Source organism: Candidatus Krumholzibacteriia bacterium (genome assembly GCA_029865265.1).
Classification (GTDB): domain Bacteria; phylum Krumholzibacteriota; class Krumholzibacteriia; order WVZY01; family JAKEHA01; genus JAKEHA01.
In genome coordinates this window covers 115,343-173,013 of the sequence record JAOUHG010000001.1, presented here as the reverse complement: position 1 = coordinate 173,013, position 57,671 = coordinate 115,343, and the positions used below count along the sequence as shown (strand labels likewise).

Here is a 57,671-nt window from a genome sequence, read left to right as displayed (position 1 = left end):
GATCGGTGGGCGAGCCGATGAAGGGCCCCAGGCGCAGCGTGTTGTCCGGGAACAGCTCGTAGATCCCGGTCCAGTGGAAGCGGGGGTTGGCGTTGTGGAGCAGATCCACTGTGCTCGAGAGGATGGAGTCGAAACCCACCCCGGACGCGATCAGTTCGTCCAGTTTCTGGCAGATTTGGGCTCCGTCCAGGCTGGTCCGGGACATGGAAAACCTCCGTAAGTGGCTGATTCACAAAAGGATTCGGCCACGGGCCTGCGAATGTCGGGTGTGCCTCTGGCCGGACCCGCAAACCCCGTGCCAGCCATGGGGATAGCGGGTATGCGGATCCTGGGGGGGCGGCGGCGGGTCTACGCGGGGCGCGTTCCCACCGCGGTGTGGAAACGGCGGGAGAATGTGATGGGACCGGGAAAGCGGGCCGCGAGAGCTCGCAGCGCGTCGGCGCGCAGGCGGGACCACGCGGCGGGGGAGAGCAGCATGCGCAGCGCGCGCCCGGTGGCAGAAACCTCGCGGGTCACGACATATTCGTCCGCGCTCAGCGCGCATTCGACGTGATGGTCGCGGCTGGTGATCGCTTCGAATCCGGCCGCGCCGAGCAGGTCCGCCAACGAACCCGCGCGCGCAAAACGGCCGTCTCCCGGCAACGTCTCGCGCACCGCCGAGTCCACGCGCGCCGCGTCGATGAATGTGCGCACGATGCGCGACCACTCGCTCGCCGCATCGTCGTCCGCGGGGTACCATGCGCTCAACCCGACCTTCCCCCCGGGGCGCAGGACGCGCTTCATCTCCAGCGCCGCGACGTCGGCATCATCGACGTGGGTCATGACGAAGGCGGAGGTGGCCGCGTCGAATGTACCGGAGGAAAAAGGTAACGACGGCAACATCGCGACCACGCAGTCGCCGAGCCCGTCACGGCGCGCTTCGCGCAGCATGCCGATCGAGGCGTCGGCAAGGGTTACGCCGGCTCCGCGCGCGGCGCACGCGCGCGCAACCGAACCGGGACCGGCGCCCACGTCGAGGACGCGATCCCCTGGCGACGGCGCCACCCGCGCGGCCAGAATCCGCCCGGGCTCGGCGAAGAGCCGCGGCAGGCTGACCCGATGGTACTCGCCCGCGACGTCGTCGTAGATGCGCGCGCGCTTCAGATCGGGCTCAGCGGGATCCACCGGCGCCTCCATCGCTCAGCAACGCCTCCACGGCCCGCCGGACGTCCTTCACGTCAATTTCACCAGTCCAGCGCCGCGTAATGGTGCCGTTCCGATCGACGAGATACACCGTGGAGAGCACCTTAACGTGATATGCCTCCCAGGCCGGGGACTCTTCCCGGTCGACGGCAATGGGATAGGTGACGGGGTGCTGCTCGAGAAACTTTTTGACCTTCTTGTTCCGGTCCTTGCCGGTATCAGTGGAGATGCCAATGACGGCAACACCGCGGGCGCTGAAGTCGCGGTACAACGCGTCCAGCTCCGGCATCGATTTGACGCAGGGTTTGCAGAAGGTGGCCCAGAAGTCGATGACCGTCACCTTCCCCGAAGCGCCGGGCGTCAACGCCGCGCCGGTGGTGGAGGTCAGGGTGATCTTCGGGGAGGGGCCCGGTGTGAAGACGTACGCCGCCGGGTCTTCGTCGAATGCCTCCGCGCACTGCTTCGCACAGAAGGAGAAGATCTGTCCCTCGTACTCGCGCGTCGCCGCGACGCCGTGAGACTCTGTCTCACCGCTGAGTGCACACACCGGGCACAGCTCGCCCGTCTCCGAGCCCGCCGCCACCGGCGCGAGCATCAGCGCCACGAGCAGCGCAACGATGGCAATCTTCATTAGAAACCTCCCGCGACCGCGATGCCGAAGGTGTCCATCCACACCGCAATCAGACTGATGCCAAAATTGTCGCCAAACCAGTTCCCCATGAGATGGGACCGTTCTCCATCATACATGTAGCGCGCGGAGAATCCACGCCAGATGAACCACTCGGCGCCGAAAGGAACGTTGAAGCCATCGTCCCACTCCGAGTAATTGAGGCTCCCGTATGCCGATAGCGGTACGCGCGGCAATACCTTGGAAGCGGTGAGGTAGTACGACTGCGTGCCCTTCGGCGAACCGATGCGGTCCGAACTGGTGCCCAGGAAGAACGCAGGCCTTCTATGGTCCTCGGTGAGCAGGAACACGGTGGCCAGCGGATCTACTTCGTCCACCAGCGGATTGTACTCCACGCCGATCTGCACCCGCGGATGCACGCGGTAGTTGGCGGTGAAGCGCCAGCGCGGGCGCTCCTGCCCCGTGTCCACGAAACGCGCCGAGAAGGTCCAGGTGGTTTGAATGCCGCTCCCCCGGAGCGGCGCGCCCTCGCCGGGTCACCCGCTTCAGGTGGGGGCACTCGATGGCGGGCCGGCCAGTACGGGCACGGCAGCGAGGAGCACTGACAACGCAATTGCGAGCGACGCGCGGATTGTCACTGCACCTTCGATCAGAACGAGAACTGCGCGCCGAAGAGCCAGTTGCGCCCCGGCAGGCGGTAACGCGCCAGCTCTTCATACTGGGCATCCAGCAGATTGTTCCCCTTCACGGTGAGCAGCCACGCGCCGTTGAGGCGGCACTGCAGCGCGCCATTGAACACCCAGTAGGCGCGCGGGGCCTGGCGCGGATAGAGAAACACCTCTTCGATGTCGCTGCGGTAGCGGCCGTCACCATGCACCGTCCAGCGGCCCAGCACGAGATCCGCCCCTCCGCCCCCCGTGTACTTGGGACGGTACGCGAGCAGGTCGTCGGTACGATCCGGAGAGGTGTCGCGCGCGTCGAGATAGGTGAAGTTGGCGGTGAGGGTGAGGTTGCGCCACGCCGAGCGCAGGGTGGTCTCCACACCTTGCATGAGCGCGCTGTTGAGGTTGCGCACCTGGTAGATGGTGTAGGGCACTCCCAGTTCGTCCGAGATCTCCTCCCAGTAGATAAGATCCTCGTACTCGTAACGAAACGCGGCCACATCGATGTCGAAGATCTTCGCCGGCGCCCAGCGCACACCGGCCTCGTACGAATTGATCAGGTGTTCCGCGGTAAGGCTGGGGTTGGGGACGAAGGCCACGCCGCCGCCCAGCTCTTCCTGCAGGTACAACTCGGCAATGCTGGGCGCACGAAACGCCTGGCCGTACAGCCCGCGCACCGAGACCTCCGGGTCCGGCGTCCACACCATCGCCACCTTGGGACTGAACTGGTCCAGCGTGCGCCCGCCAACGATGTGATTCCAGTCGTAGCGTACGCCCACGGTGGCGGCCAGCGTGTTCAACAGGGTGATGTCGTCCTGGCCAAAGAGCGCGTAGTTGTTGATCTGCCGGTCACCGTACAGGATCGAATCCGGCGCCGACTGCACGTAGTCGACTTGCAGATCGGCCCCCACCACCACCCGGTTACGCTCTCCCAGGCGCGTGTCCATCTGGAGAATGTTGCCGATCTTGTCGCCATCGATGTAGGTGGACGTGCCATAGGGCTCGTTGCCGGGAATCTCCTGGTCGGGGTCGTCGGGGTTGAAATAGGAGTCCTGCTCGTGGTGGTAGTAGTACGCGCGCATCGAATAGCGAGAGTCCTCGCCGCTCAACCCCCAGTAGTGCAGGTCCGCGCTGTAGTAGCGCTTCTCCTGGCTGTCGTCCTGGTAGGCTTCGCGCACCTCCAGCGGCTGTGCGGAAGAAAGCCAAGCGTGCGGATACGCGTTCTCCGAATTGCCACCACCCAGGGTGAAGTCGAGTTTGCGCTCCGGGCTGATCTCGTACAGGATCTTTCCGAACAGATCGTAGAAGGTGTAGCCCGTGTTCTGCGCGTACCCATCCGACTCCTTGCGGCTGGCACTCACCAGGTAGCTGATCTTGTCCTTCTTGCCGGAGTAATCGGCAATCACCTCGCTCTGCATTTGCGTTTCGTCCGTGTAGCGGATGTTGGACGGCGCCTTCTCGAAGAAGCCGAGCTTCATCTGTACCCGGCCCGCGGCTGCGTAGTCCGGACGGCGCGTAATCACATTGACCACGCCGCCCATGGCGGTGGAACCATACAGACTAGAAAACGCGCCCTTCACCACCTCCACCCGCTCCACGAACTGCACCGGCACCAGGCTCCAGAAGGCGCCCCCCGTGTCCGAGTTCAGCGCGGGGCGTCCGTCGACCAGCAGGAGCACGCGGTTTCCCACGCCGCCACCGGCCACGTCCGAGCTGCCGCGCAGCGAAATCGACTGCGTGGAGATCCCGCCGGTGGAACGGAACGCGGTGAGCCCGGCCACATTCTCGATGGCGCGATCGAACGTGACCGGTATCTGGTTCGCTATCTCGTCGCCGGTCACCACCGAAACACTCGCGGGGGCCATGCGCGCGGTTTGCTCGACGCGTGTCGCGGTAACAACGATAGGATCGGCCTGCAGGACCACCGGCACCAGTTCGACGCGTACCGTCGCGGTGTCGCCGGGTGTCACCACAACAGGGTCGGAGCGCCAGGTGGCGTGGCCGATGCGCGAAATGATGAGCGTGTATTTCCCCGGAGGCACCATGTAGAGCACGAATCGCCCGCGCGTGTCGGTGATGGTGCCGCGTGCCACCGAGTCGATGACCACGTTGCAGTAACTCAGGAGTTCGCCGGTGGTAGCGTCGGTCACGCGACCGGCGATGGCGCCAGGCGTGGGCGTGTCCTCCGCGGCGGCGGGACGCCAGCCAAGTGCGCAGCAAAACGCCGCGACGACTGCAGCAAGAGCCAGCGCCGCGCGGGCGCGCGAACGTTTGCGGCCGGAAGATCTCACGGGAATCAGGGCGCCTGGTCGAGATCGGCCACGATGTCGAAGCCGGATGCGTCCTCACCCTTGACCACGACAACCGCCACACCACCCGAGTACTGGCCGATGACCACCGACGAGAGCGGATTGCCGGGATCGCGCCAGCTCACGATGACGCCCTCGTACACACCGGGGTCCAGCCCCGCGATGGTGTAGTTGTAGGTGTTGATGTTGGGGCCCAGCGGATTGGTGTAGCCGTCGGGCGGTCCGGCGGGAGGAAGCGACGAATAAACCGCCACCTGTACGTCGCCGGTTGCGGGCCAGTTGCCCATGAAGGTTACCGTACCGGAAACACTGCCCGTGTTCGCGGGGTCGCCGGCAGCGGGGCCGTCGTCCCCGCCACATGAGGTGGCAAAGGCGACGAGGACTGCGCAGAGCACGCCAGCGGTGCGGAGAGAGAAAACGCGTTCCATGGCAAGCGTCCTGTGTTAGGGTGCATTCCACCGGTTGTGAACGGATACGCTTTGAAAACCACCCTTGAGTTCCGTTTCACGACCGTGTAGTTTTACCTAAGTTTCCACAGTAAACAGTACCTATCATGCCCAGTCAAGAGACAAACTCGTCCGATACCCAGTGGCTCACGCTGACCGAGGCCGCGGAGGCCCTCAGGGTGCATCCAACGACCCTGCGGCGGTGGGCGGATTCCGGCCAGGTCCCGGTTTTCCTGACCCCCGGGGGACACCGGCGCTTCGCCATGTCCGACGTTCGCGACATCGCCGCGCGCCGGCATTCGGTGCGCCGGGTGGGTCCGGTGGAGCGGATCTGGGCCGAGCAGGCCCTCAAGCAGGCCCGTATCAAGATCGCCGAGCAGGAGCAGTCCCGGTGGATGAAGATCCAGGACGACCGGGGCCGGGACAAGCACCGCAACATGGGTCAGCAGCTGATGGGGCTGATCCTCGAATTCCTCACCACCGAGGAGGAGGACGAGAACCTGATCCGGCGGGCGCGCGAGTTCGGCCGCCATTACGGGCGCGCCTCGCGCGAGATCCGGTTACCCCTCACCGAAGCCCTGCAGGCCGCCATGTTCTTCCGTGACACCCTCACCACCACCGCAGTCCAGCTTCCCGACAACATCCGCATCCCGACCAGCTCGCAGGTCCGCCTTATCCACCGCATCGGCCGGATCGTCAACGAGGTGCAGTTGGGGGTGGCGGACGCCTACTCGGTGGCATAAGATGATCGCCCCCGCGCCCGCCCGGGTGTGACGCGGCGCGAACATCGAACAATCACATGTGTGGAATTCTGGGATACTGCGCCCGGGAATGGGATCCGGCGCTGGTCAAATTTTTCGGGTTGCAGGGCTTCAACCTGCAGCACCGTGGCCAGGAGAACTTCGGCTGCACCTATAGCACCGGCACCAAGTTCTCCCACTTCAAGGATCGCGGGCTGGTGTCGCAGGTGTTCACACGCGAACGGCGCGACGAGTTCAGCGACGCGCGCCCGCTCATTGCCATCGCACAGACGCGCTACGCCACCGCCGGCGGCACCGACGCCATCTCCGCACAGCCGCACTGGATGACGCTTCTGGACGGCTTCTACTCCAACGCCACCAACGGAGATCTCCCCCTGCTGCAGCAGGAGATCGAAAGCCTCGAGTCGCGCGGGACCGTCATGCTTTCCGGCAACGACGGCGAAGTCATCTTGAAGAAGATCCTGCTGGGGGCGCGCGAGGAAGGCGGCGACCTGGTGGCGGGCATCCGCAGGCTCATGGAGTCGACACCCGGCGCTTATTCCGGGTGCCTCATGACCTTGACCGACCTCTATCTGTACCGCGACCCCCACGGTTTCCGGCCGCTTTACTACGGCAGATGGCGCGACGCGGTGGTGTTCTCGTCGGAGTCCTGCGCGTTCCACGAGAAGGACGCGCACGTGGAGCGCGAGGTCTACCCGGGGGAGGTCATTCACTTCGACATCCATGGCAACGAGACCCACTACCAGGCGGTCCCCACGCAGCAACCGCGCCAGCAGTGCATCTTCGAGGCCATCTACTTTGCGCGGCCGGACAGCCGTGTTTTCGACGACCGCAAACAGGTGGGGCACTTCCGCTACATGCTCGGGCAACAGCTCGCACGCGAGCACACCCTGCAGGACGCGGTGGTGGTGCCGGTGCCGGACTCCGGCCGCTACGCCGCGGTGGGCTACGCGAGCGAGAGCGGGCTTCCGCTGCGGGAATTGCTGGTCCGAAATCCGTACATCCCGCGAACATTCCAGATTGCGGGACAGGCGAACCGCGAAGACCTGGTGCGTCTGAAGTTCACCGTGATGCAGTCTCTCATGCAGGAGTACCGCCGCTTCGTGGTGGTGGATGACTCGCTGGTGCGCTCAACGACGCTGCGCATCCTCATCGAAATGATTCGCGATGCCGCGGTGACGGCCGGCATCGATCCGGCCACGGTGGAGGTGCACGTGCGCATCGCGTCGCCCCCCATCGTCGGTTGCTGCTATTACGGCATCGACACTCCGGAAATGAAGGAACTCGCCGCCGCGCACCAGTCGGTGAAGGAGATCGGGGCGGCCATTGGCGCCAGCTCTCTGGACTACCTGTCCCTGGACGGGCTGGACGCGGTGGCCGCCGCGTTCGGCAAACCGGCCGACTTTTGCCACGCCTGCTTTACCGGCAACTATCCAACCGCCTACCAGCCCCGCTACCGGTAGCTTCAGGGTAAACAGCGGGAACAACCCCGCTACAGAAACGCCCGCGTGCGCCCACTGGACGGGTTTGCCCGGCAAAAAACTCCAATGGACCCCCCCTCCGGTATGCGATATGCTCAACTGTAGTGTGTCCGATGGTGCGGAGATTCTCGTCGGAATAGTGTTAGGTCAGATTGGGAGCCTATCGCATCGCGGGAACCGTTAAAGGAGAAAGTATCGTGTCTAAGAAACTGTTCGTAGGTAGCTTGAGCTGGAACACCACCGACGAGGGGCTCCGGCGCGCGTTCGAGAAATTCGGCGAGGTCCTGGAGGCAAAAGTCATCAAGGATCGCGACACCGACCGCTCCCGCGGGTTCGGTTTCGTCTCCTTCGCCAACCCCAAGGATGCGATGGATGCCATGCAGGGCATGGACGGCCAGGAGCTCGATGGCCGCACCATCAAGGTCAACGAGGCCCAGGAGCGCGAGCGCTCCGGTGGCGGCGGCCCGCGCGGCGGCGGCGGAGATCGCGGCGGCTTCAACCGCGGCGGTGGCGATCGCGGCGGTCGTGGCGGCGGTGGCGATCGCGGCGGTCGTGGCGGCGGCGGCGGTCGCTGGTAAGTCTCGTTCCGCGGACCACCCGCTTTTTTGAACGGCCCGGGCCAGTGCCCGGGCCGTTTTGTTTGCCCGGGCAGGTTTGCCCCGGGGTCCGGCCGTTGGTACATTGACCTGACCATGCGCACGCTCGTCTGGTTTCGGGGGAAGGATCTCCGCGTACACGATCACGCGCCGCTGGCGGAGGCCGTCCGCGCCGGCGACGTCATCCCCCTGTTCGTGCTCGATCCGTTCTTCTTTCAACCGGAACGCGCCGCTGAACTGCCCAACCGGATGCAGTTTCTGCTCGAATCCCTGGACGAACTCTCACGGACCCTCCGTGCACTCGGCTCGCGGCTGGTGGTGGTGCACGGACGCAGCGTTGAAACGGTGCCGCGCCTGGCAACCGCGTGGCGCGTGGACCGGGTGGTGGCACACCGCTGGGTGGAGCCGTTCGGACGCGAGCGCGACCGGCGCATCGCGGGCGCGCTGCGCGTGCCCTTCGACCTCTACGAGGGAGAAACGCTGCTTCCGCCCGGCACGCTGCGCACAGGCGGCGGCACGCCCTTCTCGGTGTTCACCCCCTTTTCCCGTGCTTTCCTCGCCACGGCGAGCATCGCCAGAGAGATTCCCGCACCGCGCTCGCTTCCACCGCTGCCGGCGGACATCCAGGCGCCCGACGACGTGCTTCCGTCACTCGCGCAACTGGGGCTCACACGCAATCCACGCGGGCTGGCCGGCGGCGAACGCGCTGCAGTGCAACGGCTGCGACGCTTCCTCGACGGACCCGCGGCCACCTACGCCGGCGATCGCGACCGCATGGACCGCGACGGTACCAGCCGTCTCTCGCAGGATCTCAAGTTCGGAACGCTGTCGGTAAGAACGGTCTGGAACGCGGTCACCGACGCGGCGGGCGGTGGACAGGGCGCGCGCGTCTTCAAGAATGAGCTCCTGTGGCGCGAGTTCGCGCACTCGACGCTGTGGGACCGGCCCGAACTCCTGCACAAACCCTTTCGCCCCGAATTCGACAGTTTCCCCTGGGTGTTCGACGCGGCTTACTGGCGGTCGTGGGTGAACGGAACCACCGGCTATCCCGTGGTGGATGCGGCGGCGCGGCAGCTTCTCGGCGAAGGGTTCGTGCACAACCGCGCGCGCATGATCGCGGCGAGCTTTCTGACCAAGCATCTGCTCGTCGACTACCGTCTGGGCGAAGAACACTATATGAAGTATCTGACCGACGGCGACTGGGCGCAGAACAACTTCGGCTGGCAGTGGTCGGCCGGGTGCGGCTGCGATGCGCAGGCGTACTTTCGCGTCTTCAACCCGATTCTGCAGGGGACGAAGTTCGATCCGGATGGCACGTACGTGAAGCGCTGGGTACCCGAGCTGGAGCGCGTTCCCGCGCGGTGGATTCACCGCGTGTGGGAGGCGCCGGATGCCGTGCTGGCGGACGCGGGCGTCGCAATGGGGCAAGACTACCCGCGCCCCGTTGTGGACCACGCCGCGGCGCGCGCGCGCTTCCTGGAGACCGCGAAACACCACATGAGCCAGTTGCGTTCCCGCTGAAGCGCGGCGCCCCCGGCCTAGCCGGAGATATCGTCAGGGAGTTCGTTGACGTCGTCGGGGCGGGGCGGGAAGTGTTCGACCAGCGCGGCGCCGGCCATGCGGACGCCTTCGACGAGGCCGTCGGCATAGCGGCCTTCCATCAGGCGCAATTCCACACGCGCCACTACAGTGCTCCAGAAATCCCGCGGCACCACATCGTATATGCCCACATCACCGATCACGGCGAACCGGCGGTCCCGCACGCCCACAAAGAACAACACGCCGTTGCGGTCACGCGTGCGCGCCATGCCGAGGCGGTCGAACACGGTGGCGGCGACATCCCGCGCCGCGCCGTCGATACGCGCCTGCAGGTGCACGCGGATCTCGCCCGACGTCTTGCGCTCGAATTCGCGGATGGCGGCCAGTACGCGGGCACGCTCGTCCTCGTCCAGGAACGTGCGCACGGTATCGCGGCGTTCGCGGTGCGCGCGGCGGGAGAGGAGTGCGCCGCATAACCACAGCAGTACCGCCATGCCGCTCAATACGACGATGGTGCCGCCGGTCCAGGCCGGCCACGTGTCGGCGGCGGGAATCAGCGCCTCGCGCAGGGCGAGCCCGACTGCCAGGGCCATGAGAACGGTGCCCGCCGTCACCAGGAAAGTGGCGGCCGTGCGATAGGTGCGTGCGCGAATGGTGTTCTGCATGGTCACCAGCTCCCCGAGGCGCCACCGCCACCGAACGATCCACCCCCGAAGGAGCCACCGCCGCCGCCGAAACCGCCGCCACCACCACCAAAACCACCGCCACCCCAGAATGTGCCCCCGCGGAGTCCGCCGCCGGTCCAGCCATCGCGCGACGCGGTGGCGTGCCGGCTCATGGCCGCGATCATCACGATGGTACCGAGCACCAGGAACAGGATGACCAGTGCGAACGCCACCGGGATGCCGCTGGATGGCGGCTCCTCCAGCGTCCCCCCACCCGCCAGCAGCGCGAGGCTGGTCACCGCGCGCAGGATGCCGTCCCCGTAGCGCCCCTCGCGGAAGGCGGGCGCGATGGCGTTGCGAATGATGCGTCCGGCGGCCGCGTCGGTGATGCGGCCCTCGAGCCCGTAGCCGACTTCGATGCGCACCTTGCGCTCTTCAAGGGCGATCACCAGCAGCGCGCCGTTGTCTTCCTCGGCGCTGCCCGGACGCCATTTTTCGGCCAGCGCAAGCGAGACATTCTCGATAGCCTCGCCGTGAATGGACTGAAACACGGCCACGCCGATCTCAAGCCCCCGCCGGTCCATCGCCATGAGGCTGTCCTCGATGACGGCCCGCTCTTCGCGCGAGAGCACACCCGGCTCATCGTAGAGAAAGCGGGCGGGCGCGTCCGGAAGCCGCATATGCACGGCGGGCGCGGAAAACGCTCCCGGGGAGGACCCCGCGAGCGTTACCGCGAGAACAAACCAGAAGAACCTTTTCACCGCTTAGTTGAAATCCACCTTCGGAGGTTCCTCGGCGCCTTCGCGCGCCTCGAAATACGCCCGGGGAGTAAACCCGAACATCCCCGCGAACAGCCGGGTCGGGAAACGCTTCACGGCCACATTGTAGCTGCGCACCGTTTCGGTGAAGCGCATCCGTTCCACCGCAATGCGGTTCTCGGTGCCGGCCAGCTCGTCCTGCAGGGCGAGGTAGTTGGCGTTGGCCTTGAGTTCCGGGTACTGCTCCACGGTGACGAGCAGCCGCGAGAGCGCCGAACCCAGCGCTCCCTGGGCCGCGTCAAAACGCTGCAGCGCCTGCGGGTCGCTCAACATTTCCGGCGTTACCGTGATCTGGCTGGCGCGCGCGCGCGCCTCGATCACCTGGGTCAGGGTTTCCTGCTCGAAGTTCGAGGCGCCCTTGACCGTCTCCACCAGGTTCGGGATCAGGTCCGAGCGCCGCTGGTAGACGTTCTCCACCTGGCTCCAGGCCTGATCGACGGCCTCGCTCTGCTTGACCAGCGCGTTGTAGCTCGATACCCCGCTGATCACGAGGAAGAGCACCAGGATACCAAAGCCGACACCAACCAGTTTTCCCATGACAACCTCCTCCTGCCGGCCTTCCGGGCCGGGATTCGACCATAGCATACACGGAAACCACTGTGCTATTCTGCAGGCAATCACCCCAACCTGAGGTACCCATGCCCGAGAAGAACAATAGAGACCGGACCGCCAGCATCGCGGTCTTCTGCGACTTTGAGAACATCGCCATCGGCGTGCGCGAGTCGCGCTACGACGAATTCGACATCGGCCGCGTCCTGGAACGCCTGCTGCTCAAGGGCAGCATCGTGGTCAAGAAGGCCTACTGCGACTGGGACCGCTACAAGGACTTCAAGAAGGCCATGCACGAGGCGGCCTTCGAGCTCATCGAGATTCCCCACGTGCGCCAGTCGGGCAAGAACTCCGCGGACATCCGCATGGTGGTGGACGCGCTGGACCTCTGTTACACCAAGCCGCACGTGAACGCCTTCGTCATCATGAGCGGCGACTCGGACTTCTCCTCGCTGGTCACCAAGCTGCGCGAGAACGACAAGACGGTAGTCGGCGTGGGGGTCAAGAACTCCACCTCGGACCTCTTCACCGGCGCGTGCGACGAGTTCATCTTCTACGACGACCTGGTGCGCGAGCACGAGAAGCGGCGCAAGAGCCGCAAGCGCCCGCCGGCCAAGCCGAGGGCGGCCGGGGCCCCCAAGGGCGAGGCCGTGGCTGAGGAGAAGCGCCAGGAGGCATTCGACCTGGTGCTCGACACCATCGAGATGCTGTGGGACGAACGCGGCGACGACGACGAGGTGTGGGGGTCGATGGTCAAGCAGGCCATCAAGCGCCGCAAGCCGGGCTTCAACGAGTCGTACTACGGCTTCCGCAGCTTCAGCGAATTACTGAAGACCATGGAGAAGGAAAAGATGCTGGTGATGGAGCCGGACGAGCGTTCCGGCGGCTACATCATCCGCGACGTCATTTGAGCAGCACCATTTTGCGCGTCTGCGTAAACTCCCCCGCCACCAGGCGGTAATAGTAAACCCCGCTCGCCACCCGCCGCCCGCGGTCGTCGGTTCCATCCCAGGTGACGCGATACCCGTCGGCGCGCGGCTCCTGCCGCCCGGCCACCAGCTCCCTCACGCGCGCACCGGTCACATCGTAGATGACCAGCCACACCGGCCCGGCCCGCGCGATGGTGTAGCGGATCTCGGTGGACGGGTTGAAGGGATTTGGGATGTTCTGCTCCAGGCGCGCCGGCCCCGGCACATCACCCACCGCGGTCGCCCACTCGTCCACCCGCACCACGCGCACGTTGGTGAACAGCGGCGCGTGGGAATGACACTCCTCACCGAAGCAGTACCAGATACTGCACCCATCCCAGACCTCCAGCGCCACCTGAATGCTCGTGGCGCCCGGCCAGACGAGGTCTCCGATTTCGAAGCCGGCCCGATACCAATCCTTCTGAGCTCCCCAGTAGACATAACCGCGGTCCTTCCATGGGCCCGGGCAGCCATCCACAAAGGAACGCACGTGCCACTTGTAGAAGATCATGCCGTCGAGCTCCAGATCCCGGTATACATCGAACTCGAGCAATGCGCCTGACACCGTCGAGGGTATCGGCGCACCGTCCTGGTCTTCCTGCCATTCAATCTGCGGCGACCAGATCGCGTTGTTGAAATACTGGCTGCCATATCTCTGGTACGGAACCGCGCCCTGCTCGGGATGCCCCCCACAGCTGTAGTTCACCACCGAGGGATCCGCAAAGAAGCCCCACACCGCGCCAAGCTCATAGTGATTGGGATCCTCCTGCAACACGCTCGTGCCCGGGTAGAGTGCGGCCAGCGTGCCGTAGCCGGGTGTCGCAAACGCCGACCAGTCCCCGTCCGCGGTGGTGAACACCCCCACAGCTTCCGCCTCGAAGTCCTGGAAGTCGATCTGCCCATTCGCGTCTGATAACGAAATATTGTCAATCACCACCGCGCCATAGGTGTTGAACAGGCAGTCTTCGTCGGACCAGTAGGGATCCGATACAAACCGGAAGCGAACCTTCACGGTGCCGGGGAGCTGGGACGCCGGAATCGCGAAGCTGGCCAGCATCGGCCCCGCGGCGCCATCGTACGATGCCACTCGCACCCAGCCGTTCAGGTAGTCCATGAACTCCACGTAGGTGTAGTCATAGTCCGGTTCTGAGTCGTGGCGGATCTGGAAGGACAGCGTCACGTCGCCGGTGGCGGGAAATGCGATGGACTCGAAGGTTTGCTTCCAACTGTTGCCGTAGCCAGGCGCACAGGTGAGGTAGGGACACCCGCCGATGCTGGTGTTCGTCCCGCACCACAGCGACTTCGTGCCGGACAGCGGTGCGTAGCCCGGCACACCCGCGAAGTTATCCACGTGGAAGAAGGTGTCGATCTGCGCGGTGATGTCGTGCGTGGTCCAGCCCTGCGGATCGAGGCCGGCGAAGTCGTATTCGGCCAGCACGAAGGTATCAACGCTGAGGGATCTAAAACCGGGTTGATTGAGGGGTGCCGGTGCCACCACGGGCGTCGGCGGGGTGGGCTTCTTCGCGAAACTCGGATGGTCGGCGATTCCAAGACTCGCGGCGGCGGCCAGTAACAGCAGCGCTGTTCTCATGGCGTGACCTCCGGATGAAGGAATTGCCCCTGAATTGTACCGCCGGCTGTTCTCCGGGGTCAACCGCGGTTCCGCGCGGGCCTAGATCTTCCGGTTGCGCAGGCGCAGGGCGTTCCCGATCACGCTTACCGAGCTGAAGCTCATCGCGGCCGCCGCGATCATCGGGTTCAACAGCAGCCCGAATGCGGGGTAGAACGCGCCCGCCGCGATGGGCACCGCCGCCGCGTTGTAGAAGAACGCAAAGAACAGATTCTGGCGGATATTCCTCATGGTGGCACGGCTCAGGTTGCGCGCACGCGCGATGGCGCGCAGGTCGCCCTTGACCAGCGTCACGCCGGCGCTCTCCATGGCCACGTCGGTTCCGGTGCCCATGGCGATACCCACGTCGGCGCGCGCCAGCGCCGGCGCGTCGTTGATGCCGTCGCCCGCCATCGCCACCACGCGCCCCTGCTCCTGCAGGCGCGTCACTTCTTCCACCTTCTGGTGGGGCAGCACCCCGGCCACCACGTCGTCGATGCCCAGTTCGCGCGCCACCGCATCGGCGGTGGTGCGGTTGTCGCCGGTCACCATGACGATGCGCACGCCGTCGGCGTGCAGACTCCGGATGGCTTCCTTGGTGGTGTCCTTGATGGGATCCGCCACGCCGATCATCCCCGCGGGCTTCCCGTCGACGGCGACGAGCATCACCGTCTCGCCGTTTCCGCGCAGTTCATCGGCACGCTTCTCCAGCGCGCCGCTGTCGATGCCGCGCCCCTTGAGCAGCGACACGTTGCCCACCGCCACGTCACGGCCATCCACACGCCCGAAGACGCCGCGTCCCGTCACGGACTGGAAGCTTTCCGCGCGCGCGCTCCCCGCCGCGGCGTTCCGTTCCTCCGCACCCCGCACGATGGCCGCTGCCAGCGGATGCTCGCTGGCGCGTTCCAGAGCCGTCACCAGCTGCAGAATCTCCCTCTCGTCACCGCCGTCCACGATCTCCACCCGCGTCAACGCGGGCTTTCCCTCCGTGAGCGTGCCCGTCTTGTCCACGATGAGCGTGTCCACCTTGCGCAGCGTTTCCACCGCCTCGGCGTCGCGAAACAATACGCCACTCGACGCACCCCGCCCCGTGGCCACCATGATCGACACCGGCGTGGCGAGGCCCAGTGCGCACGGACAGGCAATGATGAGCACGGCGATGGCGTTCACGATTGCAAACGCGACGCGCGGCTCCGGTCCCGCCGCCATCCACGCCACGAACGTCACCAGCGCGATGAGAATCACGATGGGCACGAACCAGCCCGACACCCTGTCGGCCAGCTTCTGGATGGGCGCGCGGCTGCGCTGCGCATCCGCCACCATGGCCACGATGCGCGCGAGGAGCGTGTCCTTCCCCACCTTTTCCGCCTCGATCACCAGGGAGCCGGTTCCATTGATGGTGCCGCCCACCACCGAATCGCCGCGTGTCTTTTCCACCGGCAGCGGCTCGCCCGTCACCATGGACTCGTCCAGGCTGCTCTCCCCGTCCACCACGCGCCCGTCCACCGGCACCTTCTCCCCCGGCCGCACGCGCAGGCGGTCGCCCACGTGCACGTGCTCGATGGGAATGTCCTCCTCGGCACCGCCGGCGCCAATACGGCGCGCGGTCGTGGGCGCCATGCCCAGGAGCCGGCGGATGGCTTCTCCGGTCTGGTGGCGCGCACGCAGCTCCAGCACCTGGCCCATCAGGACCAGTGCCGTGATCACCGCCGCGGCTTCGAAATACACCGGCACGCCGCCGTGGTGGCGCATCGCGTCCGGAAACAGACCCGGTGCGATGACCGCGACCAGACTGAACAGGCAGGCCACGCTCACCCCCAGGCCGATGAGCGTGAACATGTTGAGATTGCGCGTGCGCAGGGACTGGTACGCGCGCTCGTGGAAGGGCCACGCCGCCCACACGCACACCGGCGTCGCCAGCAGGAGTTCGATCCATACCCGAAGCCGCGGCGAGAGAAGCTTCGAAACGGGCTGGCCCGGAAGCATGTCGCCCATGGCGACAAACAGGAGCGGCACCGCCAGTGCCACCGCCACCTTGAAGCGCCGCGACATGTCCTGGAGCTCGGGGTTTTCGGTGTCACCGGCCGATGGCATGCGCGGTTCGAGGGCCATGCCGCAGATGGGACACGATCCCGGCTCGCCACGCACCACCTCGGGGTGCATGGGACAGGTCCACTCCGCCGCGGCGCCGGCTTGCACGGGGGGTTGCGGGGCGGGCTTGCCGGTATCGGTCTTGTTCAGGTAGGCCGCGGGATCGCGCGCGAACTTCTCGCGGCAACCCGCGCTGCAAAAGCGGTAATCAATGCCATCGTGGGTGAACTGGAGCGGGGCGTCGTCCGCGACCGTCATGCCGCAGACAGGATCGGTCTTCATTGCGGGGTCACCCCAGACGTTCCAGGGCCAGGATCACCGCGCTGGCGTTCTTCTTGAGGAACACGCCCCCGCCCGCGTTGACGAAGCTCTTGCGCAGCAGCCTGCGGTACCACTCGGCGCCGCGCACGTGGATCGCGCGGTCGGTGAGTTTCATGTCCAGCAGGCCGTCGTCGATGTCGTCGGTGGTGGGCACGTCGAAGTAGAGCGCGCCGGCGCAGGCGCGCTTCATGGCCGCGATGCTGCGGCGCACGCCGGTGTCGTCCACGTACTGCAGCACGTCCTGGCACACCACCAGGTCGAACGTGCGCCGCGGCGCGAAGTCGGCGATGGCCGTCTGCGTCCAGCCATAGCGGCGGCACAGGTACTCGCTGGGATCGATGCCGGTGTACGCGATGTCGCGGTCCACCCGCCGCAGCGCCTTCTTCCACAGCCCGGTGCCGCAGCCCGCGTCGAGCACGGAGTGAACCTCCAGTTGCAGGTGCGCCAGGTAGGCGAGCACGAAGCGCGCACGGCGGTAGACGTCGTCCGCGGATATCACCGCCGTGGACGACCGCTGGTAGAAGCGCTCGAAGAACGCGCGGTCAAACTGGCTGCGGATATCGGGCGGACGCTCAGGCATGGTTTCTCCTTGTGCGGCGACACTAGCACGTGCGCGCGCCTTGCCTCCACCGCGATCATGCCTTATGCTTTGCGTCCTCCCGGTTCCCTCCCGCGATGACGACACATTCCTCCTCCCAGGGAGGCTTCCGCTCGTGCTCACCACCTTCATCGCCACCGGCGCACTCGCGCTTGCAGCATCCACGCCCATCGCAGACATCCAGGGTCGCGCGCACGTTTCACCGTTCCGCGGAGAAGACGTAACCACGCGCGGTATCGTGACCACCGTCGTCCACAACGGGTTCTACCTCCAGGACCCAACCGGCGACGGCGACAACGCGACCGCCGATGGCGTCTTTACCTACACCGGCACCGCGCCGGGCGTTTCATCGGGTGACGAGGTCGAAGTTGCCGGCACCGTGGTGGAATTTCTCCCGGGCGGCGACCCGGAGAATCTCAGCATCACCGAGATCCACCCCTCGTCGGTGCGCATCCTGGCGCGCCAGCGGCCGCTGCCCATTGCGGTCGTGATCGGCGGTTCGGGCCGGATTCCACCCGGGGACATCATGGACGACGACGCCCTCACCATCTTCGAACCGTCGCACGACGGCATCGACTTCTGGGAGAGTCTGGAAGGCATGCGCGTGCGGCTGGTGGCGCCACGCGTGGTGGGTCCCACCAACGCGTTTGGCGAGGTGTGGGTGGCGGTCGACAACGGCTTCAGCGGCATGAGTGCTGGCGGCGCCCTCACCGCCACGCTGCGCGACGCCAACCCGGAGCGGGTCCAGATCGACGACGCGCTCCTGCCCGCACCCATGCCGGCGTTCGACACCGGCGACGTCATGGCGGACGTGGTGGGCGTGGTGGACTATCGCTTTGGCTGCTACGAAGTGTTGCCCGGGGCGTCGCCGGCGGCGGTTTCGGCCGCGCCCGCGCCGGCGTCCGTGTCGCTCCCGGGCGGGCGCGAACGGCTTAGCATCGCCAGCTTCAATGTGCGCAACCTCTCGCCCGCCGACACCGATCGCGTGCCGCGCCTCGCGGAGATCGTCGTTCGCTCTCTCGGCGCGCCCGCCATCCTCGTCATGCAGGAGATCCAGGACTCGAGCGGACCGGTGGACGACGGCACTGCAGGCGCCACCGCCACCCTCGACACGCTGGCCGCCGCCATACGCCGCGCGGGGGGTCCAACCTACGCCGCGCGCGAAGTGGCACCCGCCGACGGCGCGGACGGTGGTGTTCCCGGCGGCAACATCCGCGTGGCAGTATTGTTCGATTCCACGCGCATTTCCTTTGTGGATCGCGGGGCAGCAGATGCGAACACGGGAACGTCGGCGGTTCCGGCCGGCGACAGCGTGATGCTCACGCTGAGCCCGGGGCGCGTGGATCCGGCCAACGCGGCGTGGGAAGCGGCGCGCAAGCCGCTGGCCGCGGAGTTCCGTGTGGGCGCGGTGCCGCTGTTCCTGGTGGCGTGCCATTTCTCCTCGCGCAGCGGCACCACGCCGGAATTCGGCTCCGTGCAGCCGCCCTTCGATCCGCGCTCCGGCAAGCGCTTTGCGCAGGCGGAAATCGTGCGCGACTTCGTGCAGTCGATTCTGCGCCTGGATCCGGACGCGCGCGTGATCGTGGCGGGCGATTTCAACGACGACGTCTTCTCCGGTGCGCTGGCGCCGCTGTCGTCATCGACCGCGCTCTTCGACCTGCACTGGCGGCTCAGCGAGGAAGAGCGCTACTCGTATGTCTACGAGGGCAACGCCCACGCCTACGATCGTATCCTCGTGAGCCCGGCGCTGGTTGCGGGCGCCGCGGTGGATATCGTCCACGTGTGCAGCGGGTCTGCGAACGCGGCCAGCGATCACGACCCGGTGGTGGCCAGCGTGGTCCCGCTGCGCACGCCTCCCGGCGGTGCTGGTGGCGGTATCATCCGGTCGGTCTTCCCCAATCCATCGCGGGGCGTGACCACCATCGTGCTGTCCGGAAGATCACCGGCCATGATCACCATCCACGACGCGCGAGGACGGCGCGTGCGCCGCCTCTCTCCGCCGGGCGCGAACGCAAACCAGTTCCTGTGGGACGGAAAAGACGACACCGGACGCCCTGTGGCGCCCGGTGTCTATTTTGTGCGCGTGCTGTCGGCGGACGGTGCGGCGGCACGACGCATCGTGCGTATGCACGCCCGCGAGTAGGCGTCCTACTTCATCGCCCTGGGGAAATCCTCGAGCATCGTGGAAATGATGCTCTTGATGCGCTTCTTGGTGGTCTCGGCCTTGGCAGGTTCCTTGTCGAGCCTGGCGTGGGCGGCCGCGCTCCATATCTGCTTGCCGGTTTTTGCGTCCATGGCGAAGAGCAGCAACTCCCCCTCTTTCCAGTAGTCATCGGCGCTCATCTGCGCCCAGGCCATGTCGTAGCCCTGGTAGATGTCATTCATCTTCTGCTGGTCAAACTTGTCCTCCACTACCACGTGAATCATCATGACGAAGTCCTGAAGGCTGTCGACCTTGGTGTATCCGAGCTTATTCATGTCTTCTATCATGGAGAGCCCCACCGAGTTTCTGAAGCCCGGGTCGTCGAGAACCGGGATGTTGGTCATCGGATACTCCTCCTCGCGGGCGAACTTCCAATTGTGGTATTGACTGAAGTCGATACCCGGGATGGTGCGGCTCTCAATCTCGAGCGTATTCTGGAAGTTGCGTTGCGAGCACGAGACACCGAGGGCGGCAACCATTGCAATGAGCAGCAGGGGCACAAAACGCTTCATGACGTCGATATCCTCCGGTTGAATTCGAGAGAGAAACGCCGCGCAGGTCCGGGGGTAAACCGGGCGGCGCCATTATAACAGAACCGGCCCCGCGGCGGGATCGCGGGATTTTCCCGGCGCCGGGGGCTCAGCGCAGCTTTTCGACCACGCGCGTCAGCTTTTCCTGCACCTCGCGCGCCACCGGCTCGAGCACGGGGTGCTCGCGGGCCAGCGTCTGCATGGGGTCCACGGCCGTAACCACCGCACGCCCATCGTCGCCCTCGTAGACGATGACGTTGCAAGGCAGCATGACCCCCGCGTCCGTCTCCGCGGTCAGAACCCGGTGCGCCAGCGGCGGATTGCAGGCGCCGAGGATGCGATAGCGGCGGAAGGGGACGTGGAGTTTCTCGTCCAGCGTCTTCTGCACGTCGATTTCGGTGAGGATTCCAAAACCCTCCGCCTTCAGCGCCTCCGGGACGGCGGCGAGTGCCTCGTCAAACGAGATGGAGAGGTTCTTCTTGATGCCGATGTTCATGTTCCTTCTCCCTGGCCATAAGAAAGTCTTCGCTGAAAAAAACCGGGACCCCGCATGCGGCGAGGCCCCGGCTGGATCAGTTTCGGTGGCGTTGGGTTCCCCCCGCTTGAAGGGGTGACCTACAGAAGCCACGTTTCGTGGAAGTTTCCCCTACGGGGACGCCACCTCCACTAAGCCGCATCTTTCTGTACTCACTGGATCACCTCCTTCGGGCGTGCCCAATGATCGGCGAGACCCACCTCGCCCGGCCCCCCGTACCGCCCAGGTCGGTCGGAGCCGTCGCGACTCGGTCGCGAACCTCATGCCGTTACGTTACGCACTCGCAGCGGCACCAGACAAGAAAAAAATCCAACATTCTTCTCCCCGCTATTCCAGCAGCACGGCCCGGGTTACGCGGCGTCCCAGCGCCGTCTTCACGCTCAGGAAGTACACGCCGGAGACCACGGACTGTCCGCCGTCGCTGCGTCCATCCCACACCAGGGCGTTGTCGCCGGCGGGGAAATTCTGTTCACGCGCCAGCGTGCGAACGTGCGATCCGTCCACCGCCCACACCTCCGCCGTCACCGGCAGCGCTCTCGGAATGACAAAGCGGATGGTGGTCTGGGGATTGAACGGGTTGGGCGCGACACTGAGAATGCCGAATCCGTTGTCCACCGGCGGACCCGACACCGCGGTCACGCCATCCAGCGAAACCGGGATCATGGTGGGGCCGTTGCCGGCATTGCTCACCACGGTGATGGTGCAATTATCCGTGGCGGCACTGGTGGGCGTGACGCACACCGTGATCGGCGTCTGACCACCGGGCGGCACCGAGTGCGACGTCATGGTGGTGTCGAGGGAGAATGGCGATGTGCCGCACCCCAGGATGCCGTCGATCATGAGCGTGTCACAGCCGGTGTTGGACACGTAGACCGTGTCACACGTGGTCTGATTGAACGGAACACCGCTGAACGCAACCGACACCGGACTCGCACCCGCGGTTACCTTGAGCGAGCGATACTTCACAAAGAACACCCAGTCGCCGCTCACGCCCGCCGAGCAGGCATCGCCCCAGCCGCCGGGTATCGCGTAGATCACGTTCTTGCCGGGCTGGCAACCGTTGCCGTCGGACACCACGGTGCCGGCAAAGAAGTCATTCTGATTGGTGTTCATGAACTCGAGCGTCACCATGAACGAACCGGACTCGATGCGGATTTCTCCCGGCAGCGGCTCCAGGTTGAACTCGTTGATGGCGCCGTCGGTGAGCTGCGGGCCCACCAGCGAGAACAGCGGCAGACCCGGGTTGGGGATGCTGCCGGTATAAATGTGGATGGCCTGTTCCAGCGTCTGTCCCGACCCTCCGAAGGCGGACCCCCAGCCTACGCCCACGCGCAGGATCTCGATGGGATACTCGGAAGCGGGCAGGTTGAACACCGCACCCGCCTGTTCACCGGAGACAAAGCAGGGGCACGCCGTGGTCCCGCCACCGGTGTAGTTTTGAAACTGCTGCATGGCACACTGGGCCCTGGCATCGCCCCACGCGAGCAGGCTGGAAAGAATCATCGCGCCCGCAAGGGCGGCGCGCATATTGGCCCGATTCGGCCAGGCGCTTCGGTCGCGGTAGTTCCTCATGATGTCCTCCCTCGGTCGGTTACTCCACGCACGGGTGAGACTGCACAGGATGTGCCACGCAACGGAGGCGCAAACACGGCTCAGCGGCGGGACACGGCCGGCACCAGCACGTCGCGCAGGGCCCCCGCGGCCACGGCGTGCGCGTGCGCATTGGGGTGGCTGTCGTGTTCGAAGTACAAAGGGCCCTCCGCGAGGGCGTGCCGAAACGCGTCCAGCGGATACACGAACTCGATTCCCTCGCGCGCACAGATCGCCTCCATGCGCCGGTAGGGACGCATGTAGTCGAGGTACTGCGGGTCGGTCTGGGTGCGCTGGATCAGGTCGTCGCGCCAGGGCACGTCCACTTCGATCTTGAGCGGGAACGCAAAGACGATGAGGCGCACCGAATCCTCGCGGCAGTCGTGCGCGAGCTGGGCGAAGATGCACTCCGTGACGCTCCACGCCGTCTCGATGGCGACGCCACCGCGCGTGTCGTACACCGACCAGTGGGAGAGGTGGCGGTCGGCCTCGTAGCCGGCGTGGGCCAGCGAGGGATCCTCCCGCGCGTGCTGCTTGTAGTGGCGCATTTCCAGGCGGCGCTTGACGAAGAGCAGCAGCCTGCTCTTGCGCAGCACGCTTTTTACGCGCGCCTTCGCCGTGGTGGCCACCACGGCCGGCCGGTTGGGGGGCTCCAGCGTCAGCACACCGTCGTTGCAGCGGAATCGCGGCTTGGTGCCGTCCTCGATGAGCGGGCCGCGCAGCTCGTTGTTGACCACATCGTTGTTGGCGGTGAACTCGAGCACCACGATGTCCGCTTCCAGGCGGCGCAGGTCGCGCTCGTAGAAGAGCAGCTCCTGGTCTGTTCCCCACCCCGGAACCCCCGCGTTCACGATGTCGACGTCCCCGGGAAGCTCACCCTTGAGGTGATCCGAGAAGCGCTCGTTGCCCTGCACCCCGCTGCCGAACGCAATCGAGTCGCCCAGGATGAGCACGCGCTTGCGGCCCTTCGGCTTGGGCAGGTCCACCTCGTCCTCGCGCAGGCCGATGGAGTTGATGTCCATGCGGTAGTGCAGGCCACGGCCGGTGTCGTTGCTGATGAGCATGGCGTTGGGGACAAGACTCCAGCCGAGCAGGTCGTCGTAGCGAATGACCGTGCCGAGGTTCTCGGGGTGGTAGGTAATGCGCAGGGCGATCTCCGCACCCACGAGCAGCACGAACACCGTCACCAGCAGCACGAGCGCGTTGGCCCGTCCGGCGGACGAGAGGATGGAATCGCGAATCGACATGTTGCGGGGTCCGTTGCCCGGGACCCGGCGAGCTTGCCCTCAGCGCACAATCGGGCGCCAGTATAGCATATTTGCGCCGCCTGGAGACGAAGCCGGGGTGAAGTGCGGGCCTGAGCTAGTACTGCATGCCGGCGGGTTCGCGGATGCGGCGCGCGCGGTCCGCGGCGGTCTCGCGGGCGCGGGGGTCCATTTTCTGCAGGAGGCGGAAGGCCTCCGCCGTTTCGCGCGCCTCTTCGGCGCGCATGCGCTTGAGGTGCACGGTCTGTCCCTGGTAGAGCTCGCGGATGCCGGCGAGGAAGCGGCGGCGTTCGCGGCTGCCGGTGAGGTCGACGCGCTCCTCCAGTGACGCGGCGTAGTAGTAGTGGCCATTGGTGGCGTTGATGTTCCAGCGAAAGTCGCTGTCCCCGCCCAGAATGATGCCGCGCCCGCTCTCGTCCACGTGCTGCTTGCCGCGCGCAATGTAGTCGAAGAGTGCGGTCTCGGCACCGATCGCAGCCCAGGAGAGCACGCGCTCGGTTAGCCCGTTGAAGTCGCGAACCTGCGCCAGCCCGGCCAGCTCGCGCACCAGCAGCACCTTGATGTCGTTGCGCACCACGCCGCGCGGCACCACCACGATGGCCGCGGTGGGGTCGAAGGTGCAGAGCTGCCGGTGGCCGGTTCGCTGGATGCCGATGGCGCAGCCCCGAACCACCCTGGGCAGTTGACCGAGCTGCTTCACCGTGGCGGCGCAGAAGGTTCCGCCGGGGCGGAAGGCGTTTCGAACCGCGCGCCGCAGGCGACGCCGGGCACGGGTGTTGCCAAACCACCATTGTAGGTGCGTAGTTCGCAATGCTTCCCGCAACGCGCTACGTCCCTCACCCACCACCCACTGGTCGAACATTTCGTCACTGACGGGATGACCGGCAATTCTGAATTGTCCACGCTTCCAGCTCACCGTTGCCAATACGTCCCTCCTGTGAACAACGCACCCACGTTGAATCCCACGGCCATTTCCTGGCGGGGAAAGATCAAGAGACCGGGAAGAGCAAGGGCCACGCCAGCGCCTTCGCACCATGTCTCCGGATGCCATGTGGGGGCTGGTACGTCACTTGCTGAACAGAATCTGATTCTAACGTTACCTGGTTGCCGATTGTGGCGGTGGATGGGTACGCCGCTCCCGCTAAGGGAGCGCACGTCCTCATCGTGCCCGATTGTTCAAGGAGTGATACGCGTGCGAAAGGCGTTGACGTCTCTTGTCTGCATGTTGGTGGTCGTCGCCGGGGTGGGACTGCCGGCACATGACGCGGCCGCGCAGTCGTATACAAACCTGCAGGTGATCCTGCCAGGCGAGTCTCCCGCGCCGGGAACGGGGACCGGCAAGTCCGGTGCCCCCGTGAGCCAGACTGTCGGGGTTCCCTTTACGGTGACCGTACGCGCGTGCGACGCGTCCTGGAACCTCGTGACATCAATCACAAACTCGGTATCGCTGACGTCGACCGACGCGAGCGCATCGCTGCCGTCGGCCTTCAGCCTTGCGGGCGGCACCGCGACGGTGCAGGTAACGCTCAATGCCGCTGGGAGTTACACGTTCAGCGCGGATGACCAATCGGACCCGACCATTCCGCTGGCGACGTCTTCCAGCGTGTCGTCGTACCTGCTGCAGGGGTTCGAGTTCTCGCGCATCAACCAGAAGAACCAGTACGCCGGCCAGCCGATGTCCATTTCCATCACCGCGGTGGACCCCGGCGGCAGCACCGTTCCTTATAGTGGCCCCATCAGCCTGAACGAGGTAACGAGCTACGGCGACGGCCGCATCAGCCCCGCGACCGTGACCCTGTCGGGCGGAACCTGGTCGGGCAGCGTTACCATGTACCGCGCCGACCAGACCAGCATCAACCGCGGCAACGTGAACATTGTTGCCTACCTGGCGGCGGATCCTTCCATCAACGGAACCAGCGATCCGTTCACCGTGCATCCCGGCCCCTTCAACCGCCTGCAGGTGATCGCTCCCGGTCAGGACCCCCTGCCGGGCAGCGTGGCGGGACTGCTGGGGAGCCCGGCGTCGCAGACGGCGGCCGTCGCATTCTCGGTGGACGTCTACGCCACCGACGCCTACTGGAACCCGGTTCCGAGCGGCGACAACGTGCGCATCACCTCCAGCGACGCCGGCGCGACGCCCGTCACCGGAGCACTCACCAATGGCTTCCGCAGCTTCACCTTCACGCTCAACACGGTGGGCACGCAGACCCTCACCGTCAACGACCAGAGCAACGGCTCCATCCAGAGCATGACATCGGCCGGCATCATGGTGATGGCGAGCGGCGCGCACCACTTCGAGTTCGACCCCATTACCGGCCCGGTGACGGCCGGCCAGGCGGTTCCGGTGACGGTTCGTGCCACCGACGCGGGCGGCAACACCGTCCCCGGCTACGCCGGCAACGCCATCCTGATCGCGAACACGGGTCCCGGCAGCATTTCGCCCGAGGCAATCGTGTTCACCAACGGTGTGTGGACGGGCTCCATGGTCTTCCGCGGTGCCGGCGGCTCGGTGTCGGTTACCTGTTCCGACTTCTCCGCGCCCCCGCACACCGGAACCAGCAATGCTTTCGTCGTGAATGCGGGCCCCATGGCCAAGCTGCAGGTGTTGCTCCCCGGCCAGACGCCCGCGGGTGGCACCGCCATCGGCTTCACGGGCACGCCAACGGATCAGCAGGCGGGAACGCCGTTCAACGCCACCATTCGCGCGGTCGATCAGTTCTGGAACCGCGTGCCCGGCATCAACGACAATGTCGACCTGACGTCCACCGACCTGTTCGCGGGCATGCCGGGAACGGTGACGCTCGTTAACGGCGAACTCGTGCAGTCCGTGACGCTGTACCGATCCGGGTACCAGCGCATCACCGCAACGCACGCCACCAACTCGGCCATCCTGCCCCACACCTCGAGCCAGGTGTACGTGACCGGTGGCCCCTACAGCCGCATCGTGCTGTTGTGCCCGGGTGAGACGATTGCGCCGGGAACCCCGGAGGGACGCGCCGGAACGGCGACCGACCAGTCGATCAACTATTCGTTCAACCTCACCATCTACGCCACCGACCAGTGGTACAACCCGGTCACCGGCGCGACGGACGTCATCCGCATCACGTCGGGCGATCCCCTGGCGCAACTTCCCGCCGACCAGGCAATGGTCGACGGCGTGGCGACAATGAACATCCGCCTGTCGACGGGCGGATTCCAGCAGATCACCGCCTCCAACGTGAACCAGCCCTCGATGCCGGTGAGCACCACGCAGGTGCGCGCCATCTCGAGCGGCTTCCACCTCGAGGCGGAAGTCACGCCGCTCAACGTGCAGGCCGGCGAGCAGTTCACCCTCACCGTGAAGGTGACCAACGACGCCGGCAGCGTCATCCAGGAGATCAACTCCTTCGTCACCGTCGAGGTGCAGAACGCCTCCACGCAGGCCGCGGGGCGCGGGACACTGCTCAACACGCAGTTCCAGCTCCTGCAGGGCCAGCGCGCGATGGCGGAGACCTACACCTTCGCGGAACCGATCGTGCTCATCGTGCGCGACGACGCCGGCAACGCTCCCGCCGCATCGGAAGTAATCACCGTGTCGCCGGGCGCGCCCACGGACATCGTGATGTCGAGCAGCCCGTCCTGGGTGGGCGGCAACAAGCATGCGACGGTCAGCGCGCGCGTGGTCGACGCCTATCAGAATGGCGTCCCGGGCCAGGCCACCGCCTTCTCGCTCCTGCTGGGCGGTGGAACGCTGACACCCATCGACTCGCTCACGCAGGCCAACGGGTCCGCGCGCTGCGACTTCCACTCGCCACGCGAGCCGCAGACCAGCCGCGTGCGCGCGGTGGCCGGCGCACTCGCCGCAGAGCTCGACATCCAGACCGCCCTCGTCGATCCCAACGCGGATGGCGGCTACATATCCAACTACCCCAATCCGTTCCACCCGGGTGAGACGCCGACGACGATCGCCTACAAGCTCTCGGACAACGCGACCGTCAGCATGCGCATCTTCACCCTCACCGGCGGTCTCGTCTTCGAGAAGACGTTTGCCTCCGGACAACAGGGAGGGACGGCCGGATTGAATGAGTTCGTCTGGGATGGAAAGAACGGGGACGGCAAGACCGTTGCCACGGGTGGCTACATCGTCTACATCCAGGCCAACGGTAACGGCGAAACGCTTCATTCCATGCGCCGCAAGATCGCGGTCGTTCGCTGAGCGGAGGAACAGACATGAAACGCAACGGACTATCACGATCCATTTTGACCACGATGAGCGGCCACGCAACCCGGCTGGTGCTGGCAGCGGCGTTGATCGCCGCCGTCATGCCCGCGCCGGCGGCGGCCCAGGACGCCAGCTACGGCGTTCCCGGCGACTGGCTGTCGGACTATGTCTCGGCGCGTGCGGTCGGCCTGGGTGGCGCCTTCGTGGCCGCGGCGGACGACCCGCTGGGCGCGGTGTGGAACCCGGCCGGGCTGGTTTTGCAGTCGCAGAACGCGTTCGCGCTGGAGACCGCGCGTTACTTCGAGGGCACGTCCGTCAACGCGTTCAGCTTCACCGTCCCGGCGCGAACGCTCCCCACCATCGGCTTCACCATGCTGGCGCTCAACTCGGGTGACTTCGAACGCACCAACGAGTTGAACGAATCGCTGGGCGAGTTCAAGCAGAGCGACATGGCATTCCTGATTTCGGGATCCAAGGCGTTCTCTCCGCGCTTTTCGGTGGGTGCCAACATCAAGATCATCCGTCAGCAGGTGGAAGACGCCGACGCCTCCGGCGTCGGCTTCGACATGGGCCTCATGTACGGCATCACGCCCCGGGTTCGCCTGGGCGCGTCGGTGCTCAACATCGGTGGTCCCACCCTGACCGCGCGCGATGTCGAAGAGTCCTTCCCGCTCGAAGTGCGCGGCGGCCTGGGGCTCGGATACCTGAACGGCAAGGGCCTGCTCTCGCTGGAAGTCGACCACCGCGATGGCCCCGGCACGACGTTCCGCGCCGGCACCGAAGTGTGGCTCTACGAGGCCTTCGGCCTGCGCGCCGGATTCTTTGAGAGCGAGCCCGCGGGTGGCTTCAGTTACCGCCTCAACCAGGGCCTGCAGTTCGACTACGGCATGTCGGACCACGACCTCGGCATCATCCACCGCGTGGCGCTCTCGTACCGTTTCGGCGGCTTCTTTGCCACGTCGACGGCGACACCGCAGGTGTTCTCTCCGCTGGGCGAGAACTCCGTGACCAAGTTTGAGATCAAGGCGCGCACCAAGGCCGAAACCCGGGAATGGCACCTGGCGATCGTCGACAAGCACGGCGAAACCGTGCGTTCGTTCGGCGGTCTGGGTGTTCCGCCCGCGCACGTCATGTGGGACGGCAAGGACGAGAACGGCATGACCCTTCCCGACGGCATCTACCACTACCGCATGACCGTCACCGACGACGAGGGACGGGTGCTGCGTACCGAGAACAAGACCGTCGAGATCACAACGTCGGGTCCGCAGGGCAGCGTTCCGGTGATCGTTCACTGACGAGGAGAAGGACATGCGCAACCAGTTGACTCTCATGGCCGAACGCATGCGCCGCCAGGGCGCCGCGCTGGCACTGCTCGCGCTCGGCACGATTGCCGTGTCTGCAGCTGCGCGCGCGGGTGCACCGGTGGAGCCACTTTCCGACATCGGGCTGGCGTTCGACGCGGCGCAGCACCTGCCGGCGCCGGAAAGAACCGCCGCCATCGTGGATCTCGACCGCCGCATGAGCCTGTTCCTGGATGGTGATGTGCCGAAGGAGCAGAAGGCCGCGGCGCGTTTCCTGGCCGGCGAGATCCTGTTTGCGCTCGGGCAGTACGACCAGGCCAACAAGACGTACCGCGAGGCTGGCAAGGACGCAAAGAGGACGCCCCTCGTGGACGACGCGAGCCTCGCCGCCATCCAGACTCTGGAAGCGACGGGACGCGACGAGGACGCGGAGAAGGAGTGGGTGAAGTGGCTGCGAGACAACCCGAACTCTCCCGCGCGCAGCGAGGCAATGCTGGCGCGCGCGTGGAACGCCATTCGCCGCGACAGCGTCGGTCTGGCCGTCTCTATACTCGCGCAGACCCGACGCGAGTTCCCGTGGCTCGCCAATGACGCCCGCTTGACGCTGGCCGAGGGAACCACGGCGTTCCTGGAGGGTCGCTATTCCGACGTGAAGGTGGAGCCGAGCGGGACGTCGCTGGATCCGGCGTGCGTGTACCTGCGCGCGCTCACCGACGAGGCCACCGGCAAACCGCTCAAGGCGGCCGCCCGTTACCAGGAAGTCGCGGACCGCTACGACGATCCGCGCCTGCGCGACGTCGCCAGACTGGCCAAGGCCAATGTCTTCTTCAAGAGCGGCGCCTACGCGAGCGCGGCGGAGGAGTTCGCCAAAGTCGTTGCCGCGGTGAACTCCGATGAGGTCCGCGCCGAGGCGCGCCTGCGCGGAGCAGCATCCACGGTTCTGGCCGGCGAATTCGACGAAGGCACGGCGCAGTTGCGTGCCGTCGCCTCCGAGTACGCCGGCACGACGATCGCCGCACGCGCACAGATTGTTCTGGGCGAGGTGCTGTTTTCGGCGGAGCAGTACGAGGCCGCCATCGTCGAGTTCAACAAGGTGCTGACGCGCTACTTCCAGCATGGCCTGGCCTCGCTGGCGCAGTACCGCGTGGCGCGCAGTCTCGACGCCCTGGGCCGGCCCGCCGAGGCAACGGGTGCGTACCAGGCGGTCGTTTCCGGATACCCGACGTCGCGCGAGGCACCCGCCGCGGCCTACCTGGCCGGCGCGGGACTGCTGTCGCAGAACCGCTACGCGGCGGCCGCGCCCTACTTCCGCGTCGTGCTCGATCGTTATGCGCCCGTGCGCGGCGAGGGCACCATCGAATTCGAAACGCCGGAGAAGCAGGAACTGGTGGAGGCGTCACTGTGCCTGCTGGAACTCTCCTACCACCGCGCCGGAAACCTGGGGCTGCTCTCGGGCATTCCCCACCTGCTGCTGCAGCGCATGCCGCCCAGCAAGTCGCTGTGGCGCGCGAATGCACTCCTGATCGACGCTGACGCTCTGGCCGCACAGGGCCGGCAGGACGAGGCGCAGCAGATGCTGACGCAGTTGCTCGCCGAGTTCACCACCCCCGACGTCGCGGTACCCGCGTACCGGCTGCTGGCGTGGTCCTACTCGCAGGAAGGCGAGCTCGACCTGGCCATGCAGACGCAGGACCGCATGCTGGCCCGCTACGCGTCCAGCGGCGCGTCGAGCGACATGAGCTTCGCCTATCTCAACAAGGCGCACATTCTCTTCAACGAGAAGCACTACAAAGAGGCCGCCAAGGCCTATGAATCGTTCCTCGCCAGCTTCCCGTCGCACCCCGACCGTGCGCAGGCCCTCTACCAGGCCGGCATGTGCTACCTGCGCCTGGGACAGGACGGCGACGCCGTGGACCGCTGGGAGGAAGTCGCGCGGATGGACCCCACCGCCCCCATCGCGGAGAAGTCGCTGGTGCGGGCGGGTGACGTCTATTTCACCGCGGGCCACTACGAAGAGGCGAAGGCCTGTTACCTGAGCCTCACCACCAATTTTGCGGACAGCCGCTCGTCGGCGGTGGGAACGCTGCGCATCGCGCAGTGCGACTACAACGCCGGCCACTATCCGGAGTCCATCGAGGCCTACTCCATGGTCATCGAGCGCTTCCCCAACCACGCGGTGGCTGAGGATGCGAAACGCGGCATCGAGCTGGCCCTGTATCAGCTGGGCCAGAAAGAGAACGGCGAGGAAGTGCTGGCCGAACTGGTGGAGCGCTTCCCCTCCAGCAGCTTCGCCGCGGATGCCCAGTATGAGATCGCACTGCGGCGCTACCAGGCGGATGACTTCGAGGGCGCCGCGGAGGCGTTCCGCCGTGTCGTCAGCCAGTTCCCCTCCTACTCGGCCGGCGACCGCTCACTCTACCTGATGGGCGACTCGTACAGCCGTTCCGGTCGCGAAGCCGAGGCGCGCGGTGCGTGGGAACAGTTCGTCACGTTCTTCCCGGCGAGCGAGCTGCGTCCGACCGTGCAGTTGCAACTGGGCGCCAGCCGTTTCGCAGAGGGCGACTACATGCGCGCGGCGGTGGACTTCACCGCCGTACTCTCCGACAGCGTCCCGGCTGAACTCAGATCCGCCGCCCGCTACAACCTGGCCCTGTGCCAGCGCATGCTCGGCGACGTAGATGCCGCACAGGCCCTGCTCGAGCAGTACCGGGCGGACTATCCGCGCGACCGTCGTGCCGGCCAAGTCGCATTCCAGCTCGGTGCCATCAACGAGGACGCGGGCCGTTACGCCGAGGCAGCGCGCGAGTACAACGCGGCCCTGGCGGCGAGTCTCGAAACCGATCTGCGCGTCGAGGTGCAGTTCCGGGCCGGTTACTGCGAGGAACAGTCAGGCGACGAGAAGGCCGCGCTCTCTTCCTACGCGGCTGCCGCGAAGTGCGGCGACAAGTCCAATCCATACCGTCTCTCGGCCCTGGCGCGCAGTGCCGCAGTGCACGAGAGAAACCAGGAGTTCGGGAAGGCGCTCACCGCCTATCGCGATCTCATCAAGAACGCGACGGATCCGGAGCTCGTCGTCGCGGCCAAGGAACGTGCGACCGAGCTCGAGTCCCGCCGGTAACGGCCAAAGAGGAGGCATCCCGATGTTCAGCGAGTTCGACTGGTTGAAGCTGACGGCCGAGAGTCCGTCGATGATCATCCTGATCCTGTTCAGCATCGTCACGCTTGGCGTGGCGGTCGAGCGGGCCATCTACTTCTGGCGCCGCCGCGGCAATCCCGACACCATGGCGCACGAGGTTTCGCAGCGGCTCAAGAAGGGCGAGGTCAAGGAAGCCCTGTGGAGCTGTGGCAAGTGCACGCACCCGGTGGGCCCGGTGCTCGAGATCGTCGTCGGCGCGCAGAGCGAGGAAGTCGCGGATCTCGACGAGAAGATCTACGTGGAGCTGAGCAGGCAGAAGCTGCTGCTGGAGCGCAACCTCAACGTGCTGGGAACCATGGCCGGTGCCGCCCCGCTGGTGGGACTGCTCGGAACCGTGTGGGGCATCATGCGTGCCTTCCACGACATGGCGCGCGTGGGGTCGGCGGCCCCGACGGTTGTGGCCGCGGGTATCGCCGAGGCGCTCGTCACGACGGCGGTGGGACTCGTCGTCGCCGTGCCCGCGCTCATCCTGTACAACCATTTCATCCGGCGCTCCACCGTCATGCTCACCATGTCGGAGAACCACGCCCGCACCATCCGCGCGTGGCTGGCCCGGCGCAGTGGTTCCGGACCGTCGAGTCCGCGTCCGACCGACGGTGTGCGCGAATCGGCCACCCAGAGCATGCCCGCACCGCAGCCGGTCAGCGTGGGTTGACCAGGAGGAACAAGCTTGCGCTTCTTCCGCAGACAAGACGGACCCGACGGGTCCAACCACGAAGTCAACGTGACGCCGTTGATCGACGTCTCGCTGGTGCTGGTGGTGATGCTGCTGCTCACAACGCCGCTGGCGTTCGAGTCGAGCATCGACGTGCGCAGCGCGGCCCAGGCCGCCAAGAGCGCCAAAAAGCAGGAGCGTGACCCGCGGGTCGAGATCGTCCTCCTCTCGGACTCGACCGTGCTGGTCAACCGCACCGCGCTCATGCGCGCCGACCTGAGCGAGACGCTGCGGCCCCTCATCGACACCGCCAAGGAGCGCGGTGTCGTTATCAGCTGCCGAAGCGGGGTCAGCCACGGGGCGTTCGTCAATGTTCTCGACCAGGCGAAGCAATGCGGCGCGGGTGAGATCGCCGTCGTCGAAAAGTAGACCGAGGCAACACATGAACCGACCCTTCATCGAGCATACATCCACGGTTGCCAAGATCAACGTGACACCGATCATCGACGTGGCACTGGTGCTGGTCATCATCCTCATGGTCACGGCGCCGATGATTGCACTGTCCGACATGGAGATCAGGCTTCCGCCCGCCGAGACGCGGAGCATGGCCAGCTCCCAGCGCGTCACGCTGACCATCGGCCGAACGGGTGAGATCGCCATCGACGACACCAAGGTGGGCTACGGACAGGTGGCCTCGTTCCTGGACAAAAAGTTGAGGAACAAAGAGGACAATCTGCTCGTGGTTCGCGCAGACGAGGGGGTTCCCTACGCCACCGTGCAGGCATTGATCTCCGAAGCCAAGTCCGCCGGTGCAAAACGCATCGCCATCGCGACCACCCAGCGAGGCAGCCAGCGATGAACGAGAAATTTCTCACCCTCGAGTTCAATGCCATCGAACGCTCGACACGGCGATCGATGGCCATCAGCACGGCCGTCCACGCCGCCATCCTGCTGCTGCTGATCTTCTCGCACAAGGCGGCATCGGAGTCGGCGGGGCTGACCGAAATCACCTGGATCGACGCGGCCACGCTGGCCGCGGAACAGGCTGCTCCCCCGGTGGCGCGCGAGGAGACAAAGAGCGCGCCCGTGGAAGAGGTCAAACAGAAGGCGGCGAACCCCGCCGAGACGCCCGAACACTTCGAGCGTCCGCTGCAGCGCGCGGAAGTGGCGCCGCGGCCGCAGACGCGCGCCGTCGCGGACATTCTCTCCGACAAGATCGACGCAATGGAACAGAACGGCAGCACCGACCGCACGCGCATCGCGTCGCTGGTGCCGCCGCCCAAGGTGGGCACCCCGACACTCGCCGGCGTGACAACCGCGGAGGCGCGGCCCGCGAGCAATCCGTCCGCGCTGTCGCGCGACGCCAAGCCGGCGTCCGGACCACCGGTGGCGCTGCAACGAACCGACGCTCGCGCGGGAACCCCGGTGGCGGCGGTCCCGGTCGCGAAGCCGGATGTCGCCAGGCCCGGACCGTCCGCGTCTACCACCAGCACCGCGTCGCGCAACCTGGCCGGGGCGCAACTGGTGGGACCGGTGGCCAGCCGGCCCCTGGTCTCGTACGAGGTTCCGCGCTACCCCGAATGGGCCAAGCGCGACGGTGTGGAAGGATCCGTGACGCTGTACTTCTATGTTCTCCCCGATGGACGCATCAAGGAGAACATCGTGGTGGAGCGCACCAGCGGCTTCTCAGACTTTGATACCGGCGCCGTGGCGGCACTGCGCCAATGGAAGTTTCAGGCGTTGCCCGGCTCGGGAGAGCAGTGGGGACGAATCACGTTCAACTACCGGTTGAGTGACGCACAGTAACCGGAGGCAGGTTTCTCATGATCAGCAGACTCGGCATCACCGCGTGCGCCCTGGCCCTTACCACGCTCGCCGCCACCGCGAACGCCGCGGAGCAGAGCGCCGCGCCGACCGACACCTCGATGACGATTCCGGGCGGCAGCAAGGGCAAGACGCTGGAAAGCATCACCGTGGAGGGCGAGGACCGCGTGCGCGTCCAGTTCGTACGCCCTCCCCTGGAACTCACGCTGGATCCGTCAACGGCACCGGGCCTCGACTGGGAAAGCCTGATGATCGTGCTCGCACCCGAGTCGTTCGACTTCACCGGACCGTTGCTGGCGCGCTCCGCGTTCGACCGCGCGTGGTACACGCCGCAGCCGTGGTTCGACGGCTTCCGCACCGGACCGGTGGCGAGTTTCCGTCCCCAGGTGAGCGGCGTCGAGCGCTGGTCCCTGGAAGTGGCGGATTCGCGCGGCGGCCGCGTGGCGGCATTCGAAGGCAAGGGAAAGCCGCCCACCGAAATCGCGTGGGACGGAGCCACCCTGGATGGCACTCCGGCACGGACGGACCTTACCTACTCGTACGTGCTGAACGCCATGGACAAGGCCGGCAACAAGCGCAGCTTCGTGGGTGAGTCGTTCCAGATTCCGCCCTACCTGGACGAGAAGGGCTCCGACGTGCGCATGTCGTTTGCCATCGCGACCGACGCCGCGTCGGTGCCAGCGGCCTACGTCCAGGAAGCCGCCTCGCGCATCAACGAGAGCGGGGATGCCAACCGCGCGGTGCGCGTGGAAGTCACCGCGCCCACCTTTGCGCTGGCCAAGTCGATTGCGGATGAAATCGCCAACAGCCTGCGGCCGCTCCTGCGCGGCGAAGGCTCGCGGGTCACCACCACGACGCTGGTGGATTCGGGTGGCGCGGAGCGTGCCGCCATCGTGATTCAGACGGGCACCGCCGCGACCACCAAAGCCGCCCCAGGGAAGGGCTAGAGTCCGCGGAAGCTCACGAGGTTACGCCACCGCAACTCGACCCGGCGCCGGCGGTGCAGCCGAAGCAGTGGCGGTCGGTAACGATGGAACGCGCGTTGAGCGCGTCGACATCGAAGTCGCGGATGTGGCGCACACCCACCGGCGCCACCGGAAGATCCAGCATCTGGTTGAAGTCGCAGTCGTAGACGACGCCATCCCAACCGACCGAGATGGTGTTGCGGCACATCACGCCGCGCGCGGCAACCGGGTTGAACGCGTTGACCAGCCGCTCCATGTACCCCTCGAGATTCTCAGAGGTAATCAGCCACTCCAGGTAGCGGCTGATGGGCATGTTGGTGATGCAGTACAGCGCATCGAAGCGCACGCCGTGCAGGCGCAGCAGTTCCCGCTTCCATTCGCGTTCCAACGACGCCTGCGCCCCCGGGATGAACGCGCCCACCGGATTGGTAACCAGCACCAGGCGCAGGCCCGACACCCCGTCCCCGTATCCCAGCTGGTTGAGGCGCCTGAGCGCCGCAATCGACTTTTCGAACACGCCGTCGCCGCGCTGGCGGTCGGTGCCGGCCGCGCGGTAGTGCGGCAGCGAGCACACCACCTCCACGTTGTGCCGGGCGAGAAACTCGGGCGTGTCGCGCTGCGAGGGAACCTCGAGGATGGTGAGATTGCAGCGGTCCATCACATGACGGCCCAGTTCGCGACAACGCTCCACCAGCCAGCGAAAGTCCGGGTTGAGTTCGGGCGCCCCACCGGTGATGTCAACGACGGGAATGGAGGTTCGCGACAGCGCATCCAGGCACAGCTGCATGGTTTCGCGCGTCATGCTCTCGCGCCGGTCGGGGCCGGCGTCCACGTGGCAGTGGCGGCAGGTCTGATTGCACAGCTTCCCGACATTGATCTGCATTATTTCGATGCCGGTGGGTTTGAGCGGGTGCAGCCCCGCCGATGCCAGCGCTTCCGGAAATTCACGCGTGAGCGGGAGTTCCGCGAGCGCCTGCAGTTGCGCATCGCTGGACGCGAGTGCGGCCCCGCGGGACTTCAATGAGGGAGAAGTCTTCAACGGATTACATGCCGATCTTGAGGGCGTGATTCCTCATCTGCACACCGTGCACCAGCGACGCGCCCCCACGAATGGCGGCCGCAACGTGGACCGCCTCGGTCATCTGGTCCAGGTCGGCGCCCTTCTCCAGCGAGTCCTTGCTGTAGGCGTCGATGCAATACGGACACTGGACGGCGTGCGCCACCGCCAGGGCGATGAGTGACTTCTCGCGCGCCGAAAGCGCGCCATCGGCGAATACCGCGCCGTACCAGTCGAAGAACTTCTTCGCCAGCTCGGGCACGTTCTCGCCCATCTCACCAAAGCGGGCCAGGTCGGCCTCGTGGTAGTAGTTTTCGCGATCGTCGGACACGTTCGGCCTCCCTTTAGGGCGTCGTTACGGGCGGGACGGAAAGGACAGCACACAAGGTACGTCCGCCGCGCGCCGGGGTCAACGGCCTTGAGATTTGAAAACGGCCGCCGTGTGCGGTATGTTTGCCCTGATCAATACGCAGCAGAAGGAGACCTCGGATGATTACAATCATGGGAGCCACTGGAAACACGGGCCGCGTCGCGGCCAGCTCGCTGCTGGACGCGGGCAAGAAGGTCCGGGTCCTCGGGCGTTCCGGCGAACGCCTGCAGCCCCTCGTCAACCGTGGTGCCGAAGCCATGGCGGGGGATGCCACCGACACCGCCTTCCTTGCCCGCGCATTTCAGGGCAGCGAAGCAGTATACACAATGATTCCGCCCGACCTGGCCGCGCCCGACTACCGCGCGCACCAGACCCGGGTGGGGGAAGCCATCACCGAAGCCGTGCGCAAGAGCGGTGTCAAGAACATCGTCTTTTTGAGCAGCGTCGGTGCGCAGCACAAGCAGGGGACGGGCCCGATTGCGGGGTTGCACGAGCAGGAGGAACGCTTCAAGAGCATCAACGGGTTGAATGCCGCGTTCCTGCGCGCGGGGTACTTTTTCGAGAACCACTTTCCCACGCTGGGTCTGATCAAGCAGCAGGGCATCAACGGTTCGGCAATTCGGGGCGATGTACCCATCCCGATGATCGCATCCCACGACGTGGGTGAGGCGGCGGCAGCGGCGCTCATGAAGCTCGACTTCAAGGGACCGACGGTGCGCGAAGCGCTGGGCGCCGCAGACCTCACCATGGAACGGGTCACACACATCATCGGCGAGGCCATCGAGCACCCCGATTTGCAGTACATGCAGTTCCCCTACGACGCGGCGCTGGAGGGCATGAAGGCAATGGGGCTCTCGGAAAGCATAGCGTCGCTGTACGTCGAGATGTCGCGCGGCATCAACGAGGGTCTCGTGGTGAGCACCCAGGGCCGCAACGCGCACAACACCACCCCGACGCGCTTCGAGGACTTCGCCAAAGAGGTGCTCGCGATTGCGTTTCGAGCCATGTAGGCGCCGCGATCCCGGCGCGCCAGCCGATCAATAGCTGACGGTGGCATAGGGCCGCGCGGCGTGGCCCCCGGGGCGGGTGTCCCCGGCATGCTTTTTGCACCTCTCCCCCTGGCAGCCGGCACTTTTATTCAATTGTCTTACAACACGTTACGCGCATCCCCGCGGGAGACGACGCATGAGCCAGCCATCGCACGGCTACATCCTTTCGCTGGAGTTCAAGGGCAGCGAACTCGGGCGGTGGCCGGTGGGAGAAACCGCCATCAAGATCGGTCGCACGGCCGACAACCACATCGTGATCGACAACCTGTCCGTGTCGCGACTGCACGCCACCATTGAAATGTCACCGGACGGCCTCATCATCCGCGACCACGAGAGTGCCAACGGCACGCGCGTCAACGGCGTGCACGTCGATCATGCGAGACTGTCGCATGGGGACATCATCACCATCGGCAAGCACAACATCATCTGCCGCGTCGCCGCGCCGGACGGGAGCGTCGCCGCGGACCCAGTGCTGTTCGAGTCCACCCTGCTCGCCGGCGCCGATAACCAGCCCGGCCCCATCACCAACCCGGCCACGCTCACCGAAACCTCACCGGACCGCGAGCGGACCTACTCACTGGATCGCGGGCTCATGATCATCGGCAGTGACGAAGCGGCCGACATCATCATTCGCGGCCGTGGCATCGCGCCCTATCACGCCGAGATTCGCTTTCTTGGCGGGCATTACTCGATCCGCCATCTGGATGGAAGGACGCGCGTCAAGGTGGACGGCGAGGCGGTGAAGGACCGCGAGCTGTCCGACGGCTGCGCCATTGTGATCGGTGATTTCTCATTCTCCTTCACGCAACACACGGGCGTTTCCGTCGATCCATGATCGCGCAGTGGCGGTTTGTCCGGCCGGTGATCACCACCACCTCCGGCGTGGTCGGGCGCGCGCGGAGTTCATCCGCGTTTCTACCGGCGATGAAGCGAAAACCACGCATCCTGGTGCGCTGGCTCATGACCGCGTGGGTGGCACAAGCGACACTCGCAGCGGTCATTCTGTTTCTGGCCTTCGTTCATCCCCACGGTCGTGATGCAGTGCTGGATGCCGTGGGTCCCCGCAAGAGCCTGGGTCAACACATCACCGGCGTGTTCAGCGGATCCAGTCGTTCGGACGTGCAGCGCAAGCGCGCTGCGTTCACGCTGGACGCGCTGGCCACTTGTGCCGGCGGCGGACTGGTACTCCTGCTCCTGCTCGCGCACCTCCCGGTGGCGGTCGAGCGGGCGGAGGCGGAGAGCTCGCGGCGCGAACGTGACGCCGACACCGTGCGACTGCACTCGCCGCTGAGAAGCGCGGAGATGTACCGTTCAGCGCTGGACCTGACCTGTGATCCTGCGCGCGAGTCTGCCCTCAACCAGCGCGTTCTCGAGATCGACCAGCAACTGGCGGATCACAACGACGACGCCCACAACGTCGCCACCATCCGCGAGGAAACATCTGTACCGCGGATCGGAGGCGCGGCGCTGTCCCAACAGGACGGCACGACCCCGCTCGTCGGTGGGCGCTACTCGGTCTCCCAGCGTATTGGTCGCGGCGGTTACGGCGTCGTATTCCGCGCGACCGATGAGGTTCTACAGCGCGACGTGGCACTCAAACAGCTTCCCCTTTCCGGAACGGAGGAGGAAATCGCGCGCTTCCAGCGCGAGGCGCGCGTGCTCGCGATGCTTTCGCACCCGCACATCGTCCAGGTATTCGACCTGGTCGAGCATAACGGCCACCTGTGGATGGCGATGGAACTGGTGGAGCGGGGGGATCTCGCCGCGCTGCTCAAGCAGAGCGGGCCGATGGCCGTCGCGGACGCGGTCGCGCTGGCAGCGCGCATTGCGGACGCGCTTGAATACGCGCACGAGCGCGGCGTCGTTCACCGCGATCTCAAACCCGCCAACGTCCTCATGGCCGACGCGCGCACGCCCAAGGTGACCGACTTCGGCCTGGCCAAGATTGCGACCGGAACCGCGCACACCCTGGAGGGCGCGGTGATGGGATCGCCCCACTATATGAGCCCCGAGCAGGCCGACGGCAACGCCGTCGATCACCGCACCGACGTCTACGCGCTCGGCATCATCCTGCACCAGATGATCGCGGGCTCGGTGCCCTTCACCGGAGAACTGGCGAGCGTGCTCGCCCAGCACGTCCGCAGGCCCGCGCCACCGCTTGCCTCACGCGCAACGCGCGAGCCGGTTCCTCCCGCGCTCGATGCACTCGTGTCGCGCATGCTGGCAAAGTCGCCGGACCAGCGCCCCGCGCGCATGGCAGACGTCGCCGCGGAACTGGCGCAGCTCGCCACGCTCGGTTCGTCCGCGTCGCCCGCCACTCCCGCCCGCTGACGCGATTTGCCCCGATTGGTGACGCACCTCCTGCACGGTGGTATACTGCGCGCAGGGAGGAAAACAATGCGTCTGATTGAGAAGTTTTCATGCTTGTGGCTCGTCGTACTCACCGCCAGCGCGGTGTTCGTGTGGGGATGCTCGCGATCGTCCAACGATTCGCAGGAAGAAGCGACCGCGTCCGCCGTGGCCACCGACCCGCTCCCCTCGTGGAACGACGGCCCGGTAAAGACGGCCATCCTGGACTTCGTGCGCCACACGTCCTCGCCGGGCGACCCCGAGTTCGTTCCAGAGCGTGAACGAGTCGCGGTATTCGACAACGACGGCACGCTGTGGGCCGAGCAGCCCATGTACATCCAGCTCGCGTTCGCGATCGACCGTGTGAAGGTCCTCGCCCCCCAACATCCCGAGTGGCGCAACCGCGAGCCATTCCGCTCCCTGCTGGCGGGCGACACGAGAGGCGCACTCGCCGGCGGACACAAGGCCATCGCGGAGATCGTCATGGCAACGCACGCGGGCATGACCACGGATGAGTTTGCGGAGATCGTGAAGGACTGGGTGGCGGTGTCGTCGCATCCCACGCTGGACAGGGCGTACATCCAGTGCGCGTATCAGCCCATGCTGGAACTGTTGTCTTACCTGCGCGAGCGCGGCTACAAGACCTACATCGTGTCCGGCGGCGGCATCGACTTCATGCGTCCCTGGACCGAAGGCGTGTATGGCATTCCCCCCGAGCAGGTCATCGGAAGCCAGATCAAGACCAGGTTCGAGATTCGCAAGGACGGAACGCCGGTCCTGACGCGTCTTCCCGAGCTCGAGTTCATCGACGACAAGGAAGAAAAGCCGATCGGCATCCAGCGCTTCATCGGGCGGCGGCCGGTCATCGCGTTCGGAAACTCAGACGGCGACCTGCAGATGCTGCAGTGGACCGCCGGTGGACCCGGACCGCGGCTCGCGGCGCTCATCCATCACACCGACGACGGACGTGAATGGGCCTACGATCGCGAGTCACCGATAGGACGGCTGGACAAGGCGCTCGATGAGGCGCGCGCAAAGCACTGGCTGGTGGTGGACATGCGGGACGACTGGAACGCGGTCTTCCCGACGCAGCACTAGACCCCGCGGCGCTAGATGCTCCCCGTCCACATGTCTCCGTCGGAATCGCCCAGGCACACGTGCCAGGCGGTGGTGTCGGAAAGCCACTCGTAAGGAATGACCTTCTCCCACCCGGCCACTACCCAGGTGTTGCGGGCCGCGCGCGGCATGAAGCCCAGGCCGCGCAGGGTGCTCGCCGCCCATGTCTGGGTGGTCAACACCGAGACCGATTCCATACCCGCCGCGTGCGCTTCCACCACCACGCGCGCAATCAACCGGCGCAACGTCTGCGCATCGCCGCGGGCGGTGAGGAAATCGACCGCCACCGCCCGCTTCTCCTCCGCGCCCGGCGGCGCGAGCCGCCACACCAGGAAGCCGGTGGGCGTGTCGGCACGCATCGCGACGAGATTGTGGTAGTCCAGCGAGGGATGGTCCGAGTACTTCCAGTTGAGATAGGCGGCGTCGCGCACACGGGTGATGCCATAGCCGCGCGCGAGGGTTTCCCATGCGCCATCCATTGACGGATCGAAGCGCTCTACCTCGCGCAGCGAAGTGTGTGACGCCAGCCTCCGCGCCCGCGCCAGCGCGAACGTCCGGCTTGCGGAAAGCGCCGTGCGGCTGGCAAGACCCTTGAGCCCCGACATGCTCTTGCGCACCACGAACGCCACCGGGTCCAGCACCAGGCTGTATGTCACCAGGGGAGTTGCATCCTTGAAGCCGCAATCCACATGGATCTTGCGGCACGGATCCGTCATCCACATGCCCCCCGGAAAGAAGTCCCCCAGCGCGCGCGCGTTGTCCACGATCAACCGGCCCAGTCCCGCGCCACGGTAGTCCGGGTCCACCAGCAGGTCGTGGGTGAAGCGCACCGCCACCCGCTTGCCGTTCACCCAGAAGTCCGCCGGCATGTAACCCAGCGTTCCCGCGATGCGGTCGCCGTCCACGATGACGTGGCGCAGCGGAAAGCGATCGTGACCGGGCATGGTGGTATGCATGGTCTCGATGACGCGGCGGCGGCGCTCGCACATCTCCTTGCCCAGGACCTTTTCGATGAATCGGAACAGCGCCTCGGCGTGCTGATCGGGCTGGTAGGCGACGATGGGCAGCGTGTGCTTGTTCATGGGCGGCCAGTTCCTTGCCAACAGGGTCTCACGCCGCGGTTTCCTGCGCCGGGCCCGCCCCGGTTACACGCGCTCGAACCGCGCGCAGAAAGGCCGGCAAGCCGCTGACATGGGCGGAGAACTCCGCGGTCGTAATTTGATTGTGGGTGAGGATACACCTTGGAATCTGGTAACGATCGTCGCCGCGTGCGACGCGACGCTTCACCGTGGTCACCGCACAACGGTAACCGGCCCTGGTCACGTGGGTGCGGCTCTCATCGTTGAAATCGCCGATGGCCCCGTTCGGGTAGCTGAACTCCGCGCACGGGCGGCCGGTAACCTGCTCCAGCAGCAGTTTGGAGACGGCGAGTTCGTGCGTCATTGCGTCCGGCGTGAAACGCGTCACAATACCGTGGCTGCAGGTGTGCGACCCGATTTCCATGCCGTACTCCTTCAGTTCCCTCAGTTCGTCTGGCTGGATGGGGGCGTGATCCTGCCACGCACCGATGATCTCCTGCTCAGGAACGTGCATCTCCCCGATGACGTAGTCCAGGAAGCTCTGCTTGTCCTTCTCGGGCATGCGCTTGCACAGCGCGCAGATGTAAGCGTCGGCCGCGCGCCTCTCGCGGTCGTCACCCAGGGGGAGTTCCAGTTGCCCGCCGCTTGCCGGTACCGACACGCGCGGCGCGTGGGTCATGGCAATCGCACTCATGAGACGATCCGGCCACAGCATACGCTGGTGGAACACGAAGTCCGTTACCACGAACAATGTCGAAGGCATGCCGAGCCGTTTCAGAACCGGGGCCGCGTTGGTGAACACGTTGCGGTAGCCATCATCGAACGTGAGTGCAACCGCGTTCTCGGGCAGCTTTGCGCGGCCATCCACCCAGTCCGCCACCTGCGCCAGGGGCACCACCGCATAGTTGCGGGCCACGTGTTCCATGAGCCGCTCAAAGATGGGCAGATACAGGTGCTTGCCCTCGTGGTTGCACAGGTTGCCGGGCGCTTCCGCGGTTACCCCGTGGAAGGCGAGCACGATGGGTTGGGTCCGGTTGAGGTGTGCGAACAACCGGTTGATGCCGGTCGCTTCGGTGATGGAATAGAGGGTCCGCAAAAAGGCTGTGCTCCAGGTGGTTGGGCGCGGGGACCGCGCCGCAAGCATCCATTCTAGCACGGTTGGCGACTGGCTTACAACCTTGAGCAATAACGGGTTAGCTCTCCCCCACCGGGCAACAGCCCCGTCCCGGCGTGCGGGACGGGGCTGTGATAATGGACGGCATCGGCGTCAGCGCTTCGAGTCGGCCAACGTGGAGTCCGGCGCGGACGATGTCACGGGCGGCACCTCTGCGCGGTCCGGTGTCGCGGTCGCCAGCGCGGGTTCGTCCGTTCCATCGATCCCGGTGACGAAGTCGCGCGCGAGGCCCGCAAGATCCACCGGTACTTCGTCGGGACCCTTCAAAACCTGGGCGATGCGTTCGCCATTCAACGCGGCCTTTTCGTACAACGGGTCGGCGTTGGTCGCGGCGACATACTCGGCCTCCGCGGCCAACGGGTGGCCGCTTCGCTCCAATGCCATACCGAGGTTGTTGTGGAACACGGCCACGTCGCCACGCAACTCGATGGCGCGCGCCAGTGGCCCCAGCGCCTCCTCGAATCGCTCCTGCTCGATCCAGATGAACGCGAGGTTGTTCATCGACCACGCGTCTTCGGGGTCCAGCCGGATCGCGTTGCGATACGCACCCACGGCTTCGTCGGTGCGTCCCAGTGTGTGGCACACGCGGCCCTTCACGCGCCACGCCGCCACCGAGGACGCGTCGATGATGAGCGCGTTGTCGGCATTGGTGTACGCCTCGCCCGGACGTCCGGCGTCCAGCAGCACGCGCGCCAGGTTGACGTAGCTCTTCACGTGCGTCGTGTCGAGCGCGATGGTGCGCCTGAACTCGGTCTCGGCGGTTTCGAGCGCGCCGGCCTTCCACGCGGAGAGCCCCAGCATATAGTGCCCCCACGGATTGTCGGGCTTGCGCTCGCTGTAACGCATGAAAAGATCGCACGCCTCGTCGTAGCGCTTCGCGTTGTACGCCGCCTCCGCCTCTTCGTAGGTCACCTCGCGCGGCGGCTCCGGAACTTCCGGCACGGTGACCAGCGGCGTGCGCGCCGGCGGCGTGGTCGCCACATGGGCCGGGGGCGCAGGGGTGGTCTTGACGGTGTTCTTGCTCTGAAACGTTTCCTCGTCGGTGCCGCACCCTGCGGCGAACACGGCGAGTGCGGCCGCGGCCGCAAACAATGCTACGGGACTCATGAACTTCTGTTCTTTCAACATGGTCTTACCTCCTGGGCCGTTGTTCGGCTCCGGGGAGGGGATATCGCAAGCGCGCCGCCAGGGGGCGGCTGTCTCTTTAATAGCTTTATTTTACAACTAGTTACCGAGAACGGTGGGATGGGTCGGCGGCGGGCTAGTGTCTGGCTGGACACACAGCCCGTGGGATGGCTTGTGTCCGAGAGGACACAGCTAGCGCGGCCGCCGGATGCCCAGACGGCGCATGATCTTCTGCAGGCTGGCGTGGTCGGCCAGGCCCAGGTCGGCGGCAGCGCGGGTGACGTTCCATTCCGCCGCCTCCAGCGCACCCACCACGATCTGCCGCTCGGCCTCGAGCTTCCGGTCGCGGAAACTGGTGGCACCCGACGGCGGGCTCGCGGCATCGGTTGGCGGCCGGATGTCGGCGGGCACGTCCGCGAGGGTGATCACCGCGCCGTCGGTTGCCAGCACCATGCGCTCCACGGCATTGCGCAATTCGCGCACGTTGTTGCGGTGCCAGTCGTACGCCATGAGCGCTTCGAGCGCCTCCCGATCGAGGTGCTTGCGCCGGGTCTTGAAGCTGGCACAGGTCGCGGTGAGAAAATGGTTGGCGAGTTCCGGAATGTCGGAGCGCCGGTCGGCGAGCGGCGGAACGGGCAGCAGGTGCACGTTGATGCGAAAGAACAGATCGCGCCGGAAGCGCCCTGCGTCCACGTCCGCCTCGAGATCGCGGTGCGTGGCCGCGATGACCCGCGCGGCCACCTTGATGCTCTGCTCACCACCCACGCGCGTAATCTCGTTCTGCTCCAGCACGCGCAACAGTTTGGCCTGCACCGCTGCCGGCAACTCGCCGATTTCATCCAGGAACAGCGTTCCGCCCGACGCGCGCTCGAAGGCGCCGCGGTGGGTGCGATTGGCGCCGGTGAACGCGCCGCGTTCGTGCCCGAACAGCTCGCTCTCCACCAGGTTGTCGGGGAGTGCGGCGCTGTTCACCGCCACGAACGGCCCCTCCGGGTGCGGTCCCAGGCGGTGCAGCTCGCGCGCCACCACTTCCTTGCCGGTGCCGCTCTCGCCCACGATCAGCACCGTGCTGGGAATGGCAGCCACGCGCGCAATATGCTGCGCCAGTGCCCGCGCCGGTGCGCTGGTGCCGATGAGGGCCGTGTCGGCGTCGCCGCGCAGGCTCTTTACTTCTTCGCGCAGCCGTGCGCGCTCCAGCGCCGTCTCCACCTCATGCACCACCCGCGCCATGGGTTCCGACTTGTCGATGAAGCCGGCGGCACCCAAGCGAACCGCCTGCACGCAGCGGTCGTAGTTGCCGGTGCCGGTGTATACGATCACGGGGATACCATGGCCCTCGCGGTCCATGGTGCGCAGCACCTCGAACCCGTCGATGCCAGGCATCTCCAGGTCCAGGATCACGCAGTCCACCGGATCCCAGGCGATGAGATCCAGCGCCTCCTTGCCCGATGTGGCCACGCGCGTCTCGAAGCCGCCCATGCGCTTGAGGTCATAGGCGTACTGGTCGGCCAGGTTCCTGACGTCGTCCACGATGAGCACGCGGATCATTCCTTCACCTCCGGTGCGGCCGCGGGCAATTCGACAACAAAACGGCTTCCCTTGCCGGGTTCGCTATCCAGCGCGATGGTGCCATCGAGGTCCATGACCATGCGCCGCACAATGGAGAGGCCCAGACCGGTGCCGTCGGGTTTGGTGGTGTAGAAGTCGCCGAAGATCTTCTCCTGCAGTTCCGGCGCGATGCCGCTGCCGGTGTCGGTGACGGCCAGCCGCACGCGCCCGGTGCGCACATCCCCCACCGCCGCGGTGGACACCGTCACCTGCCCGTCTCCGTTATGGATGCTGTCGATGGCGTTGCTCACCAGGTTCTCCACAATGCGGCGCAGCGCAACCGGGTCGGCATTCACGAACACGTCGGGCCCTTCGGCACGCAGTTTCAAAGCAGGTGCCCCCGAGCGGCTGCTCACCACGCCACGCACCACGTCTCCGAGGTTGGTGCGCGGCTTCCCACCCCGCCGGGCCAGTTTTGCATAATTCGACGCAAGCGTCTCCAGGTATGCGATGGAGGCGTCGATGGTCTCGCGGCGCTCGCCATACACACGCGGCAACGAGGTGGGCTCCACGGTGGCCTGCTCGTCGAGGTGACGGAACACGTTGCGAATGGGTGTAAGACCGTTCTTGATGTCGTGGTTCACCTGGCGCGCGATCTCTCCGAGGGTGGCGCGGCGCTCGGCGTCACGCAGCGCGGAAGCACTCTCACGCAACCTCGAAACCATGGCACCGAGCGATCGCTGCAGCACACCCACTTCGTCACGGCGTTCGCTGGCAAAATCCGCGTCGAGGCGATCGAGATCGACGCTCTCGGCCCGCCGCGCCAGCTCAACGATGGGCTGGCCCATGCGCGCGGCGATGATCCCGGCCAGGAGCACCGCGGCCACGCCGGTCAAGAGCACGGCGATCAGGATCCAGCGGTCGATGCTGGCGCGCAGCGCGTGCAATTCGCTCACGTCGTGCGCCACACGAATGGAAGCCATCTGCATGCCGGCTTCGCCGATAACAGGAACCGTGAGTGTTCGCGCCACCGCATCCCCTGCAGCGGCCGAGTCACCGGGCAGCACCAGTGTCACCCGCATGTCCTCTCCGCGCGACAGCCGCCCCAGCAGGCGCGACTCCGCCTCGATGCCGCCGACCAGCCAGAAGTGCTTGCGCCCCACCATCACCGAGTCCGCGCCCGCCAAGGCGAGAAACGAGGTCTCGGGAGTGCGCGCGCGAACCAAAGCCACGCCACCGGGGGCGCGGGAGAGCAGCACCGGCAGCTGCGCGTCCACGCGGTCGTAGTCGTTGCGAAAGTGCCCGGAACTGATGACGCGGCCGTCCGCGTCCTGGATCTGCAACATGGACAGACCCGCCAGGCGCATGGCGACGCCGGCGTAGTCGAGCAGGTAGCGACGCTCGTCGGTAGCACCGTCCACCGCGGCGCGGCGAAAGCGGGTGTCGTCGGTCATGCGGTCGGCGATGGGCGCAAGGGCGGCGTGGATGGCGTCCCGCTCCGCGGCCAGGTCGCGTTCCACCACGCCCGTCAGCGCTTCCACCCGGCGCTCGAACTGCGCCGACAGGCGGCCCGTCATCTCTCGCCGCACGAAAGCCCCGAGCACCAGCATCGGCACGATCGCAACGGCGAGAAAGCCAAGCGTGAGCCTCGCACGAAAACTCATGGCAGCTCCGCAGGCGGCGGTACGATACGTACGTTGCCGTAGATGTCCCACGTGACGGTAACGTTGCTGTTGGTAAGAATCACATATGACGACAAATCTACCAGCTCCAGCACGACGTCGCGTAAATCTGCGCCGCCAGCGGCCAGCCACGGCGCACGGCGGAAGAGGTCACGCGCGGATCCGCACGTGTCTTCCACCGGGTTGCGGACGCTGGTGACGAAGGCGAATGCCTTGCCGGCCTCAAGGTACCCCTGAAGCACTTCCGCGCTTATCCCTCGCGCGACCACGTTCCCCGGGCGAATCGCCGGCAGGCTGCGGAAGAGATCCCGGGCCGGCCGGGACTGCAACGTGTCGGTGGCGGTGAGTGCGACGATTCTCTCGGATAGATCGCGCGCGACGGCGTCCTCCTCGTCATAGAAGATCGTCTCCACGGAACCGTCGATGTCCGGCAGGCCCGCCATTGACGCGGGAACGGGTACCAGCGGGCCACAGCCATCGAGGAGATCGGTCCACCAGTTCGCCCTCCCGGCGGCTCGAACCTCCCCTTCGCGAACAGCCGCCGCAAGGTCGCGGCGAAGATCCGGACTCGGATGCGCGGGGCCGGCAGCAGCTGAAACATCTCTCACGCGTGACGGTGCGAGGAGCATGTACGTTCGATCGTATGGGAGCTCGAACACTACCATGCCCCTCTCCTCCGCGTATGCGACGAGACCGGGGTCTCTGGACAGCAGGATGGACGTTCGCGCCAGCATGTCGCGTGGATCCTCGGGGGCACCAAACGTGAATCCCGGCGCCCCCTTCAGAGGAGCAGCAGAATCCCGCGAAGAACGCACCATCAGATCCGGCGACGCCAACGCTTCGATTCCCGGCCTCTCCAGAAACACTTCCACGCGCCTGTTATCGAGCGCCACAACGGAATCCACGCCCGCCCCAAGGGCGATGGCCTGCCGCCAGGAGTCGACGACATCGCCGGGCCCGGCAATCTCGCCGTTTGCGAACCGGATGTCGTTGCGAATCTTCAATACCCAACGCCTTTCGGCACCACTCTCGATCTCTGCGAGCCCAGGGCGGATGTCTCCATTGCAATCGACTGTGATCAGCGTGGGAAACCGATTCACGATAAATAGCCGCATGTAATCATTGGCGCCCCATTCTGTCGGCGAGGCAGCAATCCACACCGTGTCGGGCCCCGTGCCATCGTGCGGTCCGGACACGCGGCAGGGATCGCCCACACCTGTGGTCGGCTCCGGCGGATTGCCCGCGCAGCCCGCGAGGATCGCGATGAGAAGAGGAACAATAGGTAAGTAACGGCGCATGCGTGAAAGCGGCTATCCTGTGCTCAAATGAAGGCTTACGTGGCCCGTTGTGTCAAGGCATTCGATGCCCCGGCGTACTTTTGACATCCAAACGCCCGCTGATTACGTTTCTGCTATCATGATACCCATGACACCTGCCACACCACCGCCACAGCCGCCCGCCGCCGAGCACGCCACCGCCGTCTTTGCCGGCGGGTGCTTCTGGTGCGTCGAGGCCGTTTTTGAGGAACTCGACGGCGTGATCGACGCCGTCTCCGGCTACACCGGCGGCTCCGCGGAGACCGCCAACTACGAGGCTGTGTGCACCGGCACCACCGGCCACGCCGAGGCCGTGAAGATCATCTACGACCCCTCGAAGATCAGCTTCCAGAAGCTGCTGGTGGTGCATTTTGCCACCCACGACCCCACCACGCCCAACCGCCAGGGCAATGATCACGGCACCCAGTACCGGTCGGCGATCTTCTACGCCAACGACGCGGAGAAGAAGGCGGCGGCGGACTACATCGCGGAGTTGACGAAAGAGCACAAGTACCCGCGCCCCATCGTGACCACGCTGGAACCGCTCAAGGAGTTCTACCCCGCGGAGATCTACCATCAGAATTACGTGTGCACCAACCCCAACCAGGGCTACGTGCGCGCGGTGGCGCTCCCCAAGGTGGACAAGGTGCGCAAGCTCTTCGCCGACGATCTCAAGGAAACGTCACCGCTCGAGAAGTAGTCTCCGGTCCGGAATTCCGGCATCCGTGCGGACAATCCAGCTTTGATCGGCGCGGCCATTCCCGCTAGAATGGCCGCGTCATTTCATTCCCAGACAGGAGTTCCCCGGCATGCAGATCAACCCCGGCACACGGCTCGGCCCGTACGAAATCGTCTCCCCCATCGGCGCGGGCGGCATGGGTGAGGTGTACCGCGCGCGCGACACGCGCCTGGACCGCGACGTCGCCATCAAGGTGCTCGCCGGCCACCTGACCGCATCGCCCGAGGTGCGCCAGCGCTTCGAGCGCGAGGCGCGGGCAGTCTCCAGCCTCAACCATCCCAACATCTGCACGCTGCACGACGTGGGTCACGAGGACGGCGTGGACTTTCTGGTGCTCGAGTACATCGAGGGCGAGTCGCTGCAGGACCGCATCGCGCGCGGTGCTATCCCCATGCGCGAACTCCTTGTCATCGGCATTCAGATTGCTGACGCGCTGGATCGGGCGCACCGCCAGAACCTGATCCATCGCGATCTCAAGCCCGGCAACATCATGCTCACCCCGTCGGGCGCCAAGCTGCTGGACTTCGGCCTCGCGCGCAGCGCCGAACTCGGCGCCGGCGGCGACCTGACCCAGTCGCCCACCATGGCGCGATCGCTCACCGCTGAGGGCGCCATCATCGGCACCTTCCAGTATATGGCGCCCGAGCAGCTGGAAGGCCGCCCCGCCGACGCGCGTACCGACATCTTCTCGTTCGGCGCCGTACTCTACGAGATGGCCACCGGGCGTCGCGCGTTTCAGGGAGACACCCAGGCCTCGCTCATCGCGTCCATTCTGAAAGACCAGCCGCGCGCCATCGCCGAACTGCAGCCGCTTACGCCGCCCGCGTTCGAGCGCGTGGTGCACCGCTGCCTGGAGAAGAAGCCGGACGATCGCTGGCAGACCGCGCGCGACCTCATGCTGGAACTCACCTGGATCCGCGACGCCGGGTCGCAGGCAGGCGTGGCCGCCCCGGTGCGCGCACGGCGCCGGAGCCGCGAGCGCACCGCGTGGATCACAGCCGCGGTGTTCGGCGCCGCGGCAATCGCTCTCGCCACCTCGACACTCATGCGCCCGAAGCAGACCCTGGAGGTCAGCCGCTTCGCGGTGGAGCCGCTGGACCGGGCCAACAGCATCGCGGCGTCGCAAGCCCAGATCAAGATCTCCCCGGACGGACGCTCCATTGTGTTCCTGGCGACGGACACGCTCGGGACCTATCGGCTGTGGACGCTTCACCTCGACGACCGCCAGGCGCGGCCGCTCCCCGGCACCGAAGACTCCGGCCTGCCCTTCTGGTCGGCCGACAGCAGGAACATCGCGTTCTTCTCGGCCGCGGGCAAGCTGATGCGCATGCCGGCCGGTGGCGGCACCCCGCAGGTGGTATGCGCGGCCCCCGACGGGCGGGGCGGGACCTGGAACCGCGATGGCGTGATCGTGTTTGCACCCTCGTCGGGCGGACCTTTGTTCAAGGTTTCCGCCGACGGCGGCGTGCCGGTGCAGGTCACCCAGCTGGATTCGACCCGCGGCGAACAGGCGCACCGCTTTCCGTGCTTCCTCCCCGACGGAAAGCACTTCCTGTACGTGTCGTTGCCGGCGCAGAACGGCACCTTCGACACGTTCGTCGGGTCCATTGATTCGTTCGACCGCAAGCTCGCGGTCAACGCGCGCGGGGCCGCGGTTTACGCGGAACCGGGTTTCGTGCTTTACGGCCGCGAGCAATCGCTGGTCGCGCAGCGTTTCGACACGAAGAAGCTGGAGGCGGCGGGCCCGCTGATCCCGCTGGGCGAGCCGCCCGGTTCCAGCGGAGGATGGAGCGGTTCCCCCAATCTCTCGGTGTCCGACAACGGTGTCATCGTGCGCACCACGTCCGCCGTTCAGTCGTCATTCATCCCGGAGTGGGACGCCTCGGGTGTGCAGCGCGGCAAGGTTCGCGTCGATGACGGCATGTACCTCGACGTCGCTCTTTCCCCCGACGGAACCCGGCTGGCGGCGTCGCGGCTGAGCGCCACCAACGCCGAGAACACCAGCGATATCTTCATCATCGAGCTGAGCCGGGGCGCAGCCTCGCGGGTGACCTTCGATCCATCGATCAACGGCAGCATGATCTGGTCGCCGGATGGGCGGCGCATCGCCTTTGCCAGCAACCGCGGCGGCAACGAGGGCATCTACGTGAAGAACGCCAGTGGCGCGGGCGAGGAAACCCCGCTGCTTACCCGCCGCGATCAACTGTTTGTGCGCCCAAACGCGTGGACACCGGACGGCGGAACCATCGTCTATCACACGCTCTCGCGCGACACCGGCTATGACATCTGGACGGTTCCCACGGATGGAAAGGGAGAGGCGAAGCCCTTCATCGTGACCCGATTCAATGAAAAGGGCGGCGCCGTTTCCCCGGACGGGCGCTATCTCGCCTATCACTCAGACGAGTCGGGCTCGTTCGAAACGTACGTGGTGTCGTTCCCCGACCTGCAGGAGAAGTATCGCGTGTCCGTCAACGGCGCCGGATCCTATGGCGATCTGTTTGCGGTGTTCTGGAACAAGGGCGGGCGTGAACTGCTCTACGAAGCCGCCGACGGTGCCACCATGATGCGGGTGCCGGTGGATTACACCCCGAGTTTCAGGGCGGGAACACCGGTGCCGCAGATGCGCATCTCCCGCAACCGCATCGGCACGCTCACCGGCGACGGCAAGCGCTACTTTGCCGCCGTCACCGCCGACGACAACGCCAATTCGCTGATCTATTTGGTCCACGATTGGCCGGCCCTGCTGAAGGGCCGCTGATATCCGTCACGCGCCCAGCGGGTCCGTCTGTGTCTGCTCCTTTGCATCGAAGCAGACGTTGCACACGCGGTTGAAGGCGCGGAAACCGGTGAGTTCCACGTCCGGCGAGAGGAATCCGTCCTTCACGGGTTCGTCGCGCAGGAGATCGGTGCTCAGGTACTTCTTGTTGTCGTCGCACAGGATCGTGGCTACCACCGCATCCGCACCCATCTCGTTCTGAAGTTTGACTGCGCCGAGGAAGTTGGCGCCGGAAGAGATCCCCACACCCAATCCCACCTCGCTGGCAAGCTTGCGCGCCATGATGATGGAGTCTCCATCGTCGACACCCACGACCTCGTCCAGTTCGGTCAGGTCGACGATGGCCGGGATGAACTCATCGGAAATTCCCTGGATGCGATGCTTGCCCACCTTGTGCCCGGTGGACAGCGTGGGGGAATTGGCGGGCTCGAGCGGGTGGACCTTGACGGCCGGGTTGTGGTGCTTGAGATAGCGGCCGACGCCCATGATGGTCCCACCCGTGCCGACACCGGCGACGATGGCCGCGGGCCGCAGATTGTGCGCTTCCAGCTGGAACCAGATTTCGGGACCGGTACCCACCGCATGCGCCTCCGTGTTGTGCTCGTTGGAGAACTGGCGCGGGAGAAACGCGTTTGGCGTCGCCTCGGCGAGCGCTTCCGCCTTTTCGATGCTGCCCAGGAAGCCACCCTCCTCCCGGGTCACCAGGTGAATGGTGGCCCCGTAGGCGCGGATCAGGTTCTTGCGCTCCTCGCTCATCCAGTCCGGCATGAAGATCTGCACCGGGTGCCCCAGCGCGCGGCCGATCCCCGCAAAAGCGATGCCGGTGTTGCCGCTGGTGGCCTCGATGATGGGATCGCCGGGCGCGAGCCGCCCGGATTCGTAGGCGCGGCGGATGATGTGCAGCGCCATGCGGTCCTTGATGCTGCCGGTCATGTTGAGGTTCTCGGCCTTGGCGTAAATAACGCGCCGCTCACCGCGGAAGCGGAACTCCAGCGCCAGCAGCGGCGTGTTTCCCACCAGGCGGCTCAACCCGAGCAGGCGGCGTTCGGTTTCGCTGTTCATGATGGCGGGCTTCTCCATTTCCACCGGCTTCAGCGCAGCACGACGAACTTGCGCGTAGCCTGTCCACCACTGTTCGAGATACGCAGGAAGTACACACCCGACGCGAGTTGCGACGTGTCCACCGTCTCGAAGGCAATACCGTTGTCCGCGTTGGAGACACTCTGTGAGGACACACGCCGGCCCTGCACATCGTAGATCAGCAGCGTGGTTGTGCCGCTACCCCCGATGGAGTACTGCAGCGAGAACGAGTCGCGCGTCGGGTTGGGGGCAATGGCCAGGATGCTCGGATACGACGGCACCGCGGCACTGGAGACCGTGTCGACGTCCGCGCGCAGGATCCAGTGGTCCGGATCCAGCGTGACCCACCTGGGCCTCGCGGGCACCAGGAAGTCGATCAGCTGATTCTGCTGGTTGTTCAGGACTCGCGTGCGCACCTGCACGGTATCTACCATGGTCTGCACCGCAATCTCGATGGGCATCTCGAACAGCGCCACATTTGATTCCGGGAGCTTCTGTGTCTGCGACAACGTCACCCACACCCGGTACTGCGACCCCTCCGCCTTCCAGTACGCGCTGAAACTGTACGCCGGGTAGCCCGTGCCGTCGGCGACCCACTGCCGGAAGAATCTATCGAGGTCCATGCCGGAGACAGTTTCCGCGACGCGCTGAAAATCGGCAGTCTCCGCCACGCCGTACTCGACCGACGGATCCGCCGCCCACGCGGTGAGAATGTCCCGAAACGCGGTCTCGCCCACCACGTAGCGCAGCATGTGCAACACCACCGACCCCTTGGCATACACGCGGGTGGGATCGAACATGTCGTTCACGCTCGACGTGTCCGCCAGCACCAGCGTGCCGGGCGCGCGCAGCGCCGTCCGGTAGCGCGACGCCAGCACGATCTCGGCGGTGCCGGCGTAGAGCGAATCGCACTCTGCGTTGCAGTTGCTCCAGTAGATGTATTCGGCGTAGGTGGCAAAGCCCTCGTTGAGCCACAGGTGCGGCCACCGTTTGGGCGAGATGCTGTCACCGTACCACTGGTGCGCCAGCTCGTGGGCCACCAGCCCCGGCCCCGAGCCACCCATGGAACTCATGGTCTGGTGTTCCATCCCGCCGCCAAAGGTGAATTCGGCGTGTCCGTACTTCTCGCCGGCGAACGGGTAGGGGCCAAACCAGTCCTCGAACACGGCGAGACCGTCGGTCACGTTCTTCCAGCCGTCGGGCAGATCGGAGTTGCTGTCGTTGTAAAGCAGGTGCTCGAGTGGCAACGACAGCGGACCATAACGGGCGGCGAGTATCGCGGGGCGATCGTAGCTGTCCAGGTAGCGCACGTAGTCACCGATGGCAACCGATACCAGATAGTTCGATATGGGATAGCGGGAGACCCACTCGTAGGTGGTCATTCCGGCCGCGGAGGTTTCGCTTTCCAGGATTCCCTGCGAGCCCACGCGGTAACCATCGGGAACCGTTACCGTCACCCGCACGGAATCCGCCTTGTCCGATGGGTGATCCTTGCACGGCCACCACTCGCGCGCGCCGTAGGGCTCTGACAGGCTCCAGCCAAAGCGCTCCGATGCGCGCGTCCCGAACACAAAATTGCCGTAGCCGGACACGACCGGTGTGCCACTGTACGTTATATCGACGGCGACCTGCGAACCCGCAACAAGCGGTGCGGGCAGGGTGATGTTCAACACATCGCCCGGGTGCGCAAAGACAAGCGGCGTCGCATCCGCCAGCGCCACGGCCGACACGATCATGGACGCGGCCAGATCGAGCGAAAGAACCGTGAGCGCGGATCCCACCACCTTGCCTTCCACGCGTACCGTTCCCGCCACGGTGCTCGCCACCAGATCCGGCGTCAAATCAAGATGGTAATAGGTGATGTCCAGATTGGTGCTCGCCTGCGACGCAACCACCCGCGCCGGGGACAGCGCGAACGCAGACTTGGCCTCGGCACAACCGGCGGCACCGTCACCGGCCGTGGGCGGGATACGCGCCGGCCGAACCCTCTGCGCATGGGCAATCGTCGAAGACGACAACACGAGCGCTGTCGCGAGGAGCAATATGGCACGATGGGATACGTGTTGCATGGGAACCGCGGCCGGGACGTCTCTCATTATAGTGGGTTTGCCGTTGCTGGCGCAACGCGCATCGCCACGGGCAGTCCATCAATTGGCGCCCGCCCGCATCCGTCCGGTGGTAAGCTCCGGTCGTGACGGCTCATCCCAGAATAGTCGCCCTGGCCACGGCGACGCCGCCCCACGTCGTGCCCCAGACGGCGGTGAAGCGTTTCGCGGAGGCGATCTTCTCCGACACGGTGGGTTCCGACCCGCGTCTGCTGGAGATCTTCGACAACGCGCAGATCGATGAGCGCCGCCTGTGCGTGCCGCTCGACTGGCTCGCAACCCACCATTCTTTCCAGGAGCGAAACGATCACTTCGTCGCGCACGCGGTGCCACTGGCCGCGGATGTTACGCGCGCGGCACTGCACCGCGCACACCTGGAGGCGCACGACGTCGACCACGTCGTCTTCGTAACCTCCACCGGAATCGCCACCCCCAGTCTCGATGCACTCCTGGCCAACGAGGTCGGCCTTCGCACCGATTCACGGCGCACACCGGTGTGGGGTCTCGGGTGCGCCGGCGGCGCGGCGGGCCTGGCGCTGGCAAGGGATCTCGCCCTCGCCGATCCGTCGGCGCGAGTGCTGCTCATCGCCCTCGAACTGTGCAGCATGACCTTCCAGCGCAGCGATCTCTCCAAGAGGAACCTGGTGGCGGCATCGTTGTTCGGCGACGGCGCGGCGGCCGCGCTCGTGGCCGGAGCCGGCGTGCCGCCCGTCACCAACCCACCCCACGTGCCGTTGGAACTCATCGCTTCGCGCAGCATCCTGTGGCCGGACACGCTCGATGTCATGGGGTGGACGGTGGACGGCGACGGTCTGCACGTGGTCTTTTCGCGCGACATCCCCGCCATCGTGCAGGAGAAGGTACGCCCCAGCCTCGAGTCGTTTCTCTCCGCGAACGGTCTCTCCATGGGAGACGTCGCCCACATCGTCACCCACCCCGGCGGTATGAAGGTTCTGCGCGCCTACGCCGATGCACTGGGTGTGGAACCCGAACGCTTCGCGCACGCGCGCGATGTTCTGCGCGAGTTCGGGAACATGTCGTCGCCATCGTGCCTGTTCGTGCTGGAGCGTTTTCTTTCGGCGCGCGACATCGCCACGGGAGATCACGCCGTGGTAGCGGCGCTGGGCCCGGGCTTTTCAGCCGAGTATGTGCTTGCGCGCGGGGCGGTGGCATAGGTGGAGTCCGCAACCCGTTGGTTCATTGCATTCCTGGCGTTTGTCATCCTGCAACGACTCTCGGAGCTCGTTCTTGCGGCGCGAAACGCACGTCGCGTGATGGGCCGCGGTGGGCGGGAGTACGGCGCCGGTCATTTCCCCTGGCTGGTGGGGGTTCATGTCCTCTTCATCCTCGGCATGGCGGGCGAGGTGCTGGTGCTGGGTGAGCGGCCCGGCGTGTCGTGGCCGCTGTGGCTGGCGATATGGCTGGGCGCGCAGGCGTTGCGCTACGCCTCCATTCGGGCGCTGGGGGATCGCTGGAACGTTCGCATCATCGTGGAGCCGGGCGTACCACCGGTCGCAAGCGGTCCCTACCGGTTCCTGAATCACCCCAACTACGTGGCGATCGTGGCGGAACTGGTGTCCGCGCCGCTCATCTTCGGCGCCTGGCGAACAGCGCTATT

The 57,671-nt window shown here is 65.9% G+C and carries 49 protein-coding genes (2 of these 49 running past the window's edge); 22 read left to right on the top strand and 27 right to left on the bottom strand.

Going from position 1 to position 57,671, the window contains the following annotated elements; all coding sequences use genetic code 11:
* The 6 genes from OEX18_00670 to OEX18_00645 form a co-directional block, all read right to left on the bottom strand.
* Positions 1 to 205: the 5' portion of a GAF domain-containing protein gene (locus OEX18_00670; protein ID MDH4335776.1), read on the bottom strand. The gene continues 278 nt to the left of window position 1, outside the view; 205 of the gene's 483 nt are visible here — the first part of the coding sequence; the start codon lies at positions 203 to 205; its stop codon lies beyond the left edge, outside the window.
* 143 nt (positions 206 to 348) lie between these two features.
* Complete coding sequence (locus OEX18_00665; GenBank protein ID MDH4335775.1) at positions 349 to 1,164, bottom strand: methyltransferase domain-containing protein; 816 nt, start codon at positions 1,162 to 1,164, stop codon at positions 349 to 351.
* Positions 1,151 to 1,813 (bottom strand): redoxin domain-containing protein, encoded by a 663-nt coding sequence (locus OEX18_00660; GenBank protein MDH4335774.1) that lies wholly within the window; start codon positions 1,811 to 1,813, stop codon positions 1,151 to 1,153. The genes OEX18_00665 and OEX18_00660 overlap by 14 nt, the downstream gene beginning before the upstream one ends.
* Positions 1,813 to 2,280, bottom strand: a complete 468-nt coding sequence (locus OEX18_00655; protein MDH4335773.1) for a hypothetical protein — start codon at positions 2,278 to 2,280, stop codon at positions 1,813 to 1,815. Before OEX18_00655 ends, OEX18_00660 begins: the two co-directional genes overlap by 1 nt.
* A 179-nt stretch (positions 2,281 to 2,459) precedes the next feature.
* Entirely contained in the window at positions 2,460 to 4,763 is a 2,304-nt protein-coding gene (locus OEX18_00650) for a TonB-dependent receptor (GenBank protein MDH4335772.1), read from the bottom strand.
* Between the two features lie 5 nt (positions 4,764 to 4,768).
* Positions 4,769 to 5,209, bottom strand: coding sequence for a hypothetical protein (locus OEX18_00645; protein ID MDH4335771.1), 441 nt, complete (start codon positions 5,207 to 5,209; stop codon positions 4,769 to 4,771).
* A gap of 125 nt (positions 5,210 to 5,334) precedes the next feature.
* On the opposite strand from OEX18_00645, the gene OEX18_00640 reads away from it, so the two are divergent.
* The 4 genes from OEX18_00640 (at position 5,335) to OEX18_00625 (ending at position 9,586) form a co-directional block, all read left to right on the top strand.
* Positions 5,335 to 5,970 (top strand): helix-turn-helix domain-containing protein, encoded by a 636-nt coding sequence (locus OEX18_00640; GenBank protein MDH4335770.1) that lies wholly within the window; start codon positions 5,335 to 5,337, stop codon positions 5,968 to 5,970.
* A 56-nt stretch (positions 5,971 to 6,026) separates the two neighbouring features.
* The gene (locus OEX18_00635) at positions 6,027 to 7,451 is read left to right on the top strand and encodes an amidophosphoribosyltransferase (GenBank protein ID MDH4335769.1); all 1,425 of its coding nucleotides are present in this window, start codon (positions 6,027 to 6,029) and stop codon (positions 7,449 to 7,451) included.
* Positions 7,452 to 7,666: 215 nt separating this feature from the next.
* Entirely contained in the window at positions 7,667 to 8,047 is a 381-nt protein-coding gene (locus OEX18_00630) for an RNA-binding protein (GenBank protein ID MDH4335768.1), read from the top strand.
* 114 nt (positions 8,048 to 8,161) lie between these two features.
* Positions 8,162 to 9,586, top strand: a complete 1,425-nt coding sequence (locus OEX18_00625) for a DNA photolyase family protein (protein ID MDH4335767.1) — start codon at positions 8,162 to 8,164, stop codon at positions 9,584 to 9,586.
* A gap of 17 nt (positions 9,587 to 9,603) precedes the next feature.
* Here OEX18_00625 and OEX18_00620 read toward each other — a convergent pair whose 3' ends face one another.
* The 3 genes from OEX18_00620 to OEX18_00610 are packed head-to-tail and all read right to left on the bottom strand — an operon-like array spanning position 9,604 to position 11,624.
* Positions 9,604 to 10,269: a TPM domain-containing protein gene (locus OEX18_00620; GenBank protein MDH4335766.1), complete on the bottom strand. Its 666-nt coding sequence runs from the start codon at positions 10,267 to 10,269 to the stop codon at positions 9,604 to 9,606.
* 2 nt (positions 10,270 to 10,271) lie between these two features.
* Positions 10,272 to 11,030: a TPM domain-containing protein gene (locus OEX18_00615; GenBank protein MDH4335765.1), complete on the bottom strand. Its 759-nt coding sequence runs from the start codon at positions 11,028 to 11,030 to the stop codon at positions 10,272 to 10,274.
* Between the two features lie 3 nt (positions 11,031 to 11,033).
* Positions 11,034 to 11,624, bottom strand: a complete 591-nt coding sequence (locus tag OEX18_00610; GenBank protein ID MDH4335764.1) for a LemA family protein — start codon at positions 11,622 to 11,624, stop codon at positions 11,034 to 11,036.
* Positions 11,625 to 11,725: 101 nt separating this feature from the next.
* Here OEX18_00610 and OEX18_00605 point away from each other — a divergent pair, with 101 nt between their 5' ends.
* Positions 11,726 to 12,547, top strand: coding sequence for an NYN domain-containing protein (locus OEX18_00605; GenBank protein ID MDH4335763.1), 822 nt, complete (start codon positions 11,726 to 11,728; stop codon positions 12,545 to 12,547).
* Here OEX18_00605 and OEX18_00600 read toward each other — a convergent pair.
* From OEX18_00600 to OEX18_00590, 3 genes are all read right to left on the bottom strand, one after another.
* Complete coding sequence (locus OEX18_00600) at positions 12,540 to 14,195, bottom strand: T9SS type A sorting domain-containing protein (protein ID MDH4335762.1); 1,656 nt, start codon at positions 14,193 to 14,195, stop codon at positions 12,540 to 12,542. The genes OEX18_00605 and OEX18_00600 overlap by 8 nt on opposite strands.
* A gap of 81 nt (positions 14,196 to 14,276) precedes the next feature.
* Positions 14,277 to 16,586, bottom strand: coding sequence for a heavy metal translocating P-type ATPase (locus OEX18_00595; GenBank protein MDH4335761.1), 2,310 nt, complete (start codon positions 16,584 to 16,586; stop codon positions 14,277 to 14,279).
* 7 nt (positions 16,587 to 16,593) lie between these two features.
* Entirely contained in the window at positions 16,594 to 17,205 is a 612-nt protein-coding gene (locus OEX18_00590) for a class I SAM-dependent methyltransferase (GenBank protein MDH4335760.1), read from the bottom strand.
* A 133-nt stretch (positions 17,206 to 17,338) separates the two neighbouring features.
* Between OEX18_00590 and OEX18_00585 the strand changes: the two genes are divergently transcribed.
* Positions 17,339 to 19,366 (top strand): T9SS type A sorting domain-containing protein, encoded by a 2,028-nt coding sequence (locus tag OEX18_00585; protein MDH4335759.1) that lies wholly within the window; start codon positions 17,339 to 17,341, stop codon positions 19,364 to 19,366.
* Between the two features lie 5 nt (positions 19,367 to 19,371).
* On the opposite strand, the gene OEX18_00580 is transcribed toward OEX18_00585, so the two are convergent.
* The 5 genes from OEX18_00580 to OEX18_00560 all read right to left on the bottom strand — a co-directional run bounded on the left by OEX18_00580 (position 19,372) and on the right by OEX18_00560 (position 24,046).
* Positions 19,372 to 19,938, bottom strand: coding sequence for a DUF4136 domain-containing protein (locus OEX18_00580; protein ID MDH4335758.1), 567 nt, complete (start codon positions 19,936 to 19,938; stop codon positions 19,372 to 19,374).
* Positions 19,939 to 20,065: 127 nt separating this feature from the next.
* The gene (locus OEX18_00575) at positions 20,066 to 20,452 is read right to left on the bottom strand and encodes a DUF302 domain-containing protein (protein MDH4335757.1); all 387 of its coding nucleotides are present in this window, start codon (positions 20,450 to 20,452) and stop codon (positions 20,066 to 20,068) included.
* Positions 20,453 to 20,818: 366 nt separating this feature from the next.
* Complete coding sequence (locus tag OEX18_00570; protein ID MDH4335756.1) at positions 20,819 to 22,063, bottom strand: hypothetical protein; 1,245 nt, start codon at positions 22,061 to 22,063, stop codon at positions 20,819 to 20,821.
* 80 nt (positions 22,064 to 22,143) lie between these two features.
* Positions 22,144 to 23,328: an SGNH/GDSL hydrolase family protein gene (locus tag OEX18_00565; GenBank protein ID MDH4335755.1), complete on the bottom strand. Its 1,185-nt coding sequence runs from the start codon at positions 23,326 to 23,328 to the stop codon at positions 22,144 to 22,146.
* 115 nt (positions 23,329 to 23,443) lie between these two features.
* Positions 23,444 to 24,046 (bottom strand): hypothetical protein, encoded by a 603-nt coding sequence (locus OEX18_00560; GenBank protein MDH4335754.1) that lies wholly within the window; start codon positions 24,044 to 24,046, stop codon positions 23,444 to 23,446.
* A 492-nt stretch (positions 24,047 to 24,538) separates the two neighbouring features.
* Between OEX18_00560 and OEX18_00555 the strand changes: the two genes are divergently transcribed.
* From OEX18_00555 to OEX18_00520, 8 genes are read left to right on the top strand one after another with little or no spacing between them, the layout of a single operon-like run.
* The gene (locus OEX18_00555) at positions 24,539 to 27,541 is read left to right on the top strand and encodes a hypothetical protein (protein MDH4335753.1); all 3,003 of its coding nucleotides are present in this window, start codon (positions 24,539 to 24,541) and stop codon (positions 27,539 to 27,541) included.
* 14 nt (positions 27,542 to 27,555) lie between these two features.
* Positions 27,556 to 28,842, top strand: a complete 1,287-nt coding sequence (locus OEX18_00550; GenBank protein MDH4335752.1) for a PorV/PorQ family protein — start codon at positions 27,556 to 27,558, stop codon at positions 28,840 to 28,842.
* 13 nt (positions 28,843 to 28,855) lie between these two features.
* Positions 28,856 to 31,966, top strand: coding sequence for a tetratricopeptide repeat protein (locus OEX18_00545; GenBank protein MDH4335751.1), 3,111 nt, complete (start codon positions 28,856 to 28,858; stop codon positions 31,964 to 31,966).
* Positions 31,967 to 31,988: 22 nt separating this feature from the next.
* Positions 31,989 to 32,699 carry a MotA/TolQ/ExbB proton channel family protein gene (locus OEX18_00540; GenBank protein MDH4335750.1) on the top strand — a complete coding sequence of 237 codons (711 nt, stop codon included), beginning with the start codon at positions 31,989 to 31,991 and terminating at the stop codon, positions 32,697 to 32,699.
* Between the two features lie 15 nt (positions 32,700 to 32,714).
* Positions 32,715 to 33,128 (top strand): biopolymer transporter ExbD, encoded by a 414-nt coding sequence (locus tag OEX18_00535; GenBank protein ID MDH4335749.1) that lies wholly within the window; start codon positions 32,715 to 32,717, stop codon positions 33,126 to 33,128.
* Positions 33,129 to 33,141: 13 nt separating this feature from the next.
* Positions 33,142 to 33,558, top strand: coding sequence for a biopolymer transporter ExbD (locus tag OEX18_00530; protein MDH4335748.1), 417 nt, complete (start codon positions 33,142 to 33,144; stop codon positions 33,556 to 33,558).
* Positions 33,555 to 34,505 (top strand): TonB family protein, encoded by a 951-nt coding sequence (locus OEX18_00525; protein MDH4335747.1) that lies wholly within the window; start codon positions 33,555 to 33,557, stop codon positions 34,503 to 34,505. Before OEX18_00530 ends, OEX18_00525 begins: the two co-directional genes overlap by 4 nt.
* 17 nt (positions 34,506 to 34,522) lie before the next feature.
* Positions 34,523 to 35,470: a hypothetical protein gene (locus OEX18_00520; GenBank protein ID MDH4335746.1), complete on the top strand. Its 948-nt coding sequence runs from the start codon at positions 34,523 to 34,525 to the stop codon at positions 35,468 to 35,470.
* 13 nt (positions 35,471 to 35,483) lie between these two features.
* Here OEX18_00520 and arsS read toward each other — a convergent pair whose 3' ends face one another.
* Both arsS and OEX18_00510 read right to left on the bottom strand, forming a co-directional pair.
* Positions 35,484 to 36,509, bottom strand: coding sequence for an arsenosugar biosynthesis radical SAM protein ArsS (gene arsS, locus OEX18_00515; protein ID MDH4335745.1), 1,026 nt, complete (start codon positions 36,507 to 36,509; stop codon positions 35,484 to 35,486).
* Between the two features lie 22 nt (positions 36,510 to 36,531).
* A complete protein-coding gene (locus tag OEX18_00510) occupies positions 36,532 to 36,876 on the bottom strand; it encodes an arsenosugar biosynthesis-associated peroxidase-like protein (protein MDH4335744.1) in 345 nt (114 codons plus the stop codon).
* 170 nt (positions 36,877 to 37,046) lie between these two features.
* Here OEX18_00510 and OEX18_00505 point away from each other — a divergent pair, with 170 nt between their 5' ends.
* The 4 genes from OEX18_00505 (at position 37,047) to OEX18_00490 (ending at position 41,411) form a co-directional block, all read left to right on the top strand.
* Positions 37,047 to 37,925, top strand: coding sequence for an NmrA family NAD(P)-binding protein (locus OEX18_00505; GenBank protein ID MDH4335743.1), 879 nt, complete (start codon positions 37,047 to 37,049; stop codon positions 37,923 to 37,925).
* Positions 37,926 to 38,100: 175 nt separating this feature from the next.
* Positions 38,101 to 38,799: an FHA domain-containing protein gene (locus OEX18_00500; protein ID MDH4335742.1), complete on the top strand. Its 699-nt coding sequence runs from the start codon at positions 38,101 to 38,103 to the stop codon at positions 38,797 to 38,799.
* Between the two features lie 89 nt (positions 38,800 to 38,888).
* Complete coding sequence (locus OEX18_00495; GenBank protein MDH4335741.1) at positions 38,889 to 40,295, top strand: serine/threonine protein kinase; 1,407 nt, start codon at positions 38,889 to 38,891, stop codon at positions 40,293 to 40,295.
* A 129-nt stretch (positions 40,296 to 40,424) separates the two neighbouring features.
* Entirely contained in the window at positions 40,425 to 41,411 is a 987-nt protein-coding gene (locus OEX18_00490) for a haloacid dehalogenase-like hydrolase (GenBank protein MDH4335740.1), read from the top strand.
* Positions 41,412 to 41,422: 11 nt separating this feature from the next.
* On the opposite strand, the gene OEX18_00485 is transcribed toward OEX18_00490, so the two are convergent.
* The 6 genes from OEX18_00485 to OEX18_00460 all read right to left on the bottom strand — a co-directional run bounded on the left by OEX18_00485 (position 41,423) and on the right by OEX18_00460 (position 49,335).
* Positions 41,423 to 42,511: a GNAT family N-acetyltransferase gene (locus OEX18_00485; protein ID MDH4335739.1), complete on the bottom strand. Its 1,089-nt coding sequence runs from the start codon at positions 42,509 to 42,511 to the stop codon at positions 41,423 to 41,425.
* Positions 42,512 to 42,539: 28 nt separating this feature from the next.
* Positions 42,540 to 43,604, bottom strand: coding sequence for a polysaccharide deacetylase family protein (locus OEX18_00480; protein MDH4335738.1), 1,065 nt, complete (start codon positions 43,602 to 43,604; stop codon positions 42,540 to 42,542).
* 171 nt (positions 43,605 to 43,775) lie between these two features.
* Positions 43,776 to 44,810, bottom strand: a complete 1,035-nt coding sequence (locus OEX18_00475) for a tetratricopeptide repeat protein (GenBank protein ID MDH4335737.1) — start codon at positions 44,808 to 44,810, stop codon at positions 43,776 to 43,778.
* A 189-nt stretch (positions 44,811 to 44,999) separates the two neighbouring features.
* Complete coding sequence (locus OEX18_00470) at positions 45,000 to 46,355, bottom strand: sigma-54 dependent transcriptional regulator (GenBank protein ID MDH4335736.1); 1,356 nt, start codon at positions 46,353 to 46,355, stop codon at positions 45,000 to 45,002.
* Positions 46,352 to 48,019, bottom strand: a complete 1,668-nt coding sequence (locus tag OEX18_00465) for a HAMP domain-containing histidine kinase (GenBank protein MDH4335735.1) — start codon at positions 48,017 to 48,019, stop codon at positions 46,352 to 46,354. The genes OEX18_00470 and OEX18_00465 overlap by 4 nt, the downstream gene beginning before the upstream one ends.
* Entirely contained in the window at positions 48,016 to 49,335 is a 1,320-nt protein-coding gene (locus OEX18_00460) for a hypothetical protein (GenBank protein MDH4335734.1), read from the bottom strand. Before OEX18_00460 ends, OEX18_00465 begins: the two co-directional genes overlap by 4 nt.
* A 127-nt stretch (positions 49,336 to 49,462) precedes the next feature.
* Here OEX18_00460 and msrA point away from each other — a divergent pair, with 127 nt between their 5' ends.
* Together msrA and OEX18_00450 are read left to right on the top strand one after the other, a co-directional pair.
* Positions 49,463 to 50,053 (top strand): peptide-methionine (S)-S-oxide reductase MsrA, encoded by a 591-nt coding sequence (gene msrA, locus OEX18_00455; protein MDH4335733.1) that lies wholly within the window; start codon positions 49,463 to 49,465, stop codon positions 50,051 to 50,053.
* A 109-nt stretch (positions 50,054 to 50,162) separates the two neighbouring features.
* Complete coding sequence (locus tag OEX18_00450; protein MDH4335732.1) at positions 50,163 to 52,850, top strand: protein kinase; 2,688 nt, start codon at positions 50,163 to 50,165, stop codon at positions 52,848 to 52,850.
* Between the two features lie 6 nt (positions 52,851 to 52,856).
* Here the strand turns inward: OEX18_00450 and OEX18_00445 are convergent, their stop codons facing one another.
* Together OEX18_00445 and OEX18_00440 are read right to left on the bottom strand one after the other, a co-directional pair.
* Positions 52,857 to 53,930 (bottom strand): cysteine synthase family protein, encoded by a 1,074-nt coding sequence (locus OEX18_00445; GenBank protein MDH4335731.1) that lies wholly within the window; start codon positions 53,928 to 53,930, stop codon positions 52,857 to 52,859.
* Positions 53,931 to 53,959: 29 nt separating this feature from the next.
* A complete protein-coding gene (locus OEX18_00440) occupies positions 53,960 to 56,017 on the bottom strand; it encodes a M1 family aminopeptidase (protein MDH4335730.1) in 2,058 nt (685 codons plus the stop codon).
* Positions 56,018 to 56,139: 122 nt separating this feature from the next.
* Between OEX18_00440 and OEX18_00435 the strand changes: the two genes are divergently transcribed.
* Positions 56,140 to 57,228: a type III polyketide synthase gene (locus OEX18_00435; protein MDH4335729.1), complete on the top strand. Its 1,089-nt coding sequence runs from the start codon at positions 56,140 to 56,142 to the stop codon at positions 57,226 to 57,228.
* Positions 57,229 to 57,671 carry the 5' portion of a hypothetical protein gene (locus OEX18_00430; GenBank protein ID MDH4335728.1) on the top strand. It continues 82 nt past the right edge of the window, so only the first 443 of its 525 coding nucleotides appear in the window; the start codon lies at positions 57,229 to 57,231; the stop codon falls past the right edge of the window.

What these genes read in the sequence shown, in the direction of transcription:
- OEX18_00660 (MDH4335774.1), bottom strand. Translation starts at nt 1,813, where the DNA reads ATGAAGATTGCCATCGTTGCGCTGCTCGTGGCGCTGATGCTCGCGCCG.
- OEX18_00645 (MDH4335771.1), bottom strand. Translation starts at nt 5,209, where the DNA reads ATGGAACGCGTTTTCTCTCTCCGCACCGCTGGCGTGCTCTGCGCAGTC.
- OEX18_00640 (MDH4335770.1), top strand. Translation starts at nt 5,335, where the DNA reads ATGCCCAGTCAAGAGACAAACTCGTCCGATACCCAGTGGCTCACGCTG.
- OEX18_00635 (MDH4335769.1), top strand. Translation starts at nt 6,027, where the DNA reads ATGTGTGGAATTCTGGGATACTGCGCCCGGGAATGGGATCCGGCGCTG.
- OEX18_00625 (MDH4335767.1), top strand. Translation starts at nt 8,162, where the DNA reads ATGCGCACGCTCGTCTGGTTTCGGGGGAAGGATCTCCGCGTACACGAT.
- OEX18_00620 (MDH4335766.1), bottom strand. Translation starts at nt 10,269, where the DNA reads ATGCAGAACACCATTCGCGCACGCACCTATCGCACGGCCGCCACTTTC.
- OEX18_00610 (MDH4335764.1), bottom strand. Translation starts at nt 11,624, where the DNA reads ATGGGAAAACTGGTTGGTGTCGGCTTTGGTATCCTGGTGCTCTTCCTC.
- OEX18_00605 (MDH4335763.1), top strand. Translation starts at nt 11,726, where the DNA reads ATGCCCGAGAAGAACAATAGAGACCGGACCGCCAGCATCGCGGTCTTC.
- OEX18_00600 (MDH4335762.1), bottom strand. Translation starts at nt 14,195, where the DNA reads ATGAGAACAGCGCTGCTGTTACTGGCCGCCGCCGCGAGTCTTGGAATC.
- OEX18_00595 (MDH4335761.1), bottom strand. Translation starts at nt 16,586, where the DNA reads ATGAAGACCGATCCTGTCTGCGGCATGACGGTCGCGGACGACGCCCCG.
- OEX18_00590 (MDH4335760.1), bottom strand. Translation starts at nt 17,205, where the DNA reads ATGCCTGAGCGTCCGCCCGATATCCGCAGCCAGTTTGACCGCGCGTTC.
- OEX18_00580 (MDH4335758.1), bottom strand. Translation starts at nt 19,938, where the DNA reads ATGAAGCGTTTTGTGCCCCTGCTGCTCATTGCAATGGTTGCCGCCCTC.
- OEX18_00575 (MDH4335757.1), bottom strand. Translation starts at nt 20,452, where the DNA reads ATGAACATCGGCATCAAGAAGAACCTCTCCATCTCGTTTGACGAGGCA.
- OEX18_00570 (MDH4335756.1), bottom strand. Translation starts at nt 22,063, where the DNA reads ATGAGGAACTACCGCGACCGAAGCGCCTGGCCGAATCGGGCCAATATG.
- OEX18_00565 (MDH4335755.1), bottom strand. Translation starts at nt 23,328, where the DNA reads ATGTCGATTCGCGATTCCATCCTCTCGTCCGCCGGACGGGCCAACGCG.
- OEX18_00550 (MDH4335752.1), top strand. Translation starts at nt 27,556, where the DNA reads ATGAAACGCAACGGACTATCACGATCCATTTTGACCACGATGAGCGGC.
- OEX18_00545 (MDH4335751.1), top strand. Translation starts at nt 28,856, where the DNA reads ATGCGCAACCAGTTGACTCTCATGGCCGAACGCATGCGCCGCCAGGGC.
- OEX18_00540 (MDH4335750.1), top strand. Translation starts at nt 31,989, where the DNA reads ATGTTCAGCGAGTTCGACTGGTTGAAGCTGACGGCCGAGAGTCCGTCG.
- OEX18_00530 (MDH4335748.1), top strand. Translation starts at nt 33,142, where the DNA reads ATGAACCGACCCTTCATCGAGCATACATCCACGGTTGCCAAGATCAAC.
- OEX18_00525 (MDH4335747.1), top strand. Translation starts at nt 33,555, where the DNA reads ATGAACGAGAAATTTCTCACCCTCGAGTTCAATGCCATCGAACGCTCG.
- OEX18_00520 (MDH4335746.1), top strand. Translation starts at nt 34,523, where the DNA reads ATGATCAGCAGACTCGGCATCACCGCGTGCGCCCTGGCCCTTACCACG.
- OEX18_00505 (MDH4335743.1), top strand. Translation starts at nt 37,047, where the DNA reads ATGGGAGCCACTGGAAACACGGGCCGCGTCGCGGCCAGCTCGCTGCTG.
- OEX18_00500 (MDH4335742.1), top strand. Translation starts at nt 38,101, where the DNA reads ATGAGCCAGCCATCGCACGGCTACATCCTTTCGCTGGAGTTCAAGGGC.
- OEX18_00495 (MDH4335741.1), top strand. Translation starts at nt 38,889, where the DNA reads ATGAAGCGAAAACCACGCATCCTGGTGCGCTGGCTCATGACCGCGTGG.
- OEX18_00485 (MDH4335739.1), bottom strand. Translation starts at nt 42,511, where the DNA reads ATGAACAAGCACACGCTGCCCATCGTCGCCTACCAGCCCGATCAGCAC.
- OEX18_00475 (MDH4335737.1), bottom strand. Translation starts at nt 44,810, where the DNA reads ATGTTGAAAGAACAGAAGTTCATGAGTCCCGTAGCATTGTTTGCGGCC.
- OEX18_00470 (MDH4335736.1), bottom strand. Translation starts at nt 46,355, where the DNA reads ATGATCCGCGTGCTCATCGTGGACGACGTCAGGAACCTGGCCGACCAG.
- OEX18_00465 (MDH4335735.1), bottom strand. Translation starts at nt 48,019, where the DNA reads ATGAGTTTTCGTGCGAGGCTCACGCTTGGCTTTCTCGCCGTTGCGATC.
- OEX18_00460 (MDH4335734.1), bottom strand. Translation starts at nt 49,335, where the DNA reads ATGCGCCGTTACTTACCTATTGTTCCTCTTCTCATCGCGATCCTCGCG.
- msrA (MDH4335733.1), top strand. Translation starts at nt 49,463, where the DNA reads ATGACACCTGCCACACCACCGCCACAGCCGCCCGCCGCCGAGCACGCC.
- OEX18_00450 (MDH4335732.1), top strand. Translation starts at nt 50,163, where the DNA reads ATGCAGATCAACCCCGGCACACGGCTCGGCCCGTACGAAATCGTCTCC.
- OEX18_00445 (MDH4335731.1), bottom strand. Translation starts at nt 53,930, where the DNA reads ATGAACAGCGAAACCGAACGCCGCCTGCTCGGGTTGAGCCGCCTGGTG.
- OEX18_00440 (MDH4335730.1), bottom strand. Translation starts at nt 56,017, where the DNA reads ATGCAACACGTATCCCATCGTGCCATATTGCTCCTCGCGACAGCGCTC.